Origin of the sequence: Nocardiopsis tropica (assembly GCF_042660575.1) — a bacterium.
GTDB classification, from domain to species: Bacteria; Actinomycetota; Actinomycetes; order Streptosporangiales; family Streptosporangiaceae; genus Nocardiopsis; species Nocardiopsis tropica.
In genome coordinates, this window is the sequence record NZ_JBHSUF010000012.1 from 198758 (window position 1) to 254172 (window position 55415).

Consider the following 55415-nt stretch of genomic DNA (forward strand, 5'->3'; position numbering starts at 1 on the left):
CTGGACATCGTCGTCAACTACCCCTCGGGCACCGCCGAGGGCGAACCCATCCTCACCCGGAGGTGGTCGCTCGCGTCCGCCTTCGCGGTGACCCCGGCGACCGCCGGCGTGTTCGGCCTCCTCCTCGTCGTCCTGGTCGGCGGCCTGGCCGTGCTGATCCGGGTGCGGGGACGGGACGAGCGCGCGCTGCGCCGGGAGGCCTCCGAGGGCGACCACGCGCCGGTCGAGGAGGGCGAGCGGGGGCAGCTGAGGTTCGCGCCCCCGGACGACGTGCACCCCGGCCAGATCGGCACCCTCATCGACGAACGCGTCGACATCGCCGACCTCACCGGGGCGGTGCTCGACCTCGCGGTGCGGGGCTACATCCGGCTGGAGGAGCTGCCGCACGAGCACTTCACGTCCGTCGACTGGCGCCTGGTGCGGCTCGACGGCCCCCCGGGGGAGACCCTGCTGGCCTCCGAGTGGCTGCTGCTGGACGCCCTCTTCGGCGAGCGGCGCACGGTGCGGCTGTCGCAGCTGGGGTCGCCGCGGGCCTCCGCCGACTTCCCCGCCAGGATCGACCGCGTGCGCGAGGAGCTGTACCGGGACATGGTGCGGCTCAAGTGGTTCGCCCGGTCGCCGAGCCAGGTGCGCACCCGCTGGAGCACGGTCGGGATGGCGCTGACGGCGGCCGGCGTGGTCCTGACCGGGGTCCTCGCGGTCTTCACGGGCGCGGCCTTCTCCGGCCTCGCGGTCGTCATCGCGGGCGCCGCCGTCACGGCGGGAGCCCAGTACATGCCCGCCAAGACCAAGCTGGGCAGCAGCGTGTACGCGCACACGATGGGCTTCCGCGACTTCCTGCTGAGCCCCCGGGCGGAACAGGCCCTCCCCGGCCGGAGGGTGGAGCTCTACTCGCGCTACCTGCCGTACGCGGTGATCTTCGACGACGTCGACCGGTGGGCGAACATCCTGGCCTCGGCCGCGCTCGCCGACCTCACCCCGGAGGAGCTGACCGGCGACGGCCTCGCCTGGTACACCGGCCCCCGCGAGTGGAGGATCGAGGACTTCGCCGACTCCATCACCACGTTCGTGGTGTCGCTGACCGGCATCATCACCAACACCCGGCGCCTGCGGGCGCTCAACCAGTTCCAGCGGTCGCGGTAGCGCGGACCGGGCGGCGAACGGCGGCCCGCCGGACGGCGGGCGCGGGGGAAGAGAAGAACGAGGGGGAACCATGCGCGCGGTCGTGCAGCGTGTCTCGCACGCGTCGGTGACGGTCGACGGCCGGGTCGTCGGGGAGATCACCGGGCCCGGGCTGATGGCGCTCGTGGGGGTGACGCACACCGACACGGCCTCCGAGGCCGCCAGGATCGCGAAGAAGCTCTGGACACTGAGGATCCTGGAGGACGAGCTGTCCTGCTCGGACTCCGGCGCGCCGATCCTCGTGGTCAGCCAGTTCACGCTCTACGGGGACGCCCGCAAGGGGCGGCGCCCCACCTGGCAGGCCGCGGCCCCCGGGCCCGTGGCGGAACCCCTGGTGGACGCGGTCGTCGAGGAGCTCCGCGGGCTGGGCGCCACGGTCGCCACCGGGGTGTTCGGCGCGAAGATGTCGGTCGCCCTCACCAACGAGGGGCCGTTCACGGTCGTCCTGGAGGCCTGAGGGCCCCTGTGCCCGCCCGTGGCCGCCCGCGGGTACATTTCCGGGCGGATCCGACTCGCAGCGGCCCTGGGGCCGCCACGCGGCCCCGGAGGGCGGTCCGTCCCGCGGTGCGCCCCGTCGGGCCGGACGGGGGCGCCGACGCGGCGGCGATCGCCGCACGGCTCCCGAGGGCCCGCGCGTACGCCCGAGCGGCCCCCGGCTCCGCAGGGGGCGGGAACGGCGTGCCGCCCGGGCCGTGGCCGGTCCACGGCCCGGGGCACGGGAACGAAGGGGGAGGCGACGGGGGACGGGGAGGCCCCGCGGGTGTCCCGTGCCCTCAGACGTCGACCGTGACCGGCTCGAACTTGTAGCCCAGACCGCGCACGGTCACGATGTACCGCGGGCTGCCCGGGTCCTCCTCGATCTTGGCGCGCAGCCGCTTGACGTGCACGTCGAGGGTCTTGGTGTCACCGACGTAGTCGGCGCCCCACACCCGGTCGATGAGCTGCATCCGGGTCAGCACCCGCCCGGCGTTGCGCAGCAGCACCTCCAGGAGCTCGAACTCCTTCAGGGGCAGCTGCACGCTGTCGCCGCGGACCGTGACCACGTGGCGCTCCACGTCCATGCGGACGGGACCGGCCTCGAGGGCGGCGGGGAGGACGACCTCGTCCTCGCCCCGGCGCCGCAGGACCGCGCGGATACGGGCCACGAGTTCGCGGGAGGAGAACGGCTTGGTCACGTAGTCGTCGGCGCCGAGCTCCAGACCGACGACCTTGTCGATCTCGGAGTCCTTGGCGGTGAGCATGATCACGGGGACGTTGGACTTCTGCCGCAGCGTCCGGCACACCTCGGTTCCCGAGAGGCCCGGCAGCATCAGGTCCAGCAGCACCAGGTCGGCCCCGGTGCGGTCGAAGGTCTCCAGCGCCACCGTTCCGGTGGGCGCCACGGCGACCTCGAAGCCCTCCTTGCGAAGCATGTACGACAGGGCGTCGCTGTACGATTCCTCGTCCTCGACAACAAGTACACGAGTCACTGTGCCGCCTCCTGCTGATCGGTGTTCCGGGTGGCGTCGGGCCCCCGGTCGTCGGGTCTGGGCAGACGCAGTGTGAACGTCGACCCCGACCCCTCCTTGCTCCACACGGTCACTTCTCCACGGTGGTGGGTCATGATGTGCTTGACGATCGCCAGGCCGAGGCCGGTACCACCGGTGGCCCGGCTCCGAGCGGCGTCCACACGGTAGAACCGCTCGAAGATCCTTTCCCGGTCCTGCTGGGGGATGCCGATCCCCTGGTCCGTGACGCTGATGTCCACGCTGGAGCGGGACACCCCGACCGACACGGCGACCCGGGTGTTCTTGGGACTGTAGGCGACGGCGTTCGCGATGAGGTTGCGCAGGGCGGTGCCCAGCAGGCTCTCGTCGCCCAGGATCGTGACGCCCTCGGCGCCGCTGCCGACCAGCTCGATCCCCTTGGCGTCCGCGGGCATGCGCACCGCGTCCAGGGCCTCCTCCACCACGCCGCCGAGCTCTACCCTGGTGGGCTCGGCCATCGGCTCCGCGCCCTGGATCCTCGAGAGCGTGATGAGGTCCTGGATGACCGCCGTCAGCCGCGCGGCCTCCGTCTGCATGCGGTCGGTGAAGCGGCGCACCGCCTCCGGGTCGTCGCTGGCGTCCTGTACGGTTTCGGCCAAAAGGGACAGCGCGCCGACCGGGGTCTTGAGCTCGTGGGAGATGTTCGCCACGAAGTCGCGGCGCACCGCCTCCACGCGCCGGTGCTCGGTCTGGTCCTCGGCGAGGACCAGCACCAGGCCGGTTCCCCCCAGGGGGGCGACGCGCACCGCGAAGGACGTCGCGTCGGGGCCGAACTTGCGCACGGCCACCTCGATGTCGGTCTCCCGGATGACCCCGTCGCGCCGCACCTTGCGGGCCAGGACGAGGAGCTCGCCTATGACCAGCTCCTCGCCCCGGACGAGGCCGAAGGCGCGGGCGGCCGAGGAGGCGCGCAGGACCCTGTCGGCGGAGTCCAGGACCACTGCGGAGGAGGGAAGTGCGGAGAGGACCTCGGCGATCCCCGGTGGCAGGGTGGTGCCGTCGTGGCGCTGGGGCACCGGGGCCTGACGGCGTTCGTTGGTACCCGTACGGAAGAAATGACCGGCGAGGACGCCGATGACGACGCCCGTCACGAGTCCGAAGATGCCGGTCACAGCGGCGAGAAGTTCCCCTTGCACGATTCGATCGTAAACGTGCGGACTGGAGCTTTACCCGGTCAGGGCAGACGACACAACCGAGGTTCTTCCATCGTTCACCAAACCTTGGCCGACTCTTCAAACAACCACTGGGAGCATTGACGCCATGCGCGATACGTACCACGAGGACCTTGACAGTCTGACCGAACGCCTCGTCGAGATGACGAGACTGGCCAGGCACGCCGTCGCACGCGCGACCACGGCGTTGCTGGACAGCGACATCGACGCCGCCCAGGAGGTCATCTCCGGCGACGAGGCGATCAACCGCCTCGACCAGGACATCGAGGACACGGCCTTCAGCCTGATGGCCCGGCAGCAGCCGGTCGCCTCCGACCTGAGGACCATCATCACCGCGCTCTACATGCGGGGCGACCTGGAGCGGATGGGCGACCACGCCGTCCACCTGGCCAAGATCGCGCGCCGCAGGCACCCCGACTCGGCGATCCCCAAGCCGGTCCGGTCGATCGTCCTGGAGATGGGCCACCAGGCGGAGCTGCTGGTCACGAAGGCCGGGGAGGTCATCGTCGACAGGGACCCCGACACCGCACTGGAGCTGGACAAGGACGACGACCGGATGGACCGCCTGCGCCGCAAGCTGCTCCAGCGCATCCTCGCCCCCGGGTGGGAGTACGGGGTGGAGGCGACCATGGACGTGACCCTCGTCGGACGCTTCTACGAACGCTTCGGTGACCACGCGGTGCACGTGGCCGACAACCTCGTCTACATGGTGACGGGCGAGAAGCGCGAGGACTACGACCCGGAGGGCTGATCCCCGGGGAGACCCGTGGCGCCCGTGTGGCGGAGGGGGTTCGCGCCGGTGGCGCGGGGCCGTCGGCGGGGCTGCGGGGCGCTGCCGGAACAAAGGGGGTTCCGGTCGGCGCAAAATCGTGACATCCGTCGCTTCGACCCCTCCGAAGAGGGGCGGAGCCGGGCCGCGCCCGACCTCTCCCGACCCTTCGCCAAGGGCGCGCGGTTCCGCTGGCCAGGGGGCTCCGAAGCCTTTCGGACACGTCCTGACCAGGCCCGCGACAGGCCTCGGGTACACTTTGTCAACCCCCGAAAAGGGGGCCCTGACCTGCGTGTTCGCAAACCTAATAGGTACGTTAAGTCACAGATTCGTGGTATCCTTGTGGTAGCGGAAGGGGTACCTGTCACATGGCTTTCAAGGTCGGCGACACTGTTGTCTACCCCCATCATGGGGCTGCTCGTATTGAAGCGATCGAGACTCGCACCATTAAGGGCGAGGACAGAATCTACCTCGTTCTGAGGGTCGACAAGGGCGATCTGACGGTCCGTGTGCCGGCCGCGAACGCCGAGGACGTCGGCGTTCGTGACGTGGTGGGGCAGGAAGGCCTGGACAAGGTCTTCGAGGTGCTGCGCGCACCGCACACCGAGGAGCCCACCAACTGGTCCAGGCGCTACAAGGCGAACCTGGAGAAGTTGGCGTCGGGCGACGTCAACAAGGTCGCCGAGGTGGTTCGCGACCTGTGGCGCCGGGACAAGGAGCGCGGTCTGTCCGCCGGCGAGAAGCGGATGCTCGCCAAGGCGCGCCAGATTCTCGTCAGCGAACTCGCCCTCGCGGAAAAGACCAACGAGGACAAGGCCGAGGCCCTCCTCGACGAGGTTCTCACGACCTGAACTCCAGTCACGGAATCGCGTCATTCATGACGAATATGCCTCGGGTGGGCGTCGGAACGGACGTCCACCCGTTTTCTCCTGGACGGACACTTTTTCTCGCCGGTTTGGAATGGCCGGGTGAAGACGGTGTCAGCGGCCATTCGGATGGCGATGTCGCCGCCCATGCGGCGTGCGACGCGTTGTTGTCCGCCTGCGGCCTGGGGGACCTCGGGTCCAACTACGGCACGGCGGAACCGCGGTGGAAGGGCGCCTCGGGCGCCGCGCTGCTCACCGAGACCGCGGCGCGCGTTCGCGCGGCCGGTTTCGAGATCGGCAACGTCGCCATCCAGATCATCAGCAACCGTCCCAAGTTCTCGCCCCGGCGCGCCGAGGCCGAGAAGACGCTCTCCGAGGTCGTGGGGGCGCCGGTGAGCATCTCCGCGACCACGACCGACGGCTTGGGCCTCACCGGCCGCGGCGAGGGCATCGCGGCCGTCGCCACGGCCCTGTGCGCGGCGGTGGACTGACCCGCTCGCCGGCGGCGCCGGGCCTGTACGGCTCCGGTGCGGCCCGGCCCCCAGAGGGGCGGCGAGGGGACGAACGGCGAACAGAGGGGTCCCGCACCCGGGGGTGCGGGACCTTCGTCGTGTCCGGGGGCGTGCCGGTGTCCGGGGGCGTGTCAGGGACCGGCCGGTACGCGGAGGCCGTGAGCGGGCGGCCCCGCGGTCCGTCCCCGAGGTCCGGCCCCCGTCCGGTGCTGCGGACGGCGCGGCCGGCGGCGGGGCGTCGCGCTCGGCCGGTCGTGTTCCCGGTGGCGCGGCGCGACCGCCGGTCGACCCGGAGGCACACCCGGGCAGTAGCCCTCGCGGCGGAGGGCGCCGGCCCTCACGGCGGAGGGTGCCGGTCCTCGTGCACCGACCCTCGCGCGGCAGCCCGCCCGAGGCTCTGAACGGGACGCAGGAGACACCGGGGTGCGCCTCGCACCCGATCGGAAACCGGGAGCCCGGGGGCCCAGGTCGTCCACAGGGCGTGCGGGGGTGGTTGGCGCCGGACGGGCGGGGGATGTTCTGGCATGGGGGCCACCCCTCCCCGCGGGGCGCTCACGCGCCCCCGGCAACAGCATGGCCCGCCCGGTCGCCGCCCGCCACCCCTTCCGCGGGGCTGTGGACGACCGGGCGGGGCGCACGGCTCACTCGTCGGGGCGGAGCGGTTCGCTGCGCACGCGCCGCGACGGCGGTCCCGCCGCGAAGTCGGGCAGCGGCGGACGGGGCGGCTTGAGCACCATGGGGCGCTTCTCCACCGGCGTCCGCACGCTCCGCTTCGTCAGGGGCAGGCGCTCCGGTCCGGGCCGGTCCGCGCGGGACCCGGCCCCGTCCTCCGGGGCCTCCCGGTCCGAGGGGGCCCGGGTCTCCGGTTCGGCGCCGGGGCCGAAGGCGGACGGAAGCTCCTCCACCTCGGGCAGGGGCTCCTCTCCATGCTCCTCCCCGGGTTCCACGTCCGGCTCCCCTTCCGGGGCCCCGGGCCCGGGACCGGGCACGCCCTCCCGGGCCGACACGTCCCCCGCCCCCGGTACCGGGGCGGCCTCCGCCGGGTGCGGTTCCGCGGGTTCCGGTGCTGTCGGCGCCGGCGTCGGGCCGACGGTCTCCGGCGGCGCCTGGGGGATCCGGAACGCCGCGCGCACCGTCGGCCCCGTGTCGTGGTCGAGCACGGGCGCCGGTTCGGGATCCGGTTCCACACGGTCCTCGTCCGCGGGCCCGTCGTCCTCCGGAGGTGTCCACACCGGCGGCACGTAGTCCGACAGGACCCCGGCCCCCGTGTCGGCGCTCGCAGGGGGCTCCCAGAGGGCGGTCGCCGGCACACGGCCGTCCCCGGGGCCGGTGCCGTCGTCCGCGGGCCCGTCCACCGACAGGTCCGACGACCCTTCCGCCACCGCGTCGGCCACCGCGTCGGCGGGCCCGTCCCCGCCGTAGCCCTCGTGCTCCGCGTAGCCGCGGTCCTCCCCGTGGGGCCCGTGGTCCGGGTCCTCCGACCGGGAAGCGCTCTCCGCCGGTGTCCGGGCGGCGGGGGCCGACGCGGTCTCCGCCACAGGCACGGACCCCTCGCCGCCGACCGCCTCCGGCTCCCCTCCGGGAACGGGGAGGGCGGCGGGGGCCTCCGCCTCGTCGGAGGCCGGGTCGCCTGGCGGCGGCTCGTGGTCGAAGCCCTCGTCGGCGAGGTGGTCCGGGACCGCCTCGACCGGCCCGCCGGCGTCGGCGTGGGCGGCCGCGCCACCGGACCGGTCCTCCGCGGGCTCGGGCCCGGGGGCCGCGGCGCCGGGCACCACGGGGGGCTGCTCGGCCGCCAGCTTGATCGGGTTGTGCCCGCTCCGGGAGCGCCGGGGGAGCGGGAGCGTCGGCGCCTCGTCGTCCTCGTCGCCGGGGCGGCCGTGTCCCCGACGGGACGCCCTCCCCGGCGCCGGTGCGGCGATCGGTCCCACCTCGGCCCCGTGCTCCTCCGGGCCGTGGTCGCGGTCGTCCTCCCGGTCGTCCTCCGGCAACTCGTCCGGCTCGTCGTACGGCTCGTCCTCCGGCTCCTCGTACGGGCGGCTCCCGGTCGCCCCGGAGCCGCCATCGTGCCGCTCCGGGGCGGCGGTCGCCTCGGGCCGGGGGCGGATCCGGACGAACTCCCCGTCCTCGTGCGACCGCCCCCCGTCCACGGGTTCCGTGTCCCGGTCGTCGGGGCCCAGGCGCAGCAGCCGGGTTCTGAGGGCGGTGTCGTCCGGCCCGTCCGGCTCGTCCGGCACGCGGGCGGGGGAGACCACCGCGCGCGCGTGCAGCACGGTGGCGGGGTCGTCGGAGGGGCGGGGCCGGGCGGTCGGCGTGCGGCGGCGTCTGCGCATGTGCGCACGGACGGTCATCCACAGCAGGAACGCCACGAGCAGGGCGGCGAGCGGGGCCACCGCGACGACGACCCGGGCGATCCCCTCGGGCACCCGTTCGACGAGTTCGAGGTTGCTCAGCAGCATGGCCGCGGTGGCGAACATGATCAGTGCCGGGATCAGGACCAGGTCCACCCAGAGCCGCTCGCGGGGGTGCGCCCCGCGCAGGAGGTAGCTCACCCAGCACGCCATGATCAGCAGGAGGGTGTAGGTCACCGGGAACACGTGGGCCAGGGCGCTGCCCGCGTGGCCGCCGTACTCGGCGAACTGGAAGATGCCGTTGTAGGAGATGACGAGGGCGCACAGTGCGATGAGCCCGACGAACAGGGCACCACCCGCGAGAGCTCCGGCTCCCGTGACGCGACCTGCGGGCCGACCGTTCCGTGTCCTTGATCCGGGGGTGTTGTTGTAAGGGGCCATCGCCACCGCAGCGTAGTCGAGTCGGTGCCGCTAACACGAGATTCCGACCGATTACGGTTGCTTCCCGACCGGCACACTCGGGGGTGTTCTGGGGTGTTCTGTCGGAATATGCAGGGTCTGGCGGCCTGCTGATCCCCGGGGGCGGGCGGTGGGGAGGTGTTTTCCCGCGCCCCCTCTTCCCGAATACGGCTTAACACATATACGCACTTCGGGATGACCGAAGGGGGAACGACCGGCGTGGGAGTTCGTGGTTTGTGACGCAGCCCCGAGGGGAAAGCGGATAGGCTTGACAACGTGAGTCTGCGCTTCTATGACACCAGTGCCCGACAGGTCCGCGAGTTCGTCCCCCTGCGCGAGGGATCCGCCTCCCTGTACCTGTGTGGTGCCACGGTGCAGGCACCCCCGCACATCGGCCACATCCGCTCCGGGGTCAACTTCGACATCCTGCGGCGGTGGCTGAGCCACAGCGGGTACGACGTCACCTTCTGCCGCAACGTCACCGACATCGACGACAAGATCATCAGGGTCGCGGCGTCCGAGGGCGTGCCCTGGTGGCAGGTCACCGAGCGCAACCAGCGCGCGTTCACCCGGGCCTACGAGACCCTCGGGTGCCTGCCGCCCACCGTCGAGCCGCGTGCCACCGGCCACGTGCCCGAGATGATCGACCTCATGCGCCGCCTCATCGACGACGGCCACGCCTACGCCTCCGACGACGGCTGCGGCGACGTCTACTTCGACGTGCGCTCCTACCCGTCCTACGGCGAACTCTCCAACCAGCGGCTGGACCAGGTCATGGAGTCCTCCGACTCCGATCCGGACCGGGACAAGCGCGACCCCCGCGACTTCGCCCTCTGGAAGGGCGCCAAACCGGGCGAGCCCAGCTGGGACACCCCGTGGGGACGCGGCCGGCCCGGCTGGCACCTGGAGTGCTCGGCCATGGCCACCAAGTACCTCGGCCCCAGCTTCGACATCCACGGCGGCGGGCTGGACCTGATCTTCCCGCACCACGAGAACGAGCTCGCCCAGTCCCGTGCGGCCGGCGACGGCTTCGCCCAGTACTGGCTGCACAACGGCATGCTCTCCGTGGGCGGCGAGAAGATGAGCAAGTCGCTCGGCAACTCCCTGCTCATCCCGCAGATGGTCCAGAAGGTCCGCCCGGTCGAACTGCGCTACTACCTCGGCCAGGCCCACTACCGCTCCACCATCGACTACTCCGACGCCGCGCTCCGGGAGGCGGCCGCCGCCTACCAGCGGATCGAGGGCTTCCTCACCCGCGCCGTCGAGGTGCTGGGCGAGGTCGCCCCCGCCGACCGCGTGCCGGACGGGTTCGCCTCCGCCCTCGACGACGACCTCGGGGTCTCCCAGGCCCTCGCCGTCGTGCACGGCCACGTCCGCGAGGGCAACACGGCCCTGGCCTCCGGGGGCAAGGAGCAGGCCGCCGAGATCGCCGGGGAACTGCGCGCCATGCTGGCCGTCCTGGGCCTCGACCCGCTCAGCGAGCAGTGGTCGAGCGCGGACCAGGGGCTCGGCGAGGTCGTGGACGCCCTGGTGGCGGTCGCCCTCGAACAGCGCAAGGCGGCCCGCGCCCGCAAGGACTACGCGGCGGCCGACGCCATCAGGGACCAGCTCGCCGAGGCGGGAATCGTGGTCGAGGACACCCCGCAGGGCTCCCGATGGGACCTGCGCCGGGGCTGACCGGACGCGTGCGGTTGCGCGGCGGCACTACTCTGGGAGTTTGCCGCCGCGCCTCGCGCTGGTCGGCGATATTCCACCAGCCGGATGCAGCGCGCCTCCGGCATGCTCGCAACACGTACGGGGAAGCGGCGACCAATGACGGCGAAGAAGAGCAAGAAGGGTCCGACCAAGGGCAGCGGCGGCAAGGGCCGCAGGTCCCTGGAGGGCAAGAGCGGCACCCTGCCCGCGTCGGAACGGCACTGGTACGACGGCAAGCAGCGCCAGCGCGCCGCCAAGCGCGGTCCCGGTGGCGGACAGCAGGACGGGGCCCGTTCCGAGCGCCGGTCCGACAGCTCCGACCTGCTGGTCGGTCGCAACCCGGTGGTGGAGGCGCTGCGCGCCGGAATGCCCGCCACCCGGCTGTTCCTGGCCAACAGCCTCGACCCCGACGACCGCGTCAACGAGGCCGCGAAGATGGCCGGCGCCCGGGGCATCGACGTCGTCGAGGTCACCAAGACCGAGCTCGACCGCCGCTGTGAGAGCAACGGCCAGCCCGGCGCCGTCCACCAGGGGCTCGTCCTCCAGGTGCGCCCGTACCAGTACTGGGCCCCGGAGGGCCTGCTGGACGCCGCGAAGGACTCCGACACCCCTCCGCTGATCGTCGCCCTGGACGGGGTCACCGACCCGCACAACCTGGGGGCCATCGCCCGGTCGGCCGCCGCGTTCGGCGCGCACGGCCTGGTCATCCCCGAGCGCCGCTCGGCCGGTGTCAACATGACCGCGTGGAAGACCTCCGCCGGCACCCTCGCCCGGCTGCCCGTCGCCCAGGCCACCAACCTGACCCGGGCGCTGGAGGGCTTCAAGAAGGCCGGGCTGTTCGTGGTCGGCCTCGACGCCGGCGGCGACGTCCGGATCCCCGACCTGGAACTCGCCACCGGGCCGCTGGTCATCGTGGTCGGCTCCGAGGGCAAGGGCCTGTCGCGCCTGGTGCGCGAGGCCTGTGACGTCGTCGCGAGCATCCCGATCGGCAACGCCGAGTCGCTCAACGCCTCCGTCGCCGCCGGGGTCTCCCTCTACGCGGTGTCCCGCCGCCGCGCCGAGGCGGTCTGACCCGCGCACGCGTGAGCACGGCCCCCGGTCGCCCCGACCGGGGGCCGTCGGCGTCCCGGGCCGCAGGCCCGCCGGTCGCGCCGGTCCCGGGGGCGCCCGCCGCCCGCCGCCGCGGGGCCGGGTCCGGCAGTGGGGGCCGTCCCGTTTTCACGCTCCGCGGCCCGGGTAGCTGTGCACCCACATCCTTCCCGGACGACGAGGAGGCGGGTGAGCGCGATGCCGGAGGACGGGGCGGTCCACGCGGCCGCCCGTGGCGGAACCGGGCGCCGTCCCCGGGCGGCTCCGTGAGCGGCCGGGCCGACCCGCCGTCCCGGCAGGGGAGGCCCCGGCTGCGGCGCAGCGACACGGACGCCCCGGGCATCACCCGGGTACGGCGCGGGCGCGGCTTCCGCTATCACCACGCCTCCGGGGAGCCGGTCACCGACCCGGACGAGGTGCGGCGCGTCAAGGGGCTCGCGGTGCCGCCGGCCTGGCGGGACGTGTGGATCTGTCCCTCGCCGGACGGGCACATCCAGGCGTGCGGAACCGACGACGCGGGACGCCGCCAGTACCTCTACCACCCGGAGTGGCGGTACCGCAGCGAGCAGGCCAAGTACGACAGGATGCTGGACTTCGCCGAACTCCTGCCCGGGATCAGGGACAGGGTCGCCGAACACTTGGCCGGGCGCGGACTCGGGCGCGAACGCGTCCTGGCCGCGGCCGTCCGGCTGATCGACCTGGGCTTCCTCCGCGCCGGGGGCGAGGAGTACGCCGCCCGCAACGAGTCCTACGGCGTGGCGACCCTGCTGCGCGAGCACGCCCGCCGCGAGGGCGGCGCCGTGGTGTTCGAGTTCCCCGGCAAGTCCGGCCGGGAGCAGCGCTTCGAGTGCGCCGAACCGGGGGTGTGCCGGGTCGTCGCCTCCCTCCGGCGGGCCCGTTCGCCGGGGCAGGGGCTGTTCGCCCACCGCGTGCCGGAGGGCTGGCACGACGTGCGCAGTGAGGACCTCAACGCCTATCTCCGGGAGGTCTCCGGCGGCGACTGCACGGTCAAGGAGTTCCGCACGTGGCATGCGACGGTGCTCGCGGCGGTGGGCCTCGCGGTGGCGGCCGACCCGGACGGCGAGGCGGCGCACCGGAGGCTGGCGGCGCACGTGTCCCGTGAGGTGGCCGAGCACCTGGGAAACACGGAGGCGGTGGCCCGGGCCTCCTACATCGACCCCCGGGTCTTCCGCCTCCGCGAGCGCGGGATCACCGTCCACGTCTCCTTCACCGAGCTGGGGAGGAGGACGCCCGTCGGGGAACTCGCCACCCGCGGCCCCGTCGAGGCGGAGGTGCTGCGCCTGCTGCGCGAGCACCCCGACGCCTGAGCCGGGGCGGCCGGGCGCCGCCCCGGGTTCGGGCGGCTCAGGACGCGGCGGCGCCCAGATAGCCGTTGGGGTCGAGCACGTACTTGCTCGCGGCGCCCTCGTCGAAGGAGCGGTAGCCCTGCGGGGCCTCCTCCAGCGGGATCGCCACGGCGTTGACGGCGTCGGCGATGCGCACGCGGTCGGCGAGGATCGCCGCCATCAGCTCCCGGTGGTACTTCATGACCGGGCACTGGCCGGTGAAGAAGGCGTGCGACCTGGACCAGCCCAGCCCGAACCGGATCGACAGCGAGCCCACCTTCGCGGCCTCGTCGGCGGCGCCGGGGTCACCGGTCACGTACAGGCCGGGGATACCGATCGAACCGCCCGCCCTCGTCACCTCCATCGCGGTGTTGAGGACACTGGCGGGCGCCTCCTTCCCGGCGTCCTTCCCGGACCCGTGGGCCTCGAAGCCGACGGCGTCCACCGCGCAGTCCACCACGGGGACGCCGAGGATCTGCTCGATCTGGTCTCCCGGGTCGCCCTCCGCGACGTTGATCGTCTCGCACCCGAAGCCGCGGGCCTGGGCGAGCCGTGCCTCGTTCATGTCGCCGACGATCACGACCGCGGCTCCCAGGAGCAGGGCCGAGGCCGCCGCCGCCAGCCCGACGGGCCCCGCGCCCGCGACGTACACCGACGACCCCACGCCGACGCCGGCGGTCACGCAGCCGTGGTAGCCGGTCGGGAAGATGTCCGAGAGCATCGTCAGGTCGAGGATCTTCTCCAGCGCCCGGTCCCTGTCGGGGAACCTCAGCAGGTTCCAGTCGGCGTAGGGCACCAGCGCGTACTTCGCCTGGCCGCCCACCCAGCCGCCCATGTCGACGTAGCCGTACGCGGAGCCGGGGCGGTCGGGGTTGACGTTGAGGCAGATCTCCGTCCGGCGCGACTTGCAGTTCACGCACCGGCCGCACGAGATGTTGAACGGGACCGAGACGAGGTCGCCGACCCCGACGAACTCCACGCCCGGCCCCGTCTCGACCACTTCGCCGGTGATCTCGTGCCCGAGGACCAGGCCCTGCGGTGCGGTCGTGCGGCCCCGGACCATGTGCTGGTCGCTCCCGCAGATGTTGGTCGCGACCACCTTGAGGATCGCCGCGTGGGGGAGCTGCCGCCCCACGTTGGCGGGGTTGACGCCGGGCCCGTCCCTGAGGACGAACTCCGGGTAGGCGATGTCGGCGACCTCGACCCGGCCGGGTCCCTGGTACACCACGCCTCTGTTGCCGGCCATGTCCTTCCCACCTCTCCGCCCCGCGGCAGGGGCATGTCCCCCTCCCGTTTCCGGGGGAGGAGGCGGCTAATCGGACGTCGAAACGCTCCGGGCGTCTTTTTGCCGGATCGGGTGCGTTCGTAGCCTGGGCGCCCCCGTTCGTGTCCGCCCCGTCGCCACGGGTGACCAGGTGGGGACGTATCGGCAGACTTCGGTCCCGTTCCGTATCCGAGTGGGCCAGGCGTCGTCCGAACCGGTACCATTCGGGTGGACGCACCCGGGGCCAGGGGTCCCGGGCGGTCGGCCGACGTAGCTCAATTGGCAGAGCAATCGCCTTGTAAGCGATAGGTTAGGGGTTCAAGTCCCCTCGTCGGCTCTTCTCATGCCCGGCCCGGGGCTCCCACGGGCGCGCCCCCGTGTCCTCGGCCCTGTCGGGGGAGCGCGTACCTGTAGCGACACCGGGTCCCTGGATCCCGCGGTCGGCCTGCCCTTCCCCCGGATCCCGTGCCCACGGCCTCCACGCCGATCCTAGGAGCGGCCCCCGCCCGACGCCGCGCCCCCCGCTGTCCCGTCCCTCGGGGTGGACGGATGGTGGCGTGGCCGCCGCACCCGTTCCGCTCCCCGTCGCGGTGTGCGGCCGCACCGCCTCCCGGCCCCGGTCCCCTTCTCGAGGGGGTCGGCCGGCGTCCGCGCCCCGGCGGGGTGAGCACGGTGCGGGGCTGCTTCTGCGGGACACCACCCCACACCCGAACGGGTATGCCAGCACGGCCGCCCTTTCAGCCATTGCTGGTGGTGTCCGGCTGACTCACACTGATGAATGAAAACACGGTCCCGAATCCTTTGAATTCTGAGTCGGCCGGGGAGGTGTCCATGGCGATCATTGTCGAGAATGTGGTTCCGTCTCGGGGAAGACTATCTCCGCACCCCGTTTCGGGGGTTCCCTTTTCTTATGGGGAGAACGGGGGTCCGATAGTGCTCACCACAGGGGTATTTCACGATTCCTTTCCCTTCGCCCAGCCCGTCAGGGGAGCAGACCCTCGCGAAGGCCGATGGCGACCGCGCCGGCGCGGTTGGGGGCATCGAGCTTGGTCAACACGCTTGCGACGAGCCGTTTGGCGCCGTGTTCCGAGATGCGCAGGCGGCGTCCGATCTGTCGGTTGCTCAACCCTTCCGAGAGCAGGCGCAGGGTCTCGTGCTGGCGTTCTGTGAGCTGGACGGCCCGGGTCAGTGTCGTCCTCTGGATGATGCCCTGGGTCATCAGCCTGCGTGCCACGGCAGAGGGCAGGGGGAACTGGCCGGACAGCACACGGGACAGGGTGTCGCCGAGGACGTGGACGTCCAGTTCGTCCTGCAGAAGGAAGCCGTCGGTCTGCGAGTACCGGTCCAGCGAGTCGATCCCGGATGGTTTGGCGAGGAGGACAAGGGTCTTGAACCCGGGCGGGATCAGGGTCCAGTCCGGGGGTGCGGACTCGGCCTCGGCGAGGATCAGGATGGAACGCGGCGACTCGGCCGCACCGAAATCCGCCTCCCGTATGGTCGGGACGGTGTGCAGGAACCCGAGCGGCAGCTCTTCCAGGAGCGTCCGCATCCCTTGCCGGAGCACACCGTTCGCTATGGCCACGATCACGCGGGTGTCGGCCAGTTGGACGAACTCTTCCTCCTGCCGTCCCAGGGAGAACACGGTCCGTTCCGTGGATGTCCCGTAGTCGGAAATCATGTCTTCGCCCGGAGAGCGCATAAATTCGAATCCTTGAATCGTTTTTCTTTAGGGGATAACAATTCCTCGGCATTTCTCGTGGTTGGGAAGAGGGTTTGGCTCCGAGTTTTCCGGAGAATGCCGAATATGCTCCCCGTTCGTTGCCGGTTCGACGGCGCCCACCCTGGTGACGGATCCGGAGGGCGGGTCCGAGTCCTCTGGAAATCCTGGGTGTGCCTGCTGGTCCGTGGGAACGGGAAGGTCGGGGATGGAAGCCGGCGTGAAGGTGGGCGCATCACCCTTTCGTGGGGGGTCAACGGACAACTTTTGAGGATGCCGCAGGTCGCGGGCTTATCCGGGGAAAGTTGATCTTCGCTGCACGGTTGGGAGCGGCTCATGGGAACGCTCCCATGGGTTGGATCCCAGAGTAGGAGGGCGTCGTGGCGGTGTCAAGAAGTCATTTCCCCCTGTAAAAGGATGTTTCTGTGGGCGGTGCGGGTGTGGTATGGGCCACCCGGTGTCACGTTTTTGTCGCTTGGAACTCCGGGGATTTTGTATCGTCGGCGCGTGCTCGTTTTTTATGGTTAACGATTGAGGTGGAATATGGGTTTCGGGGTAGTGGATCCGGTTTTCGTCATTCCGGTCTTCGTGGAGAATTCAAGGGATCTCGCCCATCTGGAGAAATCGTTGGGAAGTCTGGTTTCCCAGACCGATGAACGGTGGAGGGCGGTGCTCGTCGACGACTGCTCGCCGTTCCGCTGGGACCCGCGGGACCTGGCGCCGTTCGACGCGAGCAGAATGCACCTGGAGAGGAGGCCCGTGAACTCCGGCCCCGGGGAGTGCCGCAACCACGGGGTGCGGCGGGCTGCCGGGGTCGGAGCGCCGTTCGTCCTCTTCCAGGACGCGGACGACGTGGCACACGCGGACCGCGTCCGACTGACGAGGGAGTACTTCCGGGAGGACCCGGACGCGGACATGCTCTACTCGGCCTTCGACGTCATCGACGAGGACGGGAGGCCCGTGCCCAGGGGTGATGTCTCCGGCTCGGTCCTCGAGGTGGTGGATTCCCATGCGAGCCCCGTGGAGGGCCGCGACGCCTGGATCCCCATCGCCACGAGAACCGGTTACACCACGCTGACGAGCACCGTCGCGGTGCGCACGGAACTGGCCGCGCGCTACCCGTTCCCCGCGTGCCACGTGAGCGAGGACTCCCACGCCTGGCTGCGCATGATGGCGGGCGGCGGCGCACTCCGGTACATGAAGGAGATCAGGGCCCAGTACCGGGTTCCGAGGGGTGATCACGGATCCGCCAGTCGGGAAAGGCACGGCGAGGGGTTCTACTGGACCATGCTGCAGGTCGATCTGGACGGTTTCGTCCAGGCCATGCACATCGCCTTGGAACGGGGGGCACTGAAGCCCGGCCACTGCCCGGAGCTCCTCCGCGCCTTCCACCTGAAGCAGGCGGAGACGATGGAGAGCGAGGGCCGGCTCCAGGCGGCGGCCGTCTGCCGGTCCCTGGCCGCCTGCCCGCTGCCCGGCACGCGCCCGCCGGCTCCGGTCAGGAGTTCGTGATGGGCCCGGAGACCATGGTGGGACGCGGGCTCCCTGCCGTGGAAAAAAGCGGTTTCGACGCCATTCTCTTCGATCTGGACGGCGTTCTCGTCGATTCCCTCGGGGCCATCGAGAAGTCGATGCGCTGGTGGGCCCTGGAACGGGGGCTCGACCCCGAGGACGTGCTCACCCGTTCGCACGGGCGCCGCGATGAGGATCTGATCAGGGAATGCGCCCCCTCTCTGCAGGTCGAAACGGAGATCGAACTCATCGAGGATTTCGATGTCCGAGAAGCGAAATCCGTCAGACCGCTGCCCGGCGCCCGGCGAGTTCTGCGATCGCTGGAATCCGGCTCCTGGGCCGTGGTCACCTCGGGAAGCCGCCGCGTCGCCGCCGCGAGAATGGCCGGTTCCGGCCTTCCCGAACCCGGCCGCTTCGTCACCGCGGAGAGCGTACGGCGGGGCAAGCCGTTTCCGGACGGCTACCTCCTGGCCGCCGAGCGGCTGGGGGCCGTACCCGAACGCTGCCTGGTCGTGGAGGACGCTCCCGCGGGCCTGGCCGCCGCCCGGGCCGCGGGTATGCCGTGCCTCGGTGTGGGAGCGGCCCTGACCGGGCCTCTGCCCGGGTTGGTCGGTCGGGTCCGCGACCTGGACGAGGTCCGTGTGGAGACCGGGTCGGCCGGAGTGCGGGTCCTCACCGGCCGTTCCCGGACGCACGCGGGGGCCGGGCCCCGGTAGAGGCGTCCCGTCCCGCGTCCATGAGCGGACGGGCGTGGCGCGGCGGGCCGCGCCCCCCGGAGCATGAGGTGCGGGGGGCGCGGCCCGCCGCGGAAGGGGGTGTGGACCGAGCGGATCAGGCGGTCGGGCCGACCAGGTCCAGGAGCTGCTCCGTGCCGTGGTCGTGGCCGTGCTCGACCGCAGCGACCAGTAGGGCCTCGAACCGCATGAGGAACTCCTTCATCCCGTCGGAGCGCAGCCTCAGGGAATCGGCCTTCAGGGTCAGTTCGACCTCGTCCGTCCCGGCCGCCGAGACGTCGAGGAAGAAGAGCAGGTTGTCCCGCTCGACCCCGGAGCCGGTCCCGGTCCGGGTGTCGGCCAGGGCGGTTCTCACGTCGTCGGCCGAGGAGGCGACCGGTCCGGCGCCGTCTCCTCCGGCGGGGCGCAGGTCGTTGAAGAAGTAGGAGAGTTCCAGGTCCGTTCCGCGCTCCTCCTCCGCCTCCTCACGGAGACGGGCGGTGGCGGCGCGCTCGCAGTAGGCGTTGCGGTACGCGTTCACCGAGGCGGACCACGCGCGCCGCGCGACCGTGGCGAAGTCGTCCCCGGAGAGGTCGATCCCGGTCGGGACGTCCTGGGCGAGATTGCCCACGTAGTCACGCAGCATCGTGCGCGTCCGGTTGCCCGCGATGAGCACCATGGTCGCGTGGGGGGTTCCGGTGGCCCGTCCCAGCAGGAGCGCGGTCGCCGCCAGCAGCACCGCCGAGCTGCTGACCCTGTAGCGGGCGCCGAGTGTCCCGGCCGCCAGCGCCACCGCCCTGGAACGCATCCAGACCGTCGGGTAGCGCGGCTCCTCGGGGCCGTCCCCCGTCTCGGGGAGAAGGCTCGGAGGCATGGTCCGGAGGTGTTTGCGCCAGTACCGCAGGGAGCGCTCCTGGACACGCAGCCCCTCCTCGGAGCGCTCCCACGCCGCGAGTTCCACGGGTTGGACGGGCGGCGGGCCCAGGGTTCTCCCCTGGACGAGCGCTGCGAGTTCGCCGGCGAGGATCCTGAGGCTGGGATAGTCCGCGGCGATGTGCGAGACGGTCAGCAGCACCACGAGGGGCGCCCCGTCGAGCACTCCGACGCCGACCCTGATCGGCCACTCCTTACCGTGGTCGAAGCGGTGGCCCCTGACCGAGGACTCCAGATCGCCCACCAGGCCGTACAGGTCGGAGTCCTGCCCGTTCCGGGCGTCACAGACCTCGACGGTGACCTCGCCTCCGGCGGTGACCCGCTGGACCAGCTCCCCGTCCGGGGCCCTGAAGAAGTGGCTGCGCAGGGCGCCGTGGCGTTCGCACAGCGCGCGCAGTGCCGAGAACACCCGGTCCAGGGAGACGCCGTGGGCGAGTTCCACGGGGACGACCGAGTTGTAGAAGGAGGTGTCCGGCATCATGTACTCGATGTCGGTCCAGATGCTGCGCTGCCCCACCGTGGTGGGGGCGAGGGCCGGTCGACAGCCGTGGACCGCGACCCTCTCCGTGCGGAGGTCCGCCATGGTGTTGTCCTCGTTCCGTTCCGCTGTGTGCAGGGGGCGGTCCGGCTAGGCAAGGGCCTTGGTGCCCGGATGGGCCAGCCGGCGGGTGTGGCGCAGGACGGCAGCGACCACGACCGCCCCGAGAAGGTTGACGGCCGCCATGGTCTGGTACAGGGGCGCGGCTTCCCCGGCGTGGCGGGCCAGATAGCCGCCCACCGCGCAGATGGCCACGAAGTAGGTGGTGTTCAGGGTGACGGCGAGGGCGCCCGCCCCGGTCTGCTCCAGCACCGACATCCCGGCCAGCACCACTCCGAGGATCAGGTAGGTGGGAGCCACCAGCTCCAGGTAACGGGCCGCCTCCGCGGCCGCGGACGGCTCCTGCGCGAGCATTCCCGCGATCCGGTCGCGCCCGATCCAGCACGCTGCGGCGACCACGGCGTACAGCGCTCCGGTGACGACGAGCCCGGCCCGCACCACATGTCCGAGCCGGTCGAACTCCCCCCGGCCGCGGAACTGGTTCACGACGATCGCCGTCGCTGACCCGATCGCCATGCCAGGCACGATGATCATGGTCTGGAGGGTGTAGGCCACCGCGAAGCCCGCGACGGTCGCCACTCCGAACACGCTGACCACCCAGGTCAGCACGAAGTTGCTGGCGAAGATGACCGCGTGGGCGCTGCCTACCGGGAGCCCGACCTGCCGGAGCAGGACGGTTTCCCGGCGCAGGCCGATCGGTCGGCCCCGCTTCCACAGGTCGCTGCGGAAAAGGAGCCAGAATCCGACCGCGGTGCCGAGCGCACCGGCTCCGGCGATCGCCACCGGCACCGACCACAACCCCCAGCCGGCGCCTCCCGTCAGTCCCAGGGCCGCGACCCCGGCCACCTCCGCACCGCCGGCGAGCAGGAGCAGGGCGGCTGCCGGACGGGGGCGCTCCGCTCCCCGGAGGGTCGCCGCGAACACGACCGGGCCGACCCCTGTGAGCTGGGCGAGTGCCACCCACCGGACGAACCGTACGAACTGGTCGCGGACCTCGGGCTGAACGGACAGCAGGTCCGCCAGGAGCGGAGCCGTCAGCAGGAAGGCCCCGCTGACCACGGCCGTCGCGCCGAGACCGAAGAGGGCCAGCCACAGTGTCGAGGCCACCGCCGAGTCGAACCGGCGTCCGGCGCCGAGGGACACGGCGACCTGTGTCGTCACCGCGACGCTGATCTGGACGGCGATGAAGGCGAAGACCACCGGCATGAAGAGGGAACGGACGTAGAGCGCCTCGTCGCCCATGGTCCCGATGAGCGCGATCAGCACGACGGGGACCGCGGTGCCGATGCCGTCCGCCAGCACCATCGGCCCCGCGTAGCGGAGGACCTCCCGCCACTCCCGGGTCATCCGATCCTCCCGGTCACCACGCCCTGCGCGACGTTGAGCCGCTGGATGTGGGTCGTTCCCTCCATGAATTCCACTCCTCTGGCGTCCCGGGCCAGTTTCTCCGGCCTCGGATGGGAGAACCTCGCCCCCGGACCGAGGAGTTCCAGGGCACGGAGCGTTGCCTCCTCCGCGAGGCGGGCCGCGCTCGCCTTGGCGGCGGACGCCAGGTACCCCCGGGCGGGGTCGTGGTCGACATCGGCCGCGGCCCTCCACACGAGCTGCCGGGTGTCCACCAGGCGGTCCTCCATGTCCGCCAGCGCGTACCCTCCCCCCGGCCCCAGGTCGGACCGGTGCTGTGAGAGGTAGTCGTGGGCGGCTTGGGCGATACCGAGCGCGAGCGCGGCCACACCCGGGCGGAACTGGTTGAACATGCGGACGGCCGCGTGCATGCCGCGGGAGGAGGCGCGCAGGTGGCGTCCCAGGACCTGGTCCCCGGGCACCGGCACCCCGTCGAAACGCACCGCGCAGATACGGGCGCCGCGCAGGCCGACGGTGGGTAGCGGCGAGGCGTGGAACCCCGGGGACCCGGTCCGCACCATCACCGCCGAGACGCCCAGGGGCCCGGGGCCGGTACGGGCGAACACCGTGCCCAGCCGTGCGCGTGACGCGTTGCCGACGTAGCGCTTCTCCCCGGTGAGCGTCGCACGGTCGCCGCAGGGCTCCGGGGTCAGCGTCGTGGCCATGGCCGATGCGTCCGAACCGTGGTCCGGTTCGGTGAGCCCGAGAAACGTCCACACCGGCCCGTCGGAGAAGTGCTCGAAGAACCACTTCTGTTGAGCGGTGTCCCCCAGCAGGGCGACCAGGCCGCCCGAGAGCGAGGGGCCCGGTGCGGCGAGGAACGCCCCCGCGTCCCCGCGGCCCAGGGCCTCGACCGCCACGACCCTCTCCAGCGCCCTGTCCCCGTGGAAGGAGTGGCCGGACAGGCGCAGGGCCGAGTCCTGGTACTCCGGGGGGATCATCATGCGGGAGACGTACCGGAAGGCCGACACGTCCGTGAACCGGTCGACTCCGTCGGGGTCGTGGTCCAGTTCCGCCCCTAGCTCCTCCAGCTCCTCGCCCCACTCGCGTGCGGCCCGCTGGAGCACGCGCAGCCGGTCATCCAACTCGATCATCGGGCTCTCCTCTCCGGTCTTCGGCCGACGATTCGAGGTAGGCGTCCGCCATCAGCTCCGACAGATATGCCACCTGGCCGGGGCCGTCGGACAGGAACCCGGAGGCGCCGAACAGGCGCAGGACCGTTCGGTCGGCGGCGGTGAGGCGGCGGCTGGCCCGGCGCAGCGCAGCGCGGGCGCCCGGTTGTGTCGCGACGCCGTCCAGCAGGCTCTCGGCCACGGCCTGCTCGGTGGCGGCGCCGGCCAGGTCGGCGCGGACGAGTTGCCGGTGAATGAGGGCCGTCCCCTCGACGGCCCTCTTGCGCAGCCGGCCCACGGCCTGCCGGCGCAGCCACAGCGACAGGCCCAGGCGGATGGAGGCGACGGCGGCCTGCCATTCCGGCGTGGCCGGTTTCTCCGGTGTTCCGGTCGACGCCAGCAGGGACCACCGGTGGCCCGCCACCGTGATCTCCCCGACCACGGTGGCGGACGCCGACAGGACCGGGCCCGCGGCTACGGGGGCCAGGGCGAACCCGGAGGCGCCGAAGACCGGAGGGGCGGGCTCCGCGCCGGCCAGCGCGGCCCAGGCCGCGGCCGGTTCGCCGAGGCGCGCGGGCTCCCACCACGCCCCGTGTCGCTGGAGCCCCGCACGGCGTGCGGTACTCGTGGCCGTCATCGGTCCTCCAGGTTCGTGGCCGCCGCGCAGAAGTAGCCGAGGGACGGGTCGTACTCCACGACGACCGCGGCCCGGTACGGCGAGGTGAGACGCAGGCCGTGCAGCCCGGTCCACACCGACGTGCAGACGGGGCCGCCGGGGCCGCGCCGGACCTCGGCGTCCGGATCGTTCACGTGGACCGGGGGGACGCCTCCGCCCAGGACGAAGGTGACCGGGCCGGAGAACGCGCGCCGCACATCGGTGTGGACGTCCGCGACCGCCCGGGCCGCGTCGGCGGCGTCGAGCCCGGTGGCACGCCAGTGCAGCACGTCCCCGGGCGGGGAGCCCCCGCCGAGGAGCAGGCCTATACCGACCTCGCGGTCGGGCACCGGAGTCCCCCCGGGGACCTCCCACGGCAGCTCGCCCTGGTCCAGTACGAGCACCAGGGCCCTGCCGTCGGGATCGCCGTGCAGGTACTCGGCGGCGATGCGCAGAGCGGTGAAGGGTGTCACCGCCCGCTGGTCGGACACGGAGAAGGCCGTGGTGGGGCCGTCGGAGGCGTGCACCAGCGAGGCGCACACCGAGTAGCCGGGCTGGCTGTCCGGCAGGGAGTGGGCGAGGACGATCCGGTCGATGCGCTCCCCCCGTGCCCGGGCCTGCGTGAGGAGGCCGTGAGCGAGCCGGTTGTACACGGTCCGGGAGGGTTCCGTGGCCGGCGTGCTCCGGTAGACGCTCCCGTAGGAGGAGGCCATGTCCCCCAGGTACTCGTCGATCGCGGCCTGGTGCTGTGCGGCCGCGACCGCCGGGGCCGGGTCCGTCGACGTCGATCGGTGGAAGCTCCCGAGCAGGCGCACGGGTAGGCGACGCGCCCTCACGAGGGTTCCGTGCCCTCCGGCGGACTTCTGTGCGGTGGCCATGTCCCGGCTATCTCTCCTGCAGCGCGGAGATGAACCCCGCCAGGCTCGCCACCGTCTCGAAGTGCCCGTGTTCGAGCTCCTCCGTGTCGAACTCGAGCCCCATCTCGGCCTCGATCTCGACCAGCATCTCCAAAATGTTCGTCGAGTCGAGCCCGAGGTCGTCGAACAGCCCCGTCGAGGCGGTGATCTCCACGTCGGACTCCGTGGTGAACCCCGCCAGGATCCCGGCGATGCGCTTGATCAGTTCCTCGTCGTGCGCCGTCTGCGCGATGTCGGCACCGGATGATTCCATGTCCTCAACCTCCGTTTGTTCTCGTGGTGGCCAACCCGTGGTGCACGGGCTGGCGGCTCAGGATGTCGGAGACGCTCTCCCGCTCGTGGACGAGGAGGGGCGTCCCCCTGTGGACCAGGACCTCGGCCGGGTACCCGTGGCTGAGGAACCGCGTGGGGGACGCGGTGGGCCCGTACGCGCCGGAGCGGTGCACCCCGATCAGGTCCCCCACACGGACCTCGGACAGCGGGACGTTCTTGCCGAGGGTGTCGTTGGGTGTGCACAGCGGGCCGGTCACCTGCCACAGCTGCCCGGTGGGCTCCTGCTCGCGGTTGAGGATGCCCATGGGGAAGTTCCTCTTGGCGAAGGAGCCGATGCCGACGGCGGCCATGTGGTGGTTGGTCCCGCCGTCGGTGACCGCGAAGTGCTGTCCCATGGACTCCTTGACGTAGCGCACGCGCGTCACGTAGAGCCCCGCGGTGGCGGTGAGGAACCGTCCCAGCTCCATGAGGACGCGGGTCCGCGGCTGCTGGGCGCGGAAGGCCTCGACGATCGGGTTGAGCTGCCCGGTCAGGGCATCGACGTCCAGGTCCTCCTCGCCCTGGAAGTAGGCCACGCCCAGGCCGCCGCCGAAGTCCACCGTCTCCAGTGGGAACTGCAGCCTGTCGGCCAGGCGCTGCGCCATGCCCAGGATCTGCGCGGTGTTCTCGACGACCACGTCCGACGACAGGATCCGCGTGCCGAGGTAGGCGTGCACCCCCATCAGCCGCAGGGACGGGAAACGCGCGGCGAGGCCGGGATCGGACATGAGGATGCCCTCGTCGATGCCGAACTGGCGCGGTTTCCCGCCCATCCTCAGCCCGGCCCCCTTGGCGGCCGACTGCGGGTTGACCCGCAGCGCCACCGGCGCGGTGATCCCCATCCCTCCGGCGGTCTTGTTGATCAGGTCGAGTTCGCCGTAGGACTCGCAGATCAGCGAGTGGATCCCGGCGGTCAGCGCCGCCGCCACCTCCTCCTCGCTCTTCCCCGGGCCGAGGAAGATCGTGTCGGCGGGGGGCACCCCGGCGGCCCGTGCCACCGCGAGTTCGGCGGCAGAGGACACCTCGGCGCCGGCGCCCAGGCCTCCGAGCAGCGAGCAGACCGACAGGTTGGGGTTGGCCTTGAGGGAGTAGAGGATGTCGACGGACGGGTGCAGCCGGCCGCGTATCCGTTCGTAGCCGTGTTCGAGCTCCTCGCCGTCGTAGATGTAGAGGGGGGTTCCGAACTGTTCGGCGATATCGGTGACGGGGATCCCCTGGATCCGGTGCGGTCCGGTCATGCGCGACTCACCTCTCCTTCCTCCAGCGACGACAGGACGCTGCCCAGCCGGCCGTCGAGGGAGGCGACGCTCTCCTCGTCCGGCCCGACCAGGAAGGCGTACAGTCGGCCGTCGAAATACCGTTTGCCCTGCGTCGGCCCGCCGACGGCGTTGACCGTGGCGAAGTTGTTGATGACGACTCCGGTGTCCCCCGGGGTCTTGACCAGAAGGTGTTCGATCTCCTTGCGCAGCAGGGCGAACGGCAGCCGGGCGTGCAGGCGCAGCGGGTACTGCCGGGCTTCGGCGCTCGAGCCCTTCCACATGAATGTCTCCTGCAGCGCGGCCTGGTAGGTCGACATGTTGTAGCGTGCGTTGATCTCGATGATCGGGTACACGTGTCCGTCGGCTCCGACGAGTGCGTCGATCCCGGCCACGCCCCTGTAGCCCTCCGCGGCGAGTGCCCCGCCGATGTCCAGGCCGGCCCGGTGGACCGCGTCCTCGTGCTCGGCGGAGAGCCCGGCCGGTATCCGGTGCCCCTTGTGGACGCCGTCCGCGGTGATCGCCTCCTTGACGAAGTCGAACTCCACGGTTCCGTCCTTGGCGATGAGCACCTGGTAGTTCAGGTCCTTGGCCTTGGGGATCCACTCCTCCACGACCAGCCCCAGCCTGCCGCCGCGGCGTCCGGCACGCTCCGCCGTACGCTTGAGCCAGGCGAGGCGGCGCTCGTCGCCCACGACCATCACGCCCTTGCCGGACACCCCGTAGGCGTCCTTCACGACCACCTTCCGGCCCTGTGACAAGTGGTCTTCGGCGAATCGCACGGCGTCGGCGAGGTCCTCGGGCGTCTCGCAGCACACCCCCGCGGGCTGGCGCAGGCCCAGGCGGTCGGCCAGCCTGCGGCTGAAGATCTTGCTGTTGACCCTCTTGCAGAGTTCGGCGGGGCTCGTGGCCAGACCGAGCCCGCACCGTTCCGCGAGCCGCTCCTCCAGCTCGGACATGCCGTGGGGAGCCAGGTAGGCTCCAGCGCGGCCGAGTTCGGTCAACAACCCCAGGGTCGCCGGGTCCTCCAGGACGTCCTCGGTCACGGTGCGGCCGGCCTGCTGGGCGCCCACGGCGTGCGCCCGGGGCAGGGACAGCCCGTAGTCCTGGAGGTAGGCGTGGAAGTCGGGGTCGGGCGCGGTCTTCAGCAGTACGTGGTCGGACGGCCCGCCGAGCAGCAGCGCGAACTCGTCCATGCGGTGGGTCACGGCCCTGGTGGCGCCCGAGGAGATGGTGGGAAGGCCGACCTCCCCCTTCGCCCACTGCTCCTCCACCTCGATGTTGCCGAGGAGGACGAGGACGGGGTCGGGTTCGTCGGTGAGCGCCCGCTTCAACCGCTTCGTGAACTCGTTCATGGTTGGCGATCGTGTCCTTTCAGTGCTGGAAGACCATGGCGGAGAACGTGGCGCCCAGACCCACCGCGGCCATCAGGTAGTGGTCGCCGGGGTTGAGCAGTCCGCGGTCGACGGCCGACCGGTAGTTGATGAAGGAGTCCGCGCAGAAGCAGTGCCCCGTCACGGGGACGTTCTCCAGGAACATGCGCTCGGCCGGATAGCCGATGCGCTTCCCCAGCCGCCGCCACGAATGGCGGTTGACGTTGTGCGGAAGGACGAGCCGCAGCTCCGCCTGCGTGATGCCGGCCTCGGCCAGCGCACGCGCGATCACCTCGGCCAGCGTCTCCTCGTAGACCCCCTGGAAACGGCCCGCGAACTCCGGTTCCATCCACAGGCCGGCGGAGAACTCGCCGTGGGTGCGGGAGACGTAGCTGCGGAGCGTATCGCCGCCGGTGCCGCCGGCCCGGAGGAGGACGGCGGCCGTGCCCTCGCCCATGTAGGTCGTGTCGGGGATGAACTGCGCGAGCCGGGTGAAGGTCTTCTCCCCCGTGAGCACCAGCCCGAGGGCCTCGGGGTCGTCCTCCGCGCGGAGCAGCCGGCCGACCAGGTCCACTGCGAGCAGCCCGCTCGCACAGGCGTGCTCGGTGACGGTGAACGCCTCGGCGTGCTCCAGTCCGAGCAGGCGGCGGGTCTCGTGCAGGGGGTTGGCCGGATAGGGGGCGACCGTCTGCAGGGTTCGGGCGTGCACGAGGTAGCGCACCTGGTGCTCCCGGCCCTGCAGAGCGGTCATCTTGCCCGCTGCCGCGGAGAGGAGTTCGGCGAGCGTCTGGTCCGGGGCACGGCGTACCTCGGACAGGCCGTGGAACCGCTTGTACAGGCGCAGTTGGCGGGGGGTCTGGCCGATCCCCTCACCGATGTCGTCGATCATCACGGCCCCGGGGGGCAGATACGTGGACACCGCTTCGATCGCCGTCATCGCGCCGCCGGCCCCTGGGTGCCGACGGTCGTCGCCGTGAGGTGTCCGACCAGGTCGCGGATGGTCGGGTGGTCCCACAGGACGGTGTCGGAGACGGTGACCCCCAGGTGGTCCTCGATATCGGCGCAGAAGGTCAGGGCGTAGACGGAGTCCAACCCGTAGTCGGCGAACAGGGTGTCGGGGTCGATCTCTCCGGGATCGCGCTGCAAGTGGGCGGCCATCTGCTGGGTCAGCCAACGGGCCAGGTCTTCGGCGGTGGTCTCGGCTCGGCTCTCGGACATCGGATCACTCCTTGGGGCGGGCAGGCGTCAGCCGGGAAGCCTGCGCCGGTACAGGTCGAAGGACTCGGCGGCCGCGTGCCGCTCGGCGAGTTGGGAGTACAGGTGCTCGCGCAGCGGGCCGAGGCCCTGGACGCCGGGGCGGCCCATGCGCGTGACCAGGCGGTTCAGTGCGGCGATCAGCCAGACGGGATCCTGGAGGGAGGGGTCCTGCCGTGTACCGGCCTCCCGCCAGACGTTGAGGCAGGCCGATGCGGCCAGCAGCGCCGCGTAGCGGGCGGGGAGGCGGAGTACCGCCGGCGGGGCGTCCACCCCGATGTCCGCAGCGCGCAGTTCGGCACAGGCCTTGCGCAGGTCCTCGGCCTCCTCGCGCAGCTGCGCCATCAGCATGCGCAGGTCGTCCGCGTGCGAACCCTCCGCCGTGCCTCCATCCGCAGCCTGGTCGATTCCGGTTGCCAGGGCCGTCAGCAGGCTGTCCCTGCCCTTTCCGGAGAGGCGCAGCCGCTCGAAGGGCAGGCGGCCCAGTTCGACGTCCGGACGGAAGACGTCCGGGGGCGCCGCGGGGCCCTCCGCCCACCCGCGGCGGGCGAGTACGGGCAGCTGGGGCAGCATCGTCACGAGGCAGGCGACGCGGGCGGCGTGCCCGAAACCGGCCGGCTTGAGGTCGCGCAGCAGCTTCTGGAACGCGCCGAAGCGTCCGTCCCGCAGATAGAAGCTCGCCCCGAGCACGGCGGACAGGCTGTTCATCGCCTCCAGGAGGTGACCGGAGACCTGGTACTTGACGGCAGAGGCGTGGACGCTCATCTGTTCCGGCAGGAGGTGCGCGCCCCGTGCGGCCACGGTCGCACAGCAGTCGCTGATCAGCAGGTCGACGAAGGCGTCGGCCAGTTGGGCCCGTACCACCGGCAGCGCCGAGACCGGCTCGCCGTACAGCATGCGCTCCACCGCGAGCGTCTGCGTCAGTCGCAGACCGGAGTCGAGCACCCCGCAGAGCATGCCCGGCAGTGCCGTCCTGGTGAGCTGGAACGAGCGCAGCGCGGTTTCGATGCCGTGGCCCTCGACCCCCAGGACTGCCGAGTCGGGGACGGGGCAGTCGCGGAACTCCAGGCCGCCGAGCTGCACACCACGCATCCCCACACCGGGCCTGCGCCGCAGGTCGGCGATCGAGCCCGGGGGGAGCACGGCCTTGTCCACCAGGAGCTGTGAATGGCTGCGGCTTCCGGGGCGCCCGGAGGTCCGGGCCAGCACCACGAGGGCTCGCGCCCGCCGGATGTTGGTGACGACCTCTTTGCGGCCGGAAAGCCTGAGCCGGCCGGAGGGGTCGCGTGTAGCGGCGCACTCGGTGCCCGCGAAGTCGTTGCCGTGGGGGAGCTCGTGGTAGGCGGAGGCGATCCGATGGCCGCCGAGCAGCAGGGACGCCGCGGTCCTGCGCTGCTCCCCGTCCCCGGCGAGCCAGATGTTGACGCCGGCGATGAACGAGCTGAACCCGTAGCCGAGCCCCAGGGACGGGTCGCGGCGGAACACGGCCCGCATCACGGTGACGAACCTGTCCAGGCCCATCAGCCGGCCCCCGTACTCGGCGGGGACGAACTCCGCGTTCAGTCCGAAGTCCGCCAGCGCGCGTTCCCCGGCCGGGAACATCTCCTCGGCCTCGTCGGCCTCCAGGACCGGTCCGAACCCCAGCGGGTTGTCGGGGTCCGTCGGATCTCCGAGGCGGCGCTCCAGGGCGTCGGCCCCTCCGCCTCGCGGTCGTGGGTTCATCGGCGGTTCTCCTCACCGTTGTCCAGCAGGAGGTCCCCCTCGGCGAGGCCGGCCTCCAGCGAGTCGGCGACGGCGCCGTACACGCGGTCCGCCTCGTCGTCGGCGTATCCGTCCAGTCGCGAGAGGATCCACAGCAGTGCCGCCTGGAGCCGCAGCTCCCCGAACTCCGTGTCCGTGTGCCGCCGGTCGACCCCGGTGAGGAACATGTGGATCACGGCCGATGCCGCGACACAGAGTTCGTAGGATCGCGCCGCGTCGAACAGTTCGGCTTCGATCCTGGTGGCACGCGTGTCGTACCGGGCCATGCGGTGGTGCAGCTGCCCGCACCGGTCGAGGACGCGCTCGGCCGACCTGATCGCGGGCTCCGACGCCCCGGAGGCCCGCAGCCCCTCCACGGCGCCGGGCAGGGCCTGCACCAGGCTGCAGCCGGTGCGCGACACCAGCTGGAGTCCGACGCCCTCCGGCGGGTCCCCGTCCGCCCCCGTCGCGGCACGGACCCCTGCCTCCAGCCGGTCGCCCCGGTTCCAGCACGCGACCAGCCGGGGGAACTGGCGGATCAGGGCCTGGCGGTTGACATAGCGGTTCCCGTCGAAGATCCCGACGATCCGGTGGTCCCTCTCCAGTTTCTGGAAGCTCCCGTGGTCGAGTTCCTCACGCAGGAAGGCGCGTGCGCCGAGCAGCTGGCCGCACTCGGCGATGACCTCGTCGACGATCTCGGGGACCAGGGCCTTGACCACGGCGGAGTAGACGCTCATCTCCCCGGGGAGGGAGCGCACCGCGCGTGCGGCGGTCGAGGTCAGCGCCTCGGCCGCATGGCAGGCCGCGTACTGTGCTCCGAGTGTCGTGCGGACATGGGGCAGGCCGGACAGGAACCGTCCGTACAACCGCCGGTGTCCGACGAAGTCCCAGGTCGAGCGGAGCGCGTGGTCCGCGGCACCGAGGGAGAGGCCCGCACAGATGGTCCGCGTGAGCTGAAAGGCCTTCAGGACCAGCTCGAACCCGGAACCGACGGGGCCGACCGTGTTCTCCTCCGGCACGATCGCGCCGTCGAGGACGATCCCGCTGATGTCCGCCCCGCGGATGCCCACGGTGCGGGCCTTGGGGAGGTGGGAGTAGCTGCCCGCGGCCAGTGCGCTCTTGTCGGCCATGAGGAGCGTGAAGTCCCGGGGGCCGTTCCGGGGGCCGGTACGGGCCAGCAGGCACAGGGAATCGCTGCGGGTGGCGTTGTTGACCGGCCACTTGCGGCCGTCCAGGCGGTACCCGCCGGACACCGGGCCGGCCGTGAGCTGACCGGCCAGCAGGTCGCTGCCGCGTCCCGGCTCGGTGAGCCCCCAGGAGACCACCGCTCCGCCGGTGATCCGGTCGGCGAGCCGTTGTGCCTGTGCCGTGCCCCGTTCGTCGCCGGCCTCCTGGGCCGCGACCCAGCTGGGGGCTCCGCCCAGGAACGTCTTGACGTGCGCGATCGCCACCGTGAGGTCTTTGCGGGAGACGGCCCGGATCACCCCGACCAGGTCGGTGTAGCCGTCCAGGCCACCGCCGAGGTCCCGGGGCACGTAGTAGTGGGGGACACCGATGCGGTCCAGTTCGAGGCAGGCCTCCCGCGGGAACTCCTCCGCCTCGTCCAGACGTGCGTTGAACGCCGAGGTGAAGGCCTCGGAGCGGTCCAGGTGGTCCGCCATGTCCGCGACCGCCATGGGAGGGCCGGCCGTTCCCCTGCCGCTGGGCGGGGGGAACTGTGCTGTCTCGCTCATCCCGCGCTCCTCCGGGAACCGTGGTAGACGTCCGGGACGAGTGCGCCCAGGGTCGGATGGATCCGCGCGGCCAGGGGTTTGAGGGTTCCGCGGAGGAAGTCCGACCGCATTTCCAGGCGTTGGATCTTGCCGCTGGTGGTCCGCTTCACCCCGCCGGGGCGGACGAGCACGGTGCCTCCGAGCACCATGCCGAACTCGCGGGAGGCGAACTGCTGGATGCGCGTGAGCGCCGCCTCCAGGCGCTCGGCGTCGGCACCGCGGGGCCGTACTTCGTGGACGACGACGACCTCTTCCTTGTCCTCCGCCCCGAGCACGGTGAAGGCGGCCCCGTACCCGTTCTCCAGGAGGGGGTCGGCCGAGCGGGCCATCGCCTCCAGGTCGTGCGGGTACAGGTTGCGGCCGTTGTAGATGATGACTTCCTTGATCCGCCCCGTGATGTAGAGCTTTCCCCCGTGCACGGCGGCCAGGTCGCCGGTGCGCAGGAACCCCTCCTCTCCGTCGGCGGTGGCGGCCCGGAAGGTCGTGTCGGTGGATTCGGGGCTGTTCCAGTACCCATGGGCCACGCTGGACCCGCGGAGCCAGACCTCGCCCACCGTTCCCTGTGGAAGCACACGCCGGCTTCCGGGATCGACGATCCTCAACCGCATGTCCTCGCCCCCCTCCTCCACGTCGCCGCAGCAGACGATCTCCCGGCCGGGCTCTTCGGTGGGAACCGGGTGGAACTCGCCCTTCTCCAGGCGTTCGGGGTCGACCCGGGCGACGCTCGGGGGCAGGTCACGGGTGTCGCATGCGGCCACGAGCGTCGCCTCGGCGAGTCCGTACCCTGGCGCGAGCGTCTCGGGGCGGAACCCGATGGGGCCGAACCGCTCGCCGAACCGGCGCAGCGTCGGGGCGCGCACGGGTTCGGCGCCGGTGAAGGCCGATCGCCACCCGGAGAGGTCGATGCCCTCGGTCTGCTCGTCGGTGATGCGGCGGACGCAGTAGTCGAGGCCGAAGTTGGGCGACGGTGAGGAGTCGAGGCCGAAGCGGTCGATCATGTGGAACCAGGAGTGCGGTCGGCGCAGGAAGGCCGAGGCCGACATGTGGAGCGTGCGGGCGCCGAAGCAGAGCGGGAACAGGAACAGGAACAGCAGACCGAAGTCGTGGTGCATGGGGAGCCAGCCGCCGAACCGGCTCTCGGAGCCGCACCCGGAGAGGCGCCGCATGTACTCGGCGTTGTCGATGATGTTGTGGTGGCGCACCACGACACCGCGGGGCGCGCTGGTCGAGCCCGACGTGAACTGCAGGAAGGCCACGTCGTCCGGGCCGACACCGGGGTCGGTCCAGGCACCGGGATCCGGGAGGAGTTCGTCGCGGTCGGTGACGACGACGGGAAGCGGGGCGTCGAACGAGGAGGCCCAGGTGTCGACCTCCTCCGCTCCGGAGGCCTCGGTCAGCAGGACGGAGGCCCCGACACTGCGGACCATCTCCCGGAGGCGGTCGCTGCGGTGCCGCTGACCGTCCGGTAGCGGGGCGACCGCGGGGACGACCCCGGCGTAGAGGCACCCGACGAACGCGGGGAAGAACGCCGCACCGGGGTTGTACAGCAGGAGTGCGCGGTCCCCGGCGGAGAGGTGGCGCTGCAGGAGGCCGGCTACCCGGCGGGACTCGCGGTCCAGCGCCGAGTAGGTGAGGAATCGGGCCTCCCCGTCCGTCGGGTCGGCGACGAAGCCGGCGGCCTCCTTGTCGGGAACGGAGCGCGCGTACGCCCTGAGACGGGAGACGAGTGTCGTGACCGCGCCGGCCTCTTGTATTTCATCCACAGAATTTCGACTCCGCTGCTCAATACCCCCGGAACACGCTCATCGTGCCCGGGGCGGGAGAGCGCTACAAGGCTCGATCCGGCGGACGAACAGCCGTGGCCGATCGGGCATGTCCGGTCTTCCCCGGTGCACGTCGGCGGCGGTCGTCGGGGGTGTCTGCTGTGTCGGAGGGGAGTCGCGGACCGGTTCGGCGGGGTGCCCGGCCCGCGGCCTGTGCGTCGGGCGGTCCGGTGCGGAGCGGAGCGGAGGCCGGAACCGGCTCGGGGGACCGGGCGAGCGGCCCTTCCCGCCGCACGTCCCGGCGCCGCCCTCCGGCCGCCCCCTCGCGGGTCAGAGGTCCAGGACGGTCTGGCCCGGGGTCTGGCGGTCGCGTTCGCCGCGGCCGCGCCCCAGGCAGCGGCGGCACGTGACGGGCCCGGAAGAGGAGGTCAGCCGGAGGGGGTCGACGGCCGCGTGGCAGGCGATGGCGGGCACGGCCACACCGGCCCACATGTGCGTGGCGAGCTTGTGCACCACGTCCCCGCGTCCGATCCGGACACCGGAGGCGTGGGCGAGCTCCTCGCGGCGCCGGCGGAGCGTGGCGGCCAGGTGTTCGACGTCGGGCTCGGGGATGCGCGGCTGGTCAGGGTCGGTCATGACTCCAGCATCGCCCACGGGGGTGACCGTCGGGGACGGGGAGCGCGCCCGCGGCGCCCCCGCCCCGCGAACGCCGGCGGCCCCGCGTCCGGAGGGACGCGGGGCCGCCGGCGTCCGCTCAGTCGAGGACGGCGTACGCCTCGACCTCGACGAGCACGTCGGGCTCGAAGAGGTAGTCGACGCCGATGAGCGACACGGGCGGGAAGGGCTGCGGGAGGCCCAGCTCCCCGGCGACGCTCTCGACGCCCGCCATGAAGTCGCCCATCATCTCGGGCTGCCACTTCGTGACGAAGAACCTGAGGCGCACGACGTCGCCGAAGGTCGCCCCGGCTCCGTCCAGTCCGCGCGCCGTGTTGCGCAGGGCCTGCGCGACCTGGCCGGCCAGGTCGCCCGTCGCGACGGGGTTCGCGTCGGCGTCGCGCGCGATCTGCCCGGCGACGTGCACGTGGCGGGTGCCGGTGCTGACCGAGACGTGGTTGTAGGGAACGGGCTGCATCATGCCCTCGGGGGAGAACAGCTGCACGGTCATGGGAGATCCCTCCGGTTGCGCCTTGGTGGTATCCCATGTCTACTAGGTACATAAAGGGAACTTCAACGAGACCAGGTGTCATGCAGGAAACCGCCCCCTTCGCCTCCTACGCCTCCGGGATCACCGCGTCGCACCGCGAGCTCCTCGACCAGGTGCTCGACAAGTGGTCGCTCCAGGTGATGGAGGAGCTGTGCGAGCAGCCGCAGCGCTTCAACGAGCTGCGCCGCGCGATCCCCGTCGTGACGCAGAAGTCGCTGACGGCGGCGCTGCGGCGCCTCGAGCGCAACGGGATGGTCGAGCGCGTCGTCACGAGCACGCGCCCGATCGCCGTCGAGTACCGCATCACGGCGCTCGGCAAGACCCTCCAGGACCTGATCGACGCGCTCCTGCGCTGGACCACCGACAACATGGACGGCGTCGAGCGCGCACGCGAGAGGTACGACGGCGAGAACTGACCGCTCCGGAACGGCCCCGGGCGGGAACGCCGCGGGGCCCGCGCGGTGTCGCGCGGGCCCCGGCCGGTCCTGCCGGGCGGGGTCAGCCCGAGAGGGTGGTGCGCCCGTCGGCGTCGACGCGGACGCTCTGGTCGGTCCAGGCACGGGCCTGGTCGCTGATCGTGAAGCCCAGGCCGGGGCGGCCGGGGACGAGCATGCGCCCGTCCTCGATCTCCAGCCGCTCGTCGAACAGCGGCTGGAGCCAGTCGAAGTGCTCCACCCAGGGGTCGATCTCGTAGGCGGCGGCCAGGTGCAGGTGGATCTCCATGGCGAAGTGCGGCGCCATCCGGATCCCCGCCTGCTGGCCGCGGGCCATGATCTTCAGGAACGGCGTGATCCCGCCGACGCGCGCGGCGTCCGGCTGCATGAAGTCGACCGCGCCCGCCCGGATCAGCTCCTCGTGCTCGGCCGCGCTGGTCAGCATCTCGCCGGTCGCGATCGGCGTCGCCAGCTCCCGGGCGAGCGCCGCGTGGCCCTCGGAGTCGTAGGCGTCGAGGGGCTCCTCGATCCAGACGAGGTCGAACTCCTCCAGCACCCGGCCCATCCGCACGGCGGTGCTGCGGTTCCACTGCTGGTTGGCGTCCACCATCAGCGGGAAGTCGCCCAGCTCCTCGCGGACGGCGGAGACGCGGGCCAGGTCGGCGCGCCAGTCCGGCTGGCCGACCTTGATCTTGATGCCGCCGATCCCGCTGGCGCGCGCGGCGCGGGTGTTGTCGAGCACCTGGTCCAGCGGCGTGGACAGGAACCCGCCGGAGGTGTTGTAGCAGTCCACCGCGTCGCGGTGGGCGCCCAGCAGCTTGGCGAGCGGCAGCCCCGCGCGCTTGGCCTTGAGGTCCCACAGGGCGATGTCGATCGCCGCGATCGCCTGGGTGGCCAGCCCGCTGCGGCCGACCGAGGCGCCCGCCCACACCAGCTTCGTCCAGATCCGCTGGATGTCGCTGGGGTCCTCGCCGATCAGCTCGGGGGCGATCTCCTGGGCGTGCGCGTACTGGCCGAAGCCGCCCGCGCGCTTGGAGTAGGTGTAGCCGACCCCCTCCAGGCCCTCCTCGGTGCGGATCTCGGCGAACAGCATCGACACCGACGTGAGCGGCTTCTGCCTCCCGGTCAGCACCTTGGCGTCGCTGATGGGGGAGGCGAGGGGCAGGTCGACGCGCGAGAGCGTGACCTCGCTGATCCTGTCCGCGGCCGCGTGGGCGCGGGGGGTCGTCCCGCTGTCGGAACCGGGCTGGGCGGTCATGGTGTCTCCAGGGTGTGGTTGTGCGGGAGGGCTGCGGCGGCGGGGTCCCGCCGCGCGCACGCGCCCCGGCCGTGGCGGCCCGGGCGCGTGCGGGGTCCGGGGAGGCCCCGGGTGGACGCGGGGCTCACCGGACCGTCGCGGGCCGCTTGGGGTCGAAGGACCAGCCGGGGACGAGGTACCGCATCGCCGCGGCGTCGTCGCGCGCCCCGAGCCCGTGTTCGAGGTAGAGCTCGTGGGCGGCCGCGAGGGCGTCCCTGTCGAGTTCCACGCCGAGCCCGGGGGCGGTGGGCACCTCGATCGCGCCGTCCGCGATCCGGAGCGGCTCGCGGGTGAGCGCCTGGCCGTCCTGCCAGATCCAGTGGGTGTCCAGGGCGGTGATCTTCCCCGGCGCCGCCGCGCCCACCTGCGTGAACATCGCCAGGGAGATGTCGAAGTGGTTGTTGGAGTGCGAGCCCCAGGTGAGCCCGAACTCGTGGCACAGCTGGGCGACGCGCACCGATCCGCGCATGGTCCAGAAGTGCGGGTCCGCGAGCGGGATGTCCACCGCGTGCGAGCGCACGCTGTGGGCGAGCTGCCGCCAGTCCGTGGCGACCATGTTGGTCGCCGTCGGCAGGCCCGTGGCCCGGCGGAACTCCGCCATCACCTCGCGGCCGGAGTACACCCCCTCGGCCCCGCACGGGTCCTCGGCGTAGGCGAGCACCCCGTCCAGCCCCGAGCAGAGCCGGACGGCGTCCTCCAGGAGCCAGCCCCCGTTGGGGTCCAGGGTGATCCGGGCGTCGGGGAAGCGGGCGGCCAGGGCCCGCACCGTCTCCACCTCCTCCTCCCCGGCGAGGACCCCGCCCTTGAGCTTGAAGTCGCGGAAGCCGTACCTCTCGCGCGCCGCCTCGGCGAGCGCGACCACCGCGTCGGGGGTGAGGGCCGGTTCGCGCCGCAGGCGCTCCCAGTCGTCCTTGGGGTCGGCCTCCGCGAGGTAGGGGAGCGGGGTCCGGTCCCGGTCGCCGATGTAGAAGAGGTAGCCGAGCATGGGGACCCGGTCCCTCTGCCGGCCCTCCCCCAGCAGCTCGCAGACGGGGACCTCCAGGTGCTGGCCGAGGAGGTCCAGGAGCGCGGACTCGACGGCGGTGACGGCGTGGACGGTGGTCCGCAGGTCGAAGGTCTGCTCGCCGCGCCCGCCCGCGTCCCGTCCGGCGAAGGCCTCCCCGATCTCGCGGAGCACCTGGTGGACGTGCGAGACCGGGCGGCCGACGACCATCCCGGCGGCGTCGGCGACGGTGCGCCGGATGGGCTCCCCGCCGGGGACCTCGCCGACCCCGGTCCGGCCCTCGCTGTCGGTCAGGATCGCGATGTTGCGGGTGAAGAAGGGGCCGTGGGCGCCGCTGAGGTTGAGCAGCATGCTGTCGTGCCCGGCGACGGGCACCACCTCGAGGTCCACGACGGTCGGGGTCCGGGGGCTCATGCTCGCCCCTCCGCCGGTACGACGGAGCCGTCCACGCGGCGGCTCAGTCCCCACGGGTTGGCCTCGCGCAGGGCGGGCGGGAGGAACGCGTCGGGCACGGACTGGTAGGCGACCGGCCGCAGGAACCTGTGGACGGCGAGGCTGCCGACGGAGGTGCTGCGCGGGTCCGACGTGGCGGGGAAGGGGCCGCCGTGCACCATCGCGTGGTTGACCTCCACACCGGTGGGCCAGCCGCCGAAGAGGATGCGGCCGACCTTGCGCTCCAGGACGGGGATCAGCCGCCGCACGGCGACGGCGTCGTCCGCGGACGCGGGGTCGGCGTGCAGGGTGGCGGTGAGCTGTCCCTCCAAGGACTCCAGCGCCTCGGCGAGAGACTCCGCCAGGGCCTCGGCCGACAGCCCGTCCGCGGGGTAGCGGACCAGCAGGCCGACCGCGCCGAAGACCTCCTCCTGGAGGCGGGGCCGGGTGGTGAACGACTTCAGGCCGGTGGCGAGGAGCATCGGCGCGAGCGCGTTCGGGCCGGGGCCGTCGGTCCCGGTGGCGACCGTCTCGACGTCGGGCTCGGCGGCGAGGGCGTCCGTGCCCGCGGCGCGTGCGGCGGCGATGGGGCCGGTGAGCATGGTCTGCCCGGTGGCCTCCGTGACCAGCCGCTCGGCGGCGGCGAAGAAGCGGTCGCCGTCGGGCGTGGCGGGGACGAGGACGAGCCCCGGGTTGGTGCAGAACTGGCCCGCTCCGAGGGTCAGCGAGCCCACGTACGCCTCCGCCAGCTCCTCGGCCGCGCCGCCGGCCAGCGCGCCCGGCAGGACGACGACCGGGTTGGAGGAGGACATCTCGGCGAACACGGGGACGGGTTCGGGGCGGGCGGCGGCGGTCCGCATGAGCGCGAGGCCCCCGGCGCGCGAGCCCGTGAACGCCACGGCCTTGACGCGCGGGTCGGCCGCGAGGGCCTGCCCGATCCCGTTGCCCTCGCCGAACAGCAGGGAGAACACGCCCCCGGGGAGCCCGCTGTCCGCGACCGCCCGGGCGACCGCCCGGCCGACCAGCTCCGCGGTGCCGGGATGGGCGTTGTGGGCCTTCACCACGACCGGGCAGCCCGCCGCGAGCGCCGAGGCGGTGTCGCCGCCCGCGGTGGAGAAGGCGAGGGGGAAGTTGCTCGCCCCGAAGACCACCACGGGGCCCAGCGGCACGTGGGCCTGGCGGACGTCGGGGCGGGGGGCGGGGCGCCGGTCGGGGAGGGCGGGGTCGATGCGCGCCTGGAGGGCGTCCCCCTGCTCCACCACGTCGGCGAACATCCGCAGCTGGCCGACGGTGCGGCCCCGCTCGCCCTCCAGCCGCGCCGCCGGGAGGCCGGTCTCCCGCACGGCCCGCGCGGTCAGCTCCTCGCCGATCCCGTCGATGTTGTCGGCGATCCTGCGGAGGAAGGCGGCCCGCTCCGCCGGGGTCTGGGCCCGGAAGGCGTCGAAGGCGGCCTCCGCCGCCCGCGTCGCGGCCTCGATCTGCGCGGAACCGACCAGGCCGAAGGCCGGTCCGACCTCCTCACCGGTGGCGGGGTCGGTGGCGAGGAGGGAACCGGCGTTCCCCTCGACCGGTTCCCCGGCCACGAGCGATCTTCCTTCGACGGGCACTGCGGTACCTCCTGGTAGGGGTGCGGCGGGTTCTGTCCGGGGTTCCGGCTCAGGAGACCTTGGCGATGAGAGCGGCCAGTTCGTCGGTCTCGGCGGGGCTGAGGTCGCTCAGGGGCGGCCTGACCCGGCCGCCGTCGCGGCCGACGGCGTTCAGGCCGGCCTTGACGATGGACACGGCGTAGCCGCGCGTCCGGTCGCGGATGTCGAGGTAGGGGATCACGAAGTCGTTGAGCTTGCGGTAGACCGCCTCGCGGTCCTGGGCGCGCACCGACTCGAAGAACCCGAGGGCGAACTCGGGGAGGAAGTTGTACAGCGCGGAGGAGTACGTGCTGACCCCGAGCTGGAGCAGGGGCAGGGCGAAGGTCTCCGCGGTGGGCAGCCCGCCCACGTACATCAGCCGGTCGCCGACCTTGGCGTAGATCCGCGTCATCAGCTCGACGTCCCCGACGCCGTCCTTGAGGCCGATCAGGTTGGGGTTGCGGTCGGCGAGGGCCGCGACGCTCTCGTCGGTGAACACCGCGTTGGCGCGGCTGTAGACGATGACCCCCAGGTCGGTGGCCGAGCAGACGGCCGTGACGTGCTCGACCAGCCCGGCCTGCCCGGCCTCGGTCAGGTAGGGGGGCAGCAGCAGGATCCCGTCCGCCCCCGCCTCCTGGGCGGCCCTGGCCTGCGCCTTCGCCGTCGCCGTCCCGCCGGTCGCGGGGGCGAGCACGGGCACCGCCCCGGCGACCTCGTCGACCGCGGCGCGCACGACCCGGTCGATCTCGGGCGAGGTCAGCGAGAAGCCCTCGCCCGTGCCCCCGGCCGCGAACAGCCCGGCCACGCCGAAGCCCGACTGCCACGCGAGGTGCTCGCGGTAGCGGGTCTCGTCGAACGCGAGGTCCTGGTCGAAGTGGGTGACGGGGAACGAGAGGAGGCCGGACTTGAGCCGGGTCGCCAGCTCACCGGGGTGCATCAGAGTCACACGTCATCCTTAGGTCGGCAGGTCGGGGTCTCCCTGGCAGGGGCCGGGGCGGTGTTGCCGTTACCGTACGGAGAAGCGTTCGATGCTGTCCAAGAGTTGTTGGGCATTAACTGATACCGGACGGGTATCACGGCAAGGCGGCCCCCTCCGGGGGCCATGCCTCCAGGGCCCGCCGCACGGCGGGGTTGCGCGACTCCCGCAGCCACAGCAGGTGGAGTTCGACCGGGTCCTCCGGCAGGTCCGCGATCTCCAGGTAGGCGACGCCGTCGATGCCCAGCCCGGTCGCCGACCGGGGCACGAACGCGACCCCCCTCCCCGCGGCCACCAGCCACACCATGGTCAGGACCTGGCTGACCGTGTGCACGACGTTCTGGTGGGAGATGGGGACCAGGCGCACCACGAGGTCGTAGAAGTAGCGGGCCCTGGTCGGCGAGTGCATGATCAGCGGCACGTCGACCAGCTCCTCCGCGGCCACGGGGCCCGCGTGCCGCGCCAGGGGGTGGCCCTCCGGCACGGCGACGAGCATCCGCTCGCGGTGCTGGACCCGGGAGCCGAACAGCTCGGTGTCGAAGGGGGGCCGCGCCAGACCGAGGTCGACCTCCTCGTTGAGGAGCGCCGCCACCTGTTCGCGGGTGACCATCTCGAACAGCTCGATGTTGATCTCCGGCAGGACCTCCTCCAGGCGGTTCAGGAGCCCGCCGAGGGGGCCGTAGGACGACGCCGCGGTGAACCCGATCCTGAGCGTCCCGCTCGACCCCGCCGAGATCCGCCGGGCGTGGTCCGGCGCGCTCTCCGCCAGGGTGAGCAGCCGGCGGGCCTCGATGAGGAACGCCTCGCCCGCCGCGGTCAGGGACACGCGCCGGCGGTCGCGCTCCAGCAGCTGCACGCCGACCGTGCGTTCGAGCTTCTGGATCTGGCGGCTCAGAGGGGGTTGCGTCATGGAGAGCCGTTCGGCCGCCCGCCCGAAGTGCAGTTCCTCGGCGACGGCGACGAAGCCGCGCAGCTGGTCGAAGGAGAACATGATGCCAGAAAGGTATCATCTTATGCCGTATTTGCCTTGGACATGCATGGATGACTCCTCTTAGGCTGCCAGACACTCACGAACGTGACGGCACTCACAGTGCACGAAGTGGCGGGCACCCGCCGGATCGAAGGAGTTCGCATGACCCAGGCGCCAGGGAAGAGAACCGCACGTCCAGGGGCGGTCCTCGGGCTCACCGCGGCTCTGTCCCTCTCCGTCGCCGCGTGCGGCGGGAACCTGTCCGGCGGCGCGGCGGGGGGCGAGTTCCCGAGCGGGCCGATCACGATCGCCGTCGGGCAGGACCCGGGCGGGAGCACCGACCTGATCGCCCGCGCCCTGGCCGAGGGCCTCACGGACGACCTCGGCGTCGCCGCCCCCGTGGTCAACACCCCCGGCGCCAACGGCGCCCTGGCGGCCAACGAGGTCGCGGGCCAGGAGCCGGACGGCCAGAACCTGCTGCTCGTCAACGCCTCCCTGACCGCGATCACCCCCCTCGCGGTCTCCGAGGACGAGGCCGTCGCCATCGACGACTTCGAGGTGGTCGCCGGGATCTCCCGCGACGACTACGTGCTGGTCTCGTCCCCCGCCTCCGGCCTGGAGACGCTCGCGGACCTGGAGGACGCCGGGGACGACCTCAAGTTCGGCACCACCGGGGTGGGCACGGGCAGTCAGCTCGCCCAGGAGCTCCTCTTCAACCAGGCCGGGATCTCCGGCACCGCCGTCCCCTTCAACAGCGGCGCGCCCACGCTCACCGCCGTCCTCGGCGACCAGGTGGACGTCGCCGCGATCCAGCTCGGCGAGGCGATCGGGCAGATCGAGGCCGGTGAGCTGAACGCCCTCCTCACCTTCTCCGCGGAGCGCAACGAGTTCCTGGAGGACACCCCCACCGCCGTCGAGGAGGGGTACGAGGTCGAGGTGGCCCAGTACCGCGCGCTCGTCGCCCCCTCCGGTACCCCCGACGACGTCCTGGAGCGCCTGCGCGAGGCGTGCGAGGCCGCGTTCGCCACCGAGCAGTACCGGGCCTTCAACGAGGACAACCTGCTCACCGCCCACGAGATCCCCGGCGACCAGGTGGTCGAGGAGTGGACGTCCTCCCTGGAGTCGTACCGGTCCATGACGGAGGAGTACGGCATCGACCTCGGCGGTTCGCAGTGATCACCTCGCGGGGCGGGAGCCCGGAGGCCGGCGCGGGCGCTGAGGAGGCCGCCGCCGTGCCGGGGGCGCCGGAGGGGTCCGGTCGCGGCGCCGGGGCCTCCGGCGCGACGGAGGCCCCCGACGGACGGCGGGGCCCGGACGGGGCGGAGACCGGTGAACCGTCCGGGCCCGGCCCCGGCGAACCGGAGACGGCCGAGGAGCCCGCACCGCCCCCCGCGGGACCCGTGACCAACACCGTGGTCGCCCTCGTGGTCGTCGCCCTCGGCGCCGCCGGGCTGGCCGGCTCGTGGTCGCTCGGCCTGGGCGAGGCGTCGGCCCCCTCCGCCGGCATGTGGCCGTTCCTGGTCAGCGCGGCGATCACCTGCCTCGGCGCCGCCCTGGTGTTCCAGGCGCGGCGGACCCGGGACGCCGAGAGGTTCTCCTCGTCCAGCTGGGCGGTCCTGGCCGGCCTGGCCACCATGGCGGCCTTCGCCTCCCTCGTCGGGGTGATCGGCTTCGAGATCCCGGCCGCGGTGCTGGCCTTCGTGTGGCTGCGGTTCATCGGCGGCGAGTCCTGGCGCCTGTCCGTCCTGACCAGCCTCGGCATCGTGGTCGCCTTCTACCTGCTCTTCGTCGCTGTCCTGGCAGTGCCGATCCCCCATCTCTTCTAGGAGCGACGATGGATTTCCTGACCCCCGTGATCGACGGGTTCGGCGTCGTCCTCGAACCGGCCAACCTGCTCTACTGCCTGCTCGGCGTCGTGGTCGGGATGCTGGTCGGCGTGCTCCCCGGACTCGGCCCGGCGGCGACCATCGCGATCCTGCTGCCCCTCACCTTCGGGGTGGAGCCGGTGACCGCGATCATCATGCTCGCGGGCATCTTCTACGGGGCCCAGTACGGCGGCACCATCACCTCCGTCCTGCTCCGGCTCCCCGGCGAGGCCTCCTCCGTGGTGACCGTCTTCGACGGCCACGCCCTGGCGCGCAAGGGCAGGGCGGGGACCGCGCTCGGCATCGCGGCGATCGGGTCCTTCGTGGGCGGCACGGTGTCGATCGTGGCCCTGTCGCTGCTCGCGCCCGTGGTCGCGGGTTTCGCCCTGGACTTCGGCCCCCCGGAGTACACGGCGCTGGCCCTGCTGGGCATCCTGCTGGTCGCCACGGTCAGCAACGGCGGGCGCGTGAAGGCGATCGTCGCCGCGTGCCTCGGCCTCCTCCTGGCCACGGTCGGACGCGACATGTTCACGGGCGCGGAGCGGTTCACCTTCGAGTCCCTCTCCCTGGCGGACGGGCTCGACTTCGTCCCGATCGCGATGGGCGTCTTCGGCCTCGGCGAGATCCTCTACAACCTGGAGGAGCGGAGGAAGGGCGCGGTCGCCCCGGCCAGGGTGGCCAACGCGTGGCCCTCCCGCGCCGACCTGCGCCAGTCGTCCGGGGCGATCGGCCGCGGCTCCGTGCTCGGCTTCTTCCTCGGCATCCTCCCCGGCGGCGGCGCCACGCTGTCGTCCCTCGCGGCGTACGCGCTGGAGAAGCGCCGGTCCAAGACGCCCGAGCGCTTCGGCCACGGAGCGGTCGAGGGCGTGGCCGCGCCGGAGTCGGCGAACAACGCGGCCGCGACCTCCTCCTTCATCCCGCTGCTCACGCTCGGGATCCCCGCCAACGCCACGATGGCGATGATCTTCGGCGCGCTCATGATCCAGGGCGTGACCCCCGGGCCGCAGCTGGTCTCCGAGGACCCCGACCTGTTCTGGGGCGTGGTGAACTCGATGTACATCGGGAACATCCTGCTGCTGATCATGAGCATCCCGCTGGTGGGGCTGTTCGTGAAGATCCTGCGGGTCCGGGGGAGCATCCTCGCCCCGATCACCGTGCTGATCACGCTGGTGGGCGTCTACACGGTCCGCAACAGCGTCTTCGACATCGCCCTCGTGGTGGTGTTCGGCCTGGTCGGCTACCTGATGAAGAAGTTCGGCTTCGAGCCCGGCCCGCTGGTGCTCGCGTTCGTCCTCGGGTCCCTGCTGGAGACCTCGCTGCGCCGCTCGCTCCTCGTCTTCGACGGGGACCCGACCGGGTTCCTCACCCGGCCGATCTCCGGCACGCTGTTCCTGCTGCTGGCCGTCGTGGTCCTCCTCCCGCTCGCGCAGAAGCTGTTCAGGGCGCGGCGCGGGACCGCCCGGGCGGAGCGGGAGAAGGCGGACGCCTGACCCGCCCGGGCGGGCGGGTCAGGCCGCGGGCACGGTGTCGACCACGGCGTCGGGGCACTCCGCGGCGGTCGTCGCGAGGACGTCCGCCTCGGCCTGGTCGACGCTGAGCGACCAGCGCGTCTTCACGGTGGTCCACTCGGTGACGTACCGGCACAGGGCGGCCTCCGACGGGGGCAGCCACTGGGCCGGGTCCTTGTCGGCCTTGGCGCGGTTCTCCCCCGCGGTGACCGCGACCAGGGCGACCTCCTCGTCGAGGTCGTTGGCGTAGGCGCGGCGCCGCTCGGTGGTCCACTCCGAGGCCCCGGAGTCCCAGGCCTCGGCGAGGGGCACCATGTGGTCGATGTCGAGCCCCCGCGCCTCGGTGTGGACGCGGTCGTCGTAGTAGCTCTGCCACTCGCCCCCGGTGAGGCGGCACCGCTCGTCGGCCTCGGGGGCGGTGGTGGCCTCGGCGATCAGGACCTCCATACGGGTGTTGCAGCCGTCGCGGTCCTGGTCGGTCCAGTGCGGGAACAGGGAGCGGTCGTAGCCCTCCCGGCTCTCGCCGGCGACGGGCAGCGCCGCGACGGCGTCGGCGAGGGGGACGGGCGCGGCCGCGTGGGCGGTGGCGGGGGAGAGGGCGAGGACGGCGAGGCCGAGGGCGCCGGCTGTTGCGGTGAGAGCTGACGGGCGCAAGGGAATCCTTCACATCGGTTGCTGTGTGTGAAGGGTCTGCGCCGTACGGTGCCCGTGGAAACGCGGCCGCCCGTCACGGGCCCCGGGGCCGGGTGCAGACCGGGGGAAGCCGGGGCAAGGCCCCCGGCGGGCGCGGTGTATCGGTCATGCACGCGGTGTGAGCAGCGCGGGTCCGATACCCGGGCGTCCGGGGCGGGCGCCGGGCGGAGGGGGGATCCCGCCGCGGCGGTCCCGGATGGAGGGGCGCGGCGGTCAGGCCCCGTCGGGCACGAGCTCGCGGACGAGGGCCTCGACGCGCCTCCTGATCTCGTCGCGGATGGGGCGGACGGCCTCCACGCCCCGGCCTGCGGGGTCGGGCAGGTCCCAGTCCAGGTAGCGCTTGCCGGGGAAGAACGGGCAGGCGTCGCCGCATCCCATCGTGACGCACACGTCGGAGGCCTCGACGGCCTCGGGGGTGAGGACCCGGGGGCGTTGGCCGGTGATGTCGACGCCGACCTCGGCCATGGCCTCGACGACGGCGGGGTTGAGCGAGTCGGCGGGGGCGGAGCCCGCCGAGCGGACCTCGATCCGGCCCCCGGACAGGTGGCGGAGCCAGGCCGCGGCCATCTGGGAGCGTCCGGCGTTGTGCACGCAGACGAACAGGACCGACGGCTTGTCGTGGTCGCCCATGGTGATGGCCCCTGTCGGGTTCCGGGTGCGGTGGCACGTGTGCTCGGGAGCTGACGGTGCGATAGTATCAGCATGTGCTGATATCAGTGAATGCTGACTCGATGAGAGTGCTCTCCGACCCCCTGCGCCTGAGGATCGTGACCCTGCTGGCCCGCGAGACCCTGTGCACGACCCACCTCGTGGAGGAGACCGGGGCCCGGCAGACCAACCTGTCCAACCACCTGCGGATCCTGCGCGAGGCGGGGGTGGTGGAGACCGAGCCCTGCGGCCGGTTCACCTACTACCGGCTCCGCCCCGAGGCCCTGGAGACCCTCTCCGAGGGGCTGGCCGGACTGGCCGCCACGGCCCGTTCCTCCGGCGCGGCCGGGAACCGGAGGCCGTGCTGATGACCCCGACCGACAAGACGGCCGGCGGCACGGACGGGTCCGTCGCCGCCGGGCTCTCGGTCCTGGACCGGTTCCTGGCGGTGTGGATCCTGCTCGCCATGGCTGTCGGCCTGGGCCTGGGCCGCCTGGTCCCCGGGCTGAACGGGGCCCTGGCGGCGATGGAGGTCGGCGGGATCTCGCTGCCCATCGCCCTGGGCCTGCTCGTCATGATGTACCCGGTGCTGGCCAAGGTCCGCTACGACCGGCTGGACACCGTCACCCGCGACACCCGGCTGCTCGTGTCCTCCCTGGTGGTCAACTGGGTCGTGGGCCCCGCGGTGATGTTCGCCCTGGCCTGGATCTTCCTGGCCGACCTGCCCGAGTACCGCACCGGCCTGATCATCGTCGGCCTGGCCCGCTGTATCGCCATGGTCGTCATCTGGAACGACCTGGCCTGCGGCGACCGCGAGGCCGCCGCCGTCCTGGTGGCGCTCAACTCCGTCTTCCAGGTGCTCGTGTTCGGCGTGCTCGGCTGGTTCTACCTCGACCTGCTCCCCGGGTGGCTGGGCCTGGACACCGACGGGCTGGACGTCGGTCCCTGGCCGATCGCCCTCAACGTGGTCGTCTTCCTCGGTATCCCCCTGGCGGCGGGGTTCCTGACCCGCCTGCTCGGGGAGAGGAGGATGGGGCGGGAGCGCTACGAGTCGGCGTTCCTGCCCCGGATCGGCCCCTGGGCCCTGTACGGGCTGCTGTTCACCATCGTGCTGCTCTTCGCCCTGCAAGGGGACAGGATCACCGGCCGGCCGCTGGACGTGGTGCGCATCGCCGTTCCGCTGCTGGCCTACTTCGCCCTCATGTGGTTCGGCAGTTTCGCCTTCGGCAAGGCGATCGGCCTGGACTACGACCGCACCGCCACGCTGGCCTTCACCGCGGCGGGCAACAACTTCGAGCTGGCCATCGCGGTGGCGATCGCGACCTTCGGCGTCACCTCGGGCCAGGCCCTGGCCGGAGTGGTGGGCCCCCTCATCGAGGTACCCGTGCTCATCGCCCTGGTCTACGTCTCCCTGGCCTGGCGGCGGAGGTTCGCCCCCGGTCGGAGGTAGGAGGGCCGCCGGGGGAGGACCGGGCGGCGGGGACGGGCACGGTGGGACGGAGCACGGAGGGGACGGGATGGACGCGCGTGACCACAGGTTCGACGCGGTGGTGGTCGGCGGAGGCCAGGCCGGGCTCGCCGCGGGGTACTACCTGAGGAGGGCGGGGGCCGACTTCGTCGTCCTGGACGCCGGGACGCGGCCGGGCGGGTCCTGGAACGAGTACTGGGGGTCGCTGCGGCTGTTCTCCCCGGCGGAGCACAGCATGCTGCCCGGCTGGTGGATGCCGCGGGAGGAGGGGCGGGAGTACCCCTCGGCCGGGCACGTCGCCCGGTACCTGTCCGCGTACGAGCGGCGCTACGGGCTTCCGGTGCGCCGCCCGGTGACCGTCACGGGCGTGGAGCGCGAACCCGGCGGACTCGCGGTCCGCGCCGGTACGCGGACCTGGCACGCCCGGCACGTCGTCAGCGCGACCGGGACGTGGAGGGCCCCGTACATCCCCTCCGTCCCGGGCCGCGAGGACTTCGGGGGCGTCCAGGCGCACACCGCGGACTACCGGGGCCCCGGCGCGTTCGCGGGGCGGCGGGTGGTGGTCGTCGGCGGCGGCAACTCGGCCGCGCAGATCCTCGCCGAACTCTCCGAGGTCGCCACGACCACGTGGACGACCTCCCGGCCGCCGCGGTTCCTGCCCGACGACGTGGACGGCCGGGCGCTGTTCGCCATCGCCACCCGGCGCCAGAGGGCCGTTCGCGACGGCTCGGGGGCCGGGGCCCCCGGCCCCGGGGACCTCGGCGACATCGTCGCCGTGCCGGGCGTGCGCGAGGCCCGCGCCCGAGGCGCCCTCGAGGCGGAGCCGATGTTCGACCGGGTCACCGCCACGGGCGTGGCCTGGGCCGACGGCACGGTCCTGGACTGCGACGCGATCCTGTGGTGCACCGGCTTCCGTCCGGTACTCGACCACCTCGCCCCGCTCGTGCCGTCGGCCGGCGAGGGGCGGATCGCCCTGGACGGGACCCGCTCCGCGGACGAGCCGCGCCTGACCCTCCTGGGATACGGCGACTGGACCGGGGCGGCCTCGGCCACCCTCATCGGCGCGGGCCGCACCGCCAAGGAGGCCGTCGCCGGGATCGTCGCCGACCTGGAGGCCGGGGAGCGCTAGGGCCGGGCCGCGGAGGCGCGGCCTACGCCTCGGCGACCTCGGGGAGCGCCGAGGTCAGCAGGTCGATCGCGCGGCGGGGGTCCGGGAACCCCTGGCCGAACGCGTACGCCACCGTGAACCCGGCCTCCCGCAGGTCCAGCAGCTGTCCGACCAGGGCGCCCCGGGTCGTGTTCGGCGTGAAGGGGAACGTGGCGGTCTTCTCGATCGTGTCGTAGTCGCGGCCCACCGCGTCGCAGTGGCCCCTGAGGACGTCGAGCTTGTGCCGGGCCTCGGGGCCGCCGAAGAGGTTGCAGGCGTCCGCGTACTGCGCGACCAGCCGCAGGGTCTTGCGCTCGCCCGTGCCGCCGACCATCAGGTACGGGTGCGGGACGGAGAGGTTCTGCGGCGAGTTCAGGGTGCGGGCCAGCTGGTAGTGCTCGCTCTGGTAGGCGCCGTCGCCGTCGCCCCACATCTGGAGGCAGATCTGGAGGGTCTCCTCCAGGCGTGTGAACCGCTCGGCCGTCGGCGGGAACGGGATGCCGAGCCCGCGCGCCTCGTCCTCGTACCAGGCGGCGCCGATGCCCAGCCCGGCCCGGCCGCCGGAGAGCACGTCCAGGGTGCTGACCTGCTTGGCCAGGACGCCGGGATGCCGGTACACGGCCGCCGTGACCAGGGTGTGCAGCAGCACCCGCTCGGTGTTCGCGGCCAGGAACCCGAGGGTGGTGTAGGCCTCCAGCATGTCGTTCTCGCGGGGGCCGGTGGCGTCGCCCATCTGCCACAGGTGGTCCATCACGGTGATGCGGGCGATCCCCGCCGCCTCGGCGTGGCGGGCCGTCTCGGCGAGCGTGCGGCCCAGTGCGGGGGCCCCGCCGGCCCAGGTGAAGTCGGCTGTGTGCAGACCGAGTTCCATGTGTCCTCCTCGACGCGGGCCCGGCGGTGTCCGGGCCCGTGCCCAGTGTGCGCCCGCGGCCCCGGCCGGGCCGGGGTGTGACACGGCCGGGACGCGTGCCGCCCGGCCCGCAGGCGCGCGGCGCGTGCCCGAACGGCCGCCTCGTCCTCCCCGGCGGCGGGGGTGCCGCCGCCGGGCAGGACGCGCGCACGGCCCGTCCGACACGGATGGGGAAGGCGCGGACCGCCACGGGACCGTCCGGGTGGCGCCGCGCGAGCCGGTGGGGGTGTCGCGGCGGCGTCCCGGTCCCGGTTCACGGCCTGCGGCGCGTCCCGGATAGGGTGTGGGCCGTGCCGGAGCCGGCACCGGGCAGCGGGGAGGAGGCAGGGTGAGGATCTCCTCCGTCGTCTCCTTCGCGGTCTTCGTGCTCGTGTTCATGGTGTCCCGGGAGGCCACCCGCCGCGCCCTCGAGGAGTGGGTCGCGCTGGAGGGCGTCGTCCTCTGGGGCGCCTCCTTCGCCGCTTCGCTGGCACTCGCCGCCCTCGCCTCCGGCGCCGTTCTCCACGTCGCCCGCCTCCTCGGGCGGGACTGAACCCCGGCTCCGCCGCGCTCACGGGCACGTCGGCGGGCGTCCCGGAGCTTCGCCCCGCCGTCCCGCCCGCCGGGTGCGAAGGCCGGACCGCCCCGGGCGGAGGCGACACTAGGCTGGTGCGCCGAGACGTCGGATGAGCGGAACGGTCGGGGAACACGGGCATGCAGCCGGATCTGGAGACGAAGCTGGGACGCAGGGTGTCGGCCGCCGCGACCGGCGCCGTCGCACGGCGCGGGGCGGTGTCCGTGCTGGACGCGTTCACCTCCCTGGGATGGGTCACGGACAAGGCCCTCGACACCTGGCGCCAGGGGCGCGCCGACTCCCTCGACGCGCTCGTCCAGGCACCCGCCGCCCGGCAGCGCGAGGCCGTCGAGCTCCTGCGCGCGTGGGCCGAGCGGCAGCGCATGACGCGGGAGGAGGGCGAGTACCTCGCCGCGTCCCGTGAACGGCGCGACCTGCGGTTCACGGCCGACGGGGATCCGCTCTGGGAAGAGGCCTTCCGGGCCCACTGGATCTCGCCCGACGCGACCGGGGCGCAGCGCAAGCGGGAGGAGAAGCGCCGTACCAAGGCCCCCGACCTCGTCGTGCTGGAGTCCGCGGGGCCGTGGGAGTGCGCCTCCTGCGGGGAGCCAGGGACGGACCTGCAGCGCAGGGAGGACGACGCCCCGCACTGCCTGTCCTGCACCGACATGGACCACCTCGTCTTCCTGCCGGCGGGCGACGCCGCGCTCACCCGCCGCGCGAAGAAGGAGAGCGGGCTCTCGGCGGTCGTCATGCGCTGGGTCCCCTCCCGCCGCAAGCACCGGAGGACGGGCCTGCTCGTGGAGGAGTCCGCGCTGGAGAGGGCCGAGGCCCTGTGCCTGGCGGACGAGGACGTCCGGGAGCGCCGACGCGAGCGGGACGCGGTCCGCCGCGCGGCGCAGGACGTGGAGTTCCAGGGGCGCTTCGCCGAGGAGATCGCCCTCCGGTTCCCGGGGTGCCCGGACGGCCGCGCGCTGCGGATCGCCGAGCACGCGGGCACCCGCGGCAGCGGAAGGGTGGGCCGGTCGGCGGCGGGCCGCGCCCTGGACCCGGGGGCGGTGCGCCGCGCGGTCGTGGCGTCGATCCGGCACGAGGACACCGACTACGACGAACTGCTGATGGCCGGCGTCCCCCGCGAGGAGGCGCGCTCCCGCATCGCGGACCGCATCGACCGGGTGCTGGCCGCGTGGGGCGGGAAGGGTGTCCCCCCGGGCGCCTGACGGCACGGGAGCCTCCGGCCCCCGCGGCGGGCCGTCACGTTCCCGGCGTACCCGCCCGCGGAGCCCGCAGATCCCCGCGGCGGATATCCCGTTGCCGGGGACGTCCGCGCAGGTCTAGCGTTTCCACCATGAGAGCTGTGACCGAGAAGGAGATCCGCGGATCGTTCGTCAACTGTTCCAAGGGGGAGGCGACGAGGCTGGCCCTGCCGCGCGACCTCGCGACGCGTCCGTGGGAGGACCTGGACTTCCTCGGCTGGCGTGACCACACCGCGCACGAGCGCGCCTACCTGGTCATCGAACGGGACGAGGGCCTCGTGGGGGTGGCGTTCCGGCTGCCGAGCGTGCGGACGGGGCTGCGCCGCAGCATGTGCTCGGTGTGCCTGACGACGCATCCGGGCCAGGGGGTGACCCTGATGGCCGCGCCCCGGGCGGGGAAGGCCGGACGGGAGGGGAACACGGTGGGGCTGCACATGTGCGCGGACTTCGCCTGCTCGCTGTACGTGCGCCGCAAGAAGGAACCGGAGACCGGCGGACGGTTCGAGGAGTCCCTCACCGTGGACGAGCAGATCGAGCGGGCCATGACCAACCTGTCGGGTTTCCTGGACCGCGTGACCGGATGACCGGATGACCGCGTGACCGAATGAGCGGTCGGCGGGACCACCGCGTGCGGGGCGCTCGGGGCCCCGCCCCCGGACAGGCGGCCCCCCCGGCACGGGGCGGCGGCCTCCCCGCCGCCCCGTGCCGCCGTCAGTCCACCGGTTTGCGGGGCTCCACCACCGTGTCCGGCCCGGGGTAGACCAACCGCTCCTGGCCGTTCGGGAACCGCACCACGTACGGGGGGCCGTCCTCGGCCCCGCGCACCTCCACGATCTCCCCGGTGTGCTGCCCCTCTGTGCTGGTGACGCCGTGCATGTGCACGTGGTCGCCGACGGACGCCCGCATGTCCTCCCCCGTTCCGGCCGGGTCGGTCCGGCCTCGAACGGGGCCTACCCGCGGTCCCGGCCGCGTGAAACGGGCGGGTCGGCGACCGGGGACAGGCCCCGCTGGTACAGCCCGGCCGCGTGGGCGGCCGCCCACGATCGGTGCCGCCCAGCGCGGCGGCGATGTCGGCGGGTCGCGTCCCGTGACCCGTGAGGTGGCGCCCTTCACAGCAGCTCCGCGTGGCGGCGGTCGGTCTCGCGCACGGGTGCCTCCGGACTCTAGGCACAAGTGAGTAGTCGGGCCCCGACGAACCACAGATGTGGGGAGGGGGCCCCGGTTCCTAGCGTGGTGCACCGAGGTTCCGGAGGAAAGAGAGGGGACGCGGTGATCACCGTACGAGACCTGACCAAGCGCTACGGGAGGGGGAAGGCCGTGGACGGGCTGACGTTCACGGCCGAGCCGGGGCGGGTGACCGGGTTCCTGGGGCCCAACGGCGCCGGGAAGTCCACCACGATGCGGGTGCTGCTGGGCCTGGTCCGGCCCACGTCGGGGGAGGCCCTGGTCAACGGGCGGGTGTACGAACGTCTGGCGCGCCCCTCGCGCGAGGTCGGCGCACTGCTGTCCCCGGAGGCCGCGCACCCGGGCCGCAGCGCCCGCGCGCACCTCACCGCGAAGGCGGTGGGAGCGGGGATCCCCCGGCGCCGGGTGGACGAGGTCCTGGCGGAGGTCGGGCTGGCGGAGGTCGACCGCAGGAGGGTCGGCGGGTACTCGCTCGGCATGAGGCAGCGGCTGGGCGTCGCCGACGCCCTGCTGGGCGACCCGGGCGTGCTCCTGTTCGACGAACCGGTGAACGGGCTCGACCTGGACGGCGTGCGGTGGATGCGCGACCTGACGCGGGGGCTGGCTGCCGAGGGCCGCACGGTGTTCGTCTCCAGCCACCTGATGAGCGAGATGGAGATGGTCGCCGACCACCTGGTCGTCGTGGGCCGGGGGAGGCTGATCGCGGACGCCCCCCTCGACGACGTGATCGCGGCGTGGTCGCGCAAGCACGTCCTGGTGCGCAGTCCGGACGCCGGTCGGCTGCGGGAGCGGCTGGAGAAGGCCGGCCCGGGGGTGCGCGTCGAGGACGCGTCCGGGGACGGCGGGGACGGAGCGGGGGACGCGGTCGGCACGGACCGCACCGGTGCGGGGGAGGTCCCCGGCGGGGAACCGGTCCCCGGCGCACCGGGCCGGGGACCGGCGGCGGACGAGCGCGGCGGGCCCGCCGCCGGGCTGCGCGTGTTCGGACTCGGCGCGGAGGAGGTCGGCGACCACGCGCACGCGGCGGGCGCGCGGGTCCACGGCCTGCGGGTCGTGGAGGCGTCGCTGGAACAGGCCTACCTGGAGCTCACGGGGGACGCCGTCGAGTACGGCTCCCGTGCGGCGGGGGTCGCGCGGCGGTCCGCCGGGGCCTCCGGCACGGGAACCGGCGCCGGGGCGGCGGGCCCGGCCTCCCCGGTCGGGACCGGGGGGACGGCGGCCTGATGCGGACGGGACGGCGGTTGGACGGAGAGGCCACGGGAGGCGGCGGAATGCGAAGGTGGGACGGGATGAGCGGTACGCGCGAGGGCGGACGGGCCGGGCGGGGGAGCGGGGCTCCCGGGGAGGAGGCCGGCGGAGCGGTCGCCCTCGGAAGGGGGCCGGGGGCCGGGGCGCCCCGGAGCTCCGGCGGGGAGGGGCCGCCCCGGGCCGGCGCCGAACTGCTCCGGGAGACCGGGGCCGAGTGGGTCCGGCAGTCGTCGCTGCGGTCCACCTGGGCGGTGGTCGCGGTGGCGCTGGCGGGCATGGCCGTGTTCGCGGCCCTGATGGGCTACACCGAGCTGACGCGCATCCTGGAGAACCCGGACGAGGCGGACAGCGCCGCGTTCATGCGGCTCACCTCCCAGGGGCACTACTACCTGGTGCAGTTCGCGGTGCTGGTCCTCGCGGCGCTCGCCTCCACCGGTGAGTTCGCCAACCAGAGCGTCACGAGCACGCTGCTGTGGCGGCCGAGGCGGGAAGTGGTGCTGGCGGCGCGCACGCTGGTGTCCGCGGGCCTGGCCTTCGGGGTGGGGGTGCTCTCGACCCTGGTGGGGGTGGCGGTGCTGGCGGGGTTCGTGGCACCGTACGCGGGCGTCGACGTGCCGGAGGCGGTGGTGGCGGCGCTGGGCGCGGGCCTGTGCATGGCGCTGTTCGCGGTGCTGTTCACCGGTGTCGGCACGGCCCTGCGGAGCATGCCGGGCACGATCACCCTGGGTTTCCTGGTGCTGCTGGGCCTGCCGATGGTCATGCAGCTGTCCCAGGTGCAGGCGATCGGCGACGCCGCGTCGCTGATGCCGGGACTGGCCGGCGTCGAGTTCTACGCGGGGGGCGACGTGGGGTTCTACACGGCGCCCTACGACGGGCCGGTGAACATCCTGGCGGTGGTGGGCTGGGCCGTGGCCGCGCAGATCGTGGCCCGCACCGAGCTGCGCGTCCGCGACGTCTAGCGGGCTGATCGGCGGGGCCCGGGGCGCGTGCCCGTGCGCGCCGCCTCCGCCGCGGCGGTCCGCTGCGGAGGCGGCGCCGTCCGCTTCCGTGCGCCCCGCTTCCGCGCGCCCCGCGCCCCGGCGCGTCCTTCCCGCATTCCGCGAGGGGCCGGCCGGGGCCCGGTACGGCGGGCCGGGCGGCGGGGGCACGCCGCCCGGCCCCTCGCCCGGGGCGGGCGCCGGTCAGGGCTGTTCCACGAACTCCACGGCGGGGAAGTCGGCGGAGGGCCCGTCGAGCAGCGGCGCGTCCTCGCCGCGCAGGTGGGCGTCGAAGAACGCCGTGATGTAGGCGCGCTGGGTCCGCACCGACTCCTCGGGGTCGATCGTGCCGATGCCCGCCTCGACCGCCTCGTGCCACGCGTTCGAGTCCGGGCGGTGGACCTCGGCGAGGGCGGGCAGGATCCACTGGTGGTCCGTGTAGCCCATGTGCTCGCCGTCGGCCGTGTACAGCTCCAGGACGGGGGCGGACGAGGCCTGCACGAACCTCTGGAAGGCCTCGTTGTACCCGCTGTTGTGCGGCAGGCGCCGGATACCCGACAGCCCGGCGTCGAGGATCGCGAACGGCCGGTCCGCCCCCTCCAGGGTGGAGTCCGCCCACACCCCGTCGCCCGTGTGGTACGAGAGGGTGCCGTCCAGGTCGACGCCCGCGTCGATCCGGTCGTCCACCAGCATCGTCTCGGCCGTGGTCAGGCCCCCGGCGGAGTGGCCGAACATGCCCAGGGCGTCGGTGTCGAGG

Annotated in this window: 52 protein-coding genes and 1 tRNA gene (2 of these 53 running past the window's edge); 23 read left to right on the forward strand and 30 right to left on the reverse strand. The window is 72.7% G+C overall.

Translation table 11 applies throughout. The features are described 5' to 3' along the window. Together ACFQBR_RS20590 and dtd are read left to right on the forward strand one after the other, a co-directional pair. Positions 1–1143 carry the 3' portion of a DUF2207 domain-containing protein gene (locus tag ACFQBR_RS20590; RefSeq protein ID WP_344176582.1) on the forward strand. Its footprint begins 717 nt before the window's first position, so the window shows 1143 of its 1860 coding nt (coding positions 718–1860); the start codon falls outside the window, past its left edge; it ends in the stop codon at positions 1141–1143. A gap of 70 nt (positions 1144–1213) precedes the next feature. Beyond that, a complete protein-coding gene (gene dtd, locus ACFQBR_RS20595; RefSeq protein ID WP_344176580.1) occupies positions 1214–1639 on the forward strand; it encodes a D-aminoacyl-tRNA deacylase in 426 nt (141 codons plus the stop codon). A 316-nt stretch (positions 1640–1955) separates the two neighbouring features. Here the strand turns inward: dtd and ACFQBR_RS20600 are convergent, their stop codons facing one another. Both ACFQBR_RS20600 and ACFQBR_RS20605 read right to left on the reverse strand, forming a co-directional pair. Next, a complete protein-coding gene (locus ACFQBR_RS20600; protein ID WP_267947804.1) occupies positions 1956–2651 on the reverse strand; it encodes a response regulator transcription factor in 696 nt (231 codons plus the stop codon). Further along, complete coding sequence (locus ACFQBR_RS20605; RefSeq protein WP_378554131.1) at positions 2648–3844, reverse strand: sensor histidine kinase; 1197 nt, start codon at positions 3842–3844, stop codon at positions 2648–2650. The genes ACFQBR_RS20600 and ACFQBR_RS20605 overlap by 4 nt, the downstream gene beginning before the upstream one ends. A 124-nt stretch (positions 3845–3968) precedes the next feature. Between ACFQBR_RS20605 and phoU the strand changes: the two genes are divergently transcribed. The 3 genes from phoU to ispF all read left to right on the forward strand — a co-directional run bounded on the left by phoU (position 3969) and on the right by ispF (position 6006). Continuing rightward, a complete protein-coding gene (phoU, locus tag ACFQBR_RS20610; protein ID WP_267947805.1) occupies positions 3969–4631 on the forward strand; it encodes a phosphate signaling complex protein PhoU in 663 nt (220 codons plus the stop codon). A gap of 386 nt (positions 4632–5017) precedes the next feature. After that, on the forward strand, positions 5018–5500 hold the full coding sequence (locus tag ACFQBR_RS20615; RefSeq protein ID WP_267947806.1) for a CarD family transcriptional regulator: 483 nt from the start codon (positions 5018–5020) through the stop codon (positions 5498–5500). Positions 5501–5535: 35 nt separating this feature from the next. Next, positions 5536–6006 carry a 2-C-methyl-D-erythritol 2,4-cyclodiphosphate synthase gene (gene ispF, locus ACFQBR_RS20620; RefSeq protein ID WP_267947807.1) on the forward strand — a complete coding sequence of 157 codons (471 nt, stop codon included), beginning with the start codon at positions 5536–5538 and terminating at the stop codon, positions 6004–6006. Between the two features lie 662 nt (positions 6007–6668). On the opposite strand, the gene ACFQBR_RS20625 is transcribed toward ispF, so the two are convergent. Further along, the gene (locus tag ACFQBR_RS20625; RefSeq protein WP_344176692.1) at positions 6669–8816 is read right to left on the reverse strand and encodes a DUF2637 domain-containing protein; all 2148 of its coding nucleotides are present in this window, start codon (positions 8814–8816) and stop codon (positions 6669–6671) included. A 294-nt stretch (positions 8817–9110) separates the two neighbouring features. Here ACFQBR_RS20625 and cysS point away from each other — a divergent pair, with 294 nt between their 5' ends. The 3 genes from cysS to ACFQBR_RS20640 all read left to right on the forward strand — a co-directional run bounded on the left by cysS (position 9111) and on the right by ACFQBR_RS20640 (position 12946). Further along, entirely contained in the window at positions 9111–10511 is a 1401-nt protein-coding gene (cysS, locus tag ACFQBR_RS20630; protein WP_267947809.1) for a cysteine--tRNA ligase, read from the forward strand. A 135-nt stretch (positions 10512–10646) separates the two neighbouring features. Beyond that, positions 10647–11600, forward strand: coding sequence for a 23S rRNA (guanosine(2251)-2'-O)-methyltransferase RlmB (gene rlmB, locus ACFQBR_RS20635; RefSeq protein WP_344176577.1), 954 nt, complete (start codon positions 10647–10649; stop codon positions 11598–11600). Between the two features lie 284 nt (positions 11601–11884). Then, the gene (locus ACFQBR_RS20640; protein WP_344176575.1) at positions 11885–12946 is read left to right on the forward strand and encodes a DNA topoisomerase IB; all 1062 of its coding nucleotides are present in this window, start codon (positions 11885–11887) and stop codon (positions 12944–12946) included. A gap of 37 nt (positions 12947–12983) precedes the next feature. Here ACFQBR_RS20640 and fdhA read toward each other — a convergent pair whose 3' ends face one another. Then, positions 12984–14210: a formaldehyde dehydrogenase, glutathione-independent gene (gene fdhA, locus ACFQBR_RS20645; RefSeq protein ID WP_344176572.1), complete on the reverse strand. Its 1227-nt coding sequence runs from the start codon at positions 14208–14210 to the stop codon at positions 12984–12986. Between the two features lie 282 nt (positions 14211–14492). On the opposite strand from fdhA, the gene ACFQBR_RS20650 reads away from it, so the two are divergent. Beyond that, a tRNA-Thr gene (locus tag ACFQBR_RS20650) sits at positions 14493–14565 on the forward strand. A 645-nt stretch (positions 14566–15210) separates the two neighbouring features. Here ACFQBR_RS20650 and ACFQBR_RS20655 read toward each other — a convergent pair. Further along, the gene (locus ACFQBR_RS20655; RefSeq protein WP_344176570.1) at positions 15211–15870 is read right to left on the reverse strand and encodes a response regulator transcription factor; all 660 of its coding nucleotides are present in this window, start codon (positions 15868–15870) and stop codon (positions 15211–15213) included. 618 nt (positions 15871–16488) lie between these two features. On the opposite strand from ACFQBR_RS20655, the gene ACFQBR_RS20660 reads away from it, so the two are divergent. Beyond that, complete coding sequence (locus ACFQBR_RS20660) at positions 16489–17457, forward strand: glycosyltransferase family 2 protein (RefSeq protein ID WP_344176567.1); 969 nt, start codon at positions 16489–16491, stop codon at positions 17455–17457. Next, positions 17457–18173 carry an HAD-IA family hydrolase gene (locus tag ACFQBR_RS20665; protein ID WP_344176565.1) on the forward strand — a complete coding sequence of 239 codons (717 nt, stop codon included), beginning with the start codon at positions 17457–17459 and terminating at the stop codon, positions 18171–18173. The genes ACFQBR_RS20660 and ACFQBR_RS20665 overlap by 1 nt, the downstream gene beginning before the upstream one ends. 115 nt (positions 18174–18288) lie before the next feature. On the opposite strand, the gene ACFQBR_RS20670 is transcribed toward ACFQBR_RS20665, so the two are convergent. The 15 genes from ACFQBR_RS20670 to ACFQBR_RS20740 all read right to left on the reverse strand — a co-directional run bounded on the left by ACFQBR_RS20670 (position 18289) and on the right by ACFQBR_RS20740 (position 34424). Continuing rightward, positions 18289–19686: a condensation domain-containing protein gene (locus ACFQBR_RS20670; protein WP_344176563.1), complete on the reverse strand. Its 1398-nt coding sequence runs from the start codon at positions 19684–19686 to the stop codon at positions 18289–18291. Between the two features lie 45 nt (positions 19687–19731). Continuing rightward, positions 19732–21048, reverse strand: a complete 1317-nt coding sequence (locus ACFQBR_RS20675) for an MATE family efflux transporter (RefSeq protein ID WP_344176560.1) — start codon at positions 21046–21048, stop codon at positions 19732–19734. Beyond that, positions 21045–22199 (reverse strand): acyl-CoA dehydrogenase family protein, encoded by a 1155-nt coding sequence (locus tag ACFQBR_RS20680; RefSeq protein WP_344176558.1) that lies wholly within the window; start codon positions 22197–22199, stop codon positions 21045–21047. The genes ACFQBR_RS20675 and ACFQBR_RS20680 overlap by 4 nt, the downstream gene beginning before the upstream one ends. Further along, positions 22183–22854, reverse strand: coding sequence for a hypothetical protein (locus tag ACFQBR_RS20685; protein WP_344176557.1), 672 nt, complete (start codon positions 22852–22854; stop codon positions 22183–22185). Before ACFQBR_RS20685 ends, ACFQBR_RS20680 begins: the two co-directional genes overlap by 17 nt. After that, the gene (locus ACFQBR_RS20690) at positions 22851–23750 is read right to left on the reverse strand and encodes a hypothetical protein (RefSeq protein ID WP_344176556.1); all 900 of its coding nucleotides are present in this window, start codon (positions 23748–23750) and stop codon (positions 22851–22853) included. Before ACFQBR_RS20690 ends, ACFQBR_RS20685 begins: the two co-directional genes overlap by 4 nt. A gap of 7 nt (positions 23751–23757) precedes the next feature. After that, on the reverse strand, positions 23758–24042 hold the full coding sequence (locus tag ACFQBR_RS20695) for an acyl carrier protein (protein ID WP_344176553.1): 285 nt from the start codon (positions 24040–24042) through the stop codon (positions 23758–23760). Between the two features lie 4 nt (positions 24043–24046). Next, positions 24047–25339, reverse strand: a complete 1293-nt coding sequence (locus ACFQBR_RS20700) for a type III PLP-dependent enzyme (protein WP_344176551.1) — start codon at positions 25337–25339, stop codon at positions 24047–24049. Further along, complete coding sequence (locus ACFQBR_RS20705; protein WP_344176549.1) at positions 25336–26712, reverse strand: preATP grasp domain-containing protein; 1377 nt, start codon at positions 26710–26712, stop codon at positions 25336–25338. Before ACFQBR_RS20705 ends, ACFQBR_RS20700 begins: the two co-directional genes overlap by 4 nt. Before the next feature lie 19 nt (positions 26713–26731). Beyond that, positions 26732–27667: a 3-oxoacyl-[acyl-carrier-protein] synthase III C-terminal domain-containing protein gene (locus ACFQBR_RS20710; RefSeq protein ID WP_344176547.1), complete on the reverse strand. Its 936-nt coding sequence runs from the start codon at positions 27665–27667 to the stop codon at positions 26732–26734. Further along, a complete protein-coding gene (locus tag ACFQBR_RS20715) occupies positions 27664–27948 on the reverse strand; it encodes an acyl carrier protein (RefSeq protein ID WP_344176545.1) in 285 nt (94 codons plus the stop codon). Before ACFQBR_RS20715 ends, ACFQBR_RS20710 begins: the two co-directional genes overlap by 4 nt. A 27-nt stretch (positions 27949–27975) precedes the next feature. Then, positions 27976–29706 carry an acyl-CoA dehydrogenase family protein gene (locus tag ACFQBR_RS20720; RefSeq protein ID WP_344176543.1) on the reverse strand — a complete coding sequence of 577 codons (1731 nt, stop codon included), beginning with the start codon at positions 29704–29706 and terminating at the stop codon, positions 27976–27978. Then, positions 29703–31457 (reverse strand): acyl-CoA dehydrogenase family protein, encoded by a 1755-nt coding sequence (locus tag ACFQBR_RS20725; protein WP_344176541.1) that lies wholly within the window; start codon positions 31455–31457, stop codon positions 29703–29705. Before ACFQBR_RS20725 ends, ACFQBR_RS20720 begins: the two co-directional genes overlap by 4 nt. Next, positions 31454–33259, reverse strand: a complete 1806-nt coding sequence (locus ACFQBR_RS20730) for a fatty acyl-AMP ligase (RefSeq protein ID WP_344176539.1) — start codon at positions 33257–33259, stop codon at positions 31454–31456. The genes ACFQBR_RS20725 and ACFQBR_RS20730 overlap by 4 nt, the downstream gene beginning before the upstream one ends. 330 nt (positions 33260–33589) lie before the next feature. Continuing rightward, positions 33590–33895: a hypothetical protein gene (locus tag ACFQBR_RS20735; protein ID WP_344176537.1), complete on the reverse strand. Its 306-nt coding sequence runs from the start codon at positions 33893–33895 to the stop codon at positions 33590–33592. Between the two features lie 118 nt (positions 33896–34013). Continuing rightward, entirely contained in the window at positions 34014–34424 is a 411-nt protein-coding gene (locus ACFQBR_RS20740; protein ID WP_344176535.1) for a RidA family protein, read from the reverse strand. Between the two features lie 80 nt (positions 34425–34504). Here ACFQBR_RS20740 and ACFQBR_RS20745 point away from each other — a divergent pair, with 80 nt between their 5' ends. Further along, positions 34505–34879, forward strand: coding sequence for a winged helix-turn-helix transcriptional regulator (locus tag ACFQBR_RS20745; RefSeq protein ID WP_267947836.1), 375 nt, complete (start codon positions 34505–34507; stop codon positions 34877–34879). Positions 34880–34961: 82 nt separating this feature from the next. Here ACFQBR_RS20745 and ACFQBR_RS20750 read toward each other — a convergent pair whose 3' ends face one another. From ACFQBR_RS20750 to ACFQBR_RS20770, 5 genes are all read right to left on the reverse strand, one after another. After that, a complete protein-coding gene (locus tag ACFQBR_RS20750; protein ID WP_344176533.1) occupies positions 34962–36155 on the reverse strand; it encodes an L-talarate/galactarate dehydratase in 1194 nt (397 codons plus the stop codon). Positions 36156–36279: 124 nt separating this feature from the next. Further along, positions 36280–37611, reverse strand: coding sequence for an enolase C-terminal domain-like protein (locus ACFQBR_RS20755; protein ID WP_344176531.1), 1332 nt, complete (start codon positions 37609–37611; stop codon positions 36280–36282). After that, positions 37608–39212 carry an aldehyde dehydrogenase (NADP(+)) gene (locus ACFQBR_RS20760; protein WP_344176529.1) on the reverse strand — a complete coding sequence of 535 codons (1605 nt, stop codon included), beginning with the start codon at positions 39210–39212 and terminating at the stop codon, positions 37608–37610. The genes ACFQBR_RS20755 and ACFQBR_RS20760 overlap by 4 nt, the downstream gene beginning before the upstream one ends. 73 nt (positions 39213–39285) lie before the next feature. Further along, the gene (gene kdgD, locus ACFQBR_RS20765) at positions 39286–40191 is read right to left on the reverse strand and encodes a 5-dehydro-4-deoxyglucarate dehydratase (RefSeq protein WP_344176690.1); all 906 of its coding nucleotides are present in this window, start codon (positions 40189–40191) and stop codon (positions 39286–39288) included. A gap of 136 nt (positions 40192–40327) precedes the next feature. After that, on the reverse strand, positions 40328–41221 hold the full coding sequence (locus ACFQBR_RS20770; RefSeq protein WP_344176527.1) for a LysR family transcriptional regulator: 894 nt from the start codon (positions 41219–41221) through the stop codon (positions 40328–40330). Between the two features lie 141 nt (positions 41222–41362). Between ACFQBR_RS20770 and ACFQBR_RS20775 the strand changes: the two genes are divergently transcribed. The 3 genes from ACFQBR_RS20775 to ACFQBR_RS20785 are packed head-to-tail and all read left to right on the forward strand — an operon-like array spanning position 41363 to position 44555. Next, a complete protein-coding gene (locus tag ACFQBR_RS20775; protein ID WP_344176525.1) occupies positions 41363–42376 on the forward strand; it encodes a Bug family tripartite tricarboxylate transporter substrate binding protein in 1014 nt (337 codons plus the stop codon). Continuing rightward, complete coding sequence (locus ACFQBR_RS20780; RefSeq protein WP_344176523.1) at positions 42373–43026, forward strand: tripartite tricarboxylate transporter TctB family protein; 654 nt, start codon at positions 42373–42375, stop codon at positions 43024–43026. Before ACFQBR_RS20775 ends, ACFQBR_RS20780 begins: the two co-directional genes overlap by 4 nt. Positions 43027–43034: 8 nt before the next feature. Then, a complete protein-coding gene (locus tag ACFQBR_RS20785) occupies positions 43035–44555 on the forward strand; it encodes a tripartite tricarboxylate transporter permease (protein WP_344176521.1) in 1521 nt (506 codons plus the stop codon). An 18-nt stretch (positions 44556–44573) separates the two neighbouring features. Here the strand turns inward: ACFQBR_RS20785 and ACFQBR_RS20790 are convergent, their stop codons facing one another. Then, complete coding sequence (locus tag ACFQBR_RS20790; RefSeq protein ID WP_344176519.1) at positions 44574–45227, reverse strand: HNH endonuclease family protein; 654 nt, start codon at positions 45225–45227, stop codon at positions 44574–44576. Positions 45228–45479: 252 nt separating this feature from the next. Then, the gene (locus ACFQBR_RS20795) at positions 45480–45896 is read right to left on the reverse strand and encodes an arsenate reductase ArsC (RefSeq protein ID WP_344176517.1); all 417 of its coding nucleotides are present in this window, start codon (positions 45894–45896) and stop codon (positions 45480–45482) included. Between the two features lie 101 nt (positions 45897–45997). Here ACFQBR_RS20795 and ACFQBR_RS20800 point away from each other — a divergent pair, with 101 nt between their 5' ends. The 3 genes from ACFQBR_RS20800 to ACFQBR_RS20810 all read left to right on the forward strand — a co-directional run bounded on the left by ACFQBR_RS20800 (position 45998) and on the right by ACFQBR_RS20810 (position 48511). Beyond that, positions 45998–46282 carry an ArsR/SmtB family transcription factor gene (locus ACFQBR_RS20800; protein ID WP_267947846.1) on the forward strand — a complete coding sequence of 95 codons (285 nt, stop codon included), beginning with the start codon at positions 45998–46000 and terminating at the stop codon, positions 46280–46282. Next, on the forward strand, positions 46282–47364 hold the full coding sequence (gene arsB / locus ACFQBR_RS20805) for an ACR3 family arsenite efflux transporter (protein WP_267947847.1): 1083 nt from the start codon (positions 46282–46284) through the stop codon (positions 47362–47364). The genes ACFQBR_RS20800 and arsB overlap by 1 nt, the downstream gene beginning before the upstream one ends. Before the next feature lie 67 nt (positions 47365–47431). After that, entirely contained in the window at positions 47432–48511 is a 1080-nt protein-coding gene (locus ACFQBR_RS20810) for an ArsO family NAD(P)H-dependent flavin-containing monooxygenase (protein WP_344185463.1), read from the forward strand. A gap of 22 nt (positions 48512–48533) precedes the next feature. On the opposite strand, the gene ACFQBR_RS20815 is transcribed toward ACFQBR_RS20810, so the two are convergent. Then, a complete protein-coding gene (locus ACFQBR_RS20815) occupies positions 48534–49400 on the reverse strand; it encodes an LLM class F420-dependent oxidoreductase (RefSeq protein ID WP_344185462.1) in 867 nt (288 codons plus the stop codon). Positions 49401–49767: 367 nt separating this feature from the next. On the opposite strand from ACFQBR_RS20815, the gene ACFQBR_RS20820 reads away from it, so the two are divergent. The 3 genes from ACFQBR_RS20820 to ACFQBR_RS20830 all read left to right on the forward strand — a co-directional run bounded on the left by ACFQBR_RS20820 (position 49768) and on the right by ACFQBR_RS20830 (position 51832). Next, a complete protein-coding gene (locus ACFQBR_RS20820) occupies positions 49768–49971 on the forward strand; it encodes a hypothetical protein (RefSeq protein ID WP_267947851.1) in 204 nt (67 codons plus the stop codon). A gap of 161 nt (positions 49972–50132) precedes the next feature. Next, positions 50133–51212 (forward strand): DUF2293 domain-containing protein, encoded by a 1080-nt coding sequence (locus ACFQBR_RS20825; protein WP_344185461.1) that lies wholly within the window; start codon positions 50133–50135, stop codon positions 51210–51212. 128 nt (positions 51213–51340) lie between these two features. Continuing rightward, positions 51341–51832 carry an FBP domain-containing protein gene (locus ACFQBR_RS20830; RefSeq protein WP_344185460.1) on the forward strand — a complete coding sequence of 164 codons (492 nt, stop codon included), beginning with the start codon at positions 51341–51343 and terminating at the stop codon, positions 51830–51832. A 127-nt stretch (positions 51833–51959) separates the two neighbouring features. Here ACFQBR_RS20830 and ACFQBR_RS20835 read toward each other — a convergent pair whose 3' ends face one another. After that, entirely contained in the window at positions 51960–52154 is a 195-nt protein-coding gene (locus tag ACFQBR_RS20835; protein WP_344185459.1) for a DUF1918 domain-containing protein, read from the reverse strand. 363 nt (positions 52155–52517) lie between these two features. On the opposite strand from ACFQBR_RS20835, the gene ACFQBR_RS20840 reads away from it, so the two are divergent. Both ACFQBR_RS20840 and ACFQBR_RS20845 read left to right on the forward strand, forming a co-directional pair. Then, complete coding sequence (locus ACFQBR_RS20840) at positions 52518–53657, forward strand: ATP-binding cassette domain-containing protein (RefSeq protein WP_378554149.1); 1140 nt, start codon at positions 52518–52520, stop codon at positions 53655–53657. A 65-nt stretch (positions 53658–53722) separates the two neighbouring features. Further along, positions 53723–54640, forward strand: a complete 918-nt coding sequence (locus ACFQBR_RS20845; RefSeq protein WP_344185457.1) for an ABC transporter permease — start codon at positions 53723–53725, stop codon at positions 54638–54640. A 222-nt stretch (positions 54641–54862) separates the two neighbouring features. Here the strand turns inward: ACFQBR_RS20845 and ACFQBR_RS20850 are convergent, their stop codons facing one another. After that, on the reverse strand, positions 54863–55415 hold the final stretch of the coding sequence (locus tag ACFQBR_RS20850; protein WP_344185456.1) for an alpha/beta hydrolase family protein. Its footprint extends 734 nt past the window's final position; only the last 553 of its 1287 coding nucleotides appear in the window; its start codon lies off the right edge, out of view; the stop codon is at positions 54863–54865.

Coding starts and splice junctions, on each gene's coding strand:
- dtd (WP_344176580.1), top strand. CDS start 1,214: ATGCGCGCGGTCGTGCAGCGTGTCTCGCACGCGTCGGTGACGGTCGAC.
- phoU (WP_267947805.1), top strand. CDS start 3,969: ATGCGCGATACGTACCACGAGGACCTTGACAGTCTGACCGAACGCCTC.
- ACFQBR_RS20615 (WP_267947806.1), top strand. CDS start 5,018: ATGGCTTTCAAGGTCGGCGACACTGTTGTCTACCCCCATCATGGGGCT.
- ispF (WP_267947807.1), top strand. CDS start 5,536: ATGCCTCGGGTGGGCGTCGGAACGGACGTCCACCCGTTTTCTCCTGGA.
- ACFQBR_RS20625 (WP_344176692.1), bottom strand. CDS start 8,816: ATGGCCCCTTACAACAACACCCCCGGATCAAGGACACGGAACGGTCGG.
- rlmB (WP_344176577.1), top strand. CDS start 10,647: ATGACGGCGAAGAAGAGCAAGAAGGGTCCGACCAAGGGCAGCGGCGGC.
- fdhA (WP_344176572.1), bottom strand. CDS start 14,210: ATGGCCGGCAACAGAGGCGTGGTGTACCAGGGACCCGGCCGGGTCGAG.
- ACFQBR_RS20660 (WP_344176567.1), top strand. CDS start 16,489: ATGGGTTTCGGGGTAGTGGATCCGGTTTTCGTCATTCCGGTCTTCGTG.
- ACFQBR_RS20665 (WP_344176565.1), top strand. CDS start 17,457: ATGGGCCCGGAGACCATGGTGGGACGCGGGCTCCCTGCCGTGGAAAAA.
- ACFQBR_RS20670 (WP_344176563.1), bottom strand. CDS start 19,686: ATGGCGGACCTCCGCACGGAGAGGGTCGCGGTCCACGGCTGTCGACCG.
- ACFQBR_RS20675 (WP_344176560.1), bottom strand. CDS start 21,048: ATGACCCGGGAGTGGCGGGAGGTCCTCCGCTACGCGGGGCCGATGGTG.
- ACFQBR_RS20680 (WP_344176558.1), bottom strand. CDS start 22,199: ATGATCGAGTTGGATGACCGGCTGCGCGTGCTCCAGCGGGCCGCACGC.
- ACFQBR_RS20685 (WP_344176557.1), bottom strand. CDS start 22,854: ATGACGGCCACGAGTACCGCACGCCGTGCGGGGCTCCAGCGACACGGG.
- ACFQBR_RS20690 (WP_344176556.1), bottom strand. CDS start 23,750: ATGGCCACCGCACAGAAGTCCGCCGGAGGGCACGGAACCCTCGTGAGG.
- ACFQBR_RS20695 (WP_344176553.1), bottom strand. CDS start 24,042: ATGGAATCATCCGGTGCCGACATCGCGCAGACGGCGCACGACGAGGAA.
- ACFQBR_RS20700 (WP_344176551.1), bottom strand. CDS start 25,339: ATGACCGGACCGCACCGGATCCAGGGGATCCCCGTCACCGATATCGCC.
- ACFQBR_RS20705 (WP_344176549.1), bottom strand. CDS start 26,712: ATGAACGAGTTCACGAAGCGGTTGAAGCGGGCGCTCACCGACGAACCC.
- ACFQBR_RS20710 (WP_344176547.1), bottom strand. CDS start 27,667: ATGACGGCGATCGAAGCGGTGTCCACGTATCTGCCCCCCGGGGCCGTG.
- ACFQBR_RS20715 (WP_344176545.1), bottom strand. CDS start 27,948: ATGTCCGAGAGCCGAGCCGAGACCACCGCCGAAGACCTGGCCCGTTGG.
- ACFQBR_RS20720 (WP_344176543.1), bottom strand. CDS start 29,706: ATGAACCCACGACCGCGAGGCGGAGGGGCCGACGCCCTGGAGCGCCGC.
- ACFQBR_RS20725 (WP_344176541.1), bottom strand. CDS start 31,457: ATGAGCGAGACAGCACAGTTCCCCCCGCCCAGCGGCAGGGGAACGGCC.
- ACFQBR_RS20735 (WP_344176537.1), bottom strand. CDS start 33,895: ATGACCGACCCTGACCAGCCGCGCATCCCCGAGCCCGACGTCGAACAC.
- ACFQBR_RS20740 (WP_344176535.1), bottom strand. CDS start 34,424: ATGACCGTGCAGCTGTTCTCCCCCGAGGGCATGATGCAGCCCGTTCCC.
- ACFQBR_RS20745 (WP_267947836.1), top strand. CDS start 34,505: ATGCAGGAAACCGCCCCCTTCGCCTCCTACGCCTCCGGGATCACCGCG.
- ACFQBR_RS20750 (WP_344176533.1), bottom strand. CDS start 36,155: ATGACCGCCCAGCCCGGTTCCGACAGCGGGACGACCCCCCGCGCCCAC.
- ACFQBR_RS20755 (WP_344176531.1), bottom strand. CDS start 37,611: ATGAGCCCCCGGACCCCGACCGTCGTGGACCTCGAGGTGGTGCCCGTC.
- kdgD (WP_344176690.1), bottom strand. CDS start 40,191: ATGCACCCCGGTGAGCTGGCGACCCGGCTCAAGTCCGGCCTCCTCTCG.
- ACFQBR_RS20770 (WP_344176527.1), bottom strand. CDS start 41,221: ATGTTCTCCTTCGACCAGCTGCGCGGCTTCGTCGCCGTCGCCGAGGAA.
- ACFQBR_RS20775 (WP_344176525.1), top strand. CDS start 41,363: ATGACCCAGGCGCCAGGGAAGAGAACCGCACGTCCAGGGGCGGTCCTC.
- ACFQBR_RS20785 (WP_344176521.1), top strand. CDS start 43,035: ATGGATTTCCTGACCCCCGTGATCGACGGGTTCGGCGTCGTCCTCGAA.
- ACFQBR_RS20795 (WP_344176517.1), bottom strand. CDS start 45,896: ATGGGCGACCACGACAAGCCGTCGGTCCTGTTCGTCTGCGTGCACAAC.
- ACFQBR_RS20800 (WP_267947846.1), top strand. CDS start 45,998: ATGAGAGTGCTCTCCGACCCCCTGCGCCTGAGGATCGTGACCCTGCTG.
- arsB (WP_267947847.1), top strand. CDS start 46,282: ATGACCCCGACCGACAAGACGGCCGGCGGCACGGACGGGTCCGTCGCC.
- ACFQBR_RS20810 (WP_344185463.1), top strand. CDS start 47,432: ATGGACGCGCGTGACCACAGGTTCGACGCGGTGGTGGTCGGCGGAGGC.
- ACFQBR_RS20815 (WP_344185462.1), bottom strand. CDS start 49,400: ATGGAACTCGGTCTGCACACAGCCGACTTCACCTGGGCCGGCGGGGCC.
- ACFQBR_RS20825 (WP_344185461.1), top strand. CDS start 50,133: ATGCAGCCGGATCTGGAGACGAAGCTGGGACGCAGGGTGTCGGCCGCC.
- ACFQBR_RS20830 (WP_344185460.1), top strand. CDS start 51,341: ATGAGAGCTGTGACCGAGAAGGAGATCCGCGGATCGTTCGTCAACTGT.
- ACFQBR_RS20835 (WP_344185459.1), bottom strand. CDS start 52,154: ATGCGGGCGTCCGTCGGCGACCACGTGCACATGCACGGCGTCACCAGC.
- ACFQBR_RS20845 (WP_344185457.1), top strand. CDS start 53,723: ATGAGCGGTACGCGCGAGGGCGGACGGGCCGGGCGGGGGAGCGGGGCT.